The 57,671-nt window shown below is 57.0% G+C and carries 54 protein-coding genes, 1 tRNA gene and 1 pseudogene (2 of these 56 running past the window's edge); 25 read left to right on the top strand and 31 right to left on the bottom strand.

Features of this window, described 5'->3' with window-relative positions:
• The 8 genes from iolB to iolG form a co-directional block, all read right to left on the bottom strand.
• Positions 1-381 carry the 5' end (the start) of a 5-deoxy-glucuronate isomerase gene (gene iolB / locus FN806_RS07650; RefSeq protein ID WP_142635716.1) on the bottom strand. Its footprint begins 426 nt before the window's first position, so only the first 381 of its 807 coding nucleotides appear in the window; it begins with the start codon at positions 379-381; its stop codon lies off the left edge, out of view.
• Positions 382-420: 39 nt separating this feature from the next.
• The gene (locus FN806_RS07645; RefSeq protein ID WP_142635714.1) at positions 421-1,602 is read right to left on the bottom strand and encodes a phytanoyl-CoA dioxygenase family protein; all 1,182 of its coding nucleotides are present in this window, start codon (positions 1,600-1,602) and stop codon (positions 421-423) included.
• Positions 1,603-1,650: 48 nt separating this feature from the next.
• A complete protein-coding gene (gene iolE, locus FN806_RS07640) occupies positions 1,651-2,550 on the bottom strand; it encodes a myo-inosose-2 dehydratase (protein ID WP_142635712.1) in 900 nt (299 codons plus the stop codon).
• Positions 2,547-4,379: a 3D-(3,5/4)-trihydroxycyclohexane-1,2-dione acylhydrolase (decyclizing) gene (gene iolD, locus FN806_RS07635; RefSeq protein ID WP_142635710.1), complete on the bottom strand. Its 1,833-nt coding sequence runs from the start codon at positions 4,377-4,379 to the stop codon at positions 2,547-2,549. Before iolD ends, iolE begins: the two co-directional genes overlap by 4 nt.
• An 83-nt stretch (positions 4,380-4,462) precedes the next feature.
• Positions 4,463-5,284 (bottom strand): ATP-binding cassette domain-containing protein, encoded by an 822-nt coding sequence (locus FN806_RS07630; RefSeq protein ID WP_142635708.1) that lies wholly within the window; start codon positions 5,282-5,284, stop codon positions 4,463-4,465.
• A 1-nt stretch (position 5,285) separates the two neighbouring features.
• Positions 5,286-6,392, bottom strand: a complete 1,107-nt coding sequence (locus tag FN806_RS07625) for an ABC transporter permease (protein ID WP_142635706.1) — start codon at positions 6,390-6,392, stop codon at positions 5,286-5,288.
• Between the two features lie 68 nt (positions 6,393-6,460).
• The gene (locus tag FN806_RS07620; protein WP_142635704.1) at positions 6,461-7,381 is read right to left on the bottom strand and encodes a sugar ABC transporter substrate-binding protein; all 921 of its coding nucleotides are present in this window, start codon (positions 7,379-7,381) and stop codon (positions 6,461-6,463) included.
• 117 nt (positions 7,382-7,498) lie between these two features.
• A complete protein-coding gene (gene iolG / locus FN806_RS07615) occupies positions 7,499-8,512 on the bottom strand; it encodes an inositol 2-dehydrogenase (RefSeq protein WP_142635702.1) in 1,014 nt (337 codons plus the stop codon).
• A 365-nt stretch (positions 8,513-8,877) separates the two neighbouring features.
• Here iolG and FN806_RS07610 point away from each other — a divergent pair, with 365 nt between their 5' ends.
• The 6 genes from FN806_RS07610 to FN806_RS07585 are packed head-to-tail and all read left to right on the top strand — an operon-like array spanning position 8,878 to position 19,576.
• Positions 8,878-10,305, top strand: a complete 1,428-nt coding sequence (locus FN806_RS07610) for a tyrosinase family protein (RefSeq protein ID WP_142635700.1) — start codon at positions 8,878-8,880, stop codon at positions 10,303-10,305.
• A 6-nt stretch (positions 10,306-10,311) separates the two neighbouring features.
• A complete protein-coding gene (locus FN806_RS07605; protein WP_142635698.1) occupies positions 10,312-11,013 on the top strand; it encodes a copper chaperone in 702 nt (233 codons plus the stop codon).
• A complete protein-coding gene (locus FN806_RS07600; protein WP_185956645.1) occupies positions 11,000-12,607 on the top strand; it encodes a S8 family peptidase in 1,608 nt (535 codons plus the stop codon). The genes FN806_RS07605 and FN806_RS07600 overlap by 14 nt, the downstream gene beginning before the upstream one ends.
• Before the next feature lie 7 nt (positions 12,608-12,614).
• Positions 12,615-14,423, top strand: a complete 1,809-nt coding sequence (locus FN806_RS07595) for a S1 family peptidase (RefSeq protein WP_185956644.1) — start codon at positions 12,615-12,617, stop codon at positions 14,421-14,423.
• On the top strand, positions 14,420-17,542 hold the full coding sequence (locus FN806_RS07590) for an ATP-binding protein (protein ID WP_142635692.1): 3,123 nt from the start codon (positions 14,420-14,422) through the stop codon (positions 17,540-17,542). The genes FN806_RS07595 and FN806_RS07590 overlap by 4 nt, the downstream gene beginning before the upstream one ends.
• Before the next feature lie 51 nt (positions 17,543-17,593).
• A complete protein-coding gene (locus FN806_RS07585) occupies positions 17,594-19,576 on the top strand; it encodes a DNA/RNA non-specific endonuclease (protein WP_142635689.1) in 1,983 nt (660 codons plus the stop codon).
• 37 nt (positions 19,577-19,613) lie between these two features.
• On the opposite strand, the gene FN806_RS07580 is transcribed toward FN806_RS07585, so the two are convergent.
• The 5 genes from FN806_RS07580 to FN806_RS07560 form a co-directional block, all read right to left on the bottom strand.
• A tRNA-Arg gene (locus FN806_RS07580) sits at positions 19,614-19,691 on the bottom strand.
• A 188-nt stretch (positions 19,692-19,879) separates the two neighbouring features.
• Positions 19,880-20,140, bottom strand: a complete 261-nt coding sequence (locus tag FN806_RS07575; RefSeq protein ID WP_142635687.1) for a hypothetical protein — start codon at positions 20,138-20,140, stop codon at positions 19,880-19,882.
• 175 nt (positions 20,141-20,315) lie between these two features.
• Positions 20,316-21,692: a formimidoylglutamate deiminase gene (locus FN806_RS07570; protein WP_185956643.1), complete on the bottom strand. Its 1,377-nt coding sequence runs from the start codon at positions 21,690-21,692 to the stop codon at positions 20,316-20,318.
• A gap of 44 nt (positions 21,693-21,736) precedes the next feature.
• Positions 21,737-22,540 (bottom strand): N-formylglutamate deformylase, encoded by an 804-nt coding sequence (gene hutG / locus FN806_RS07565; RefSeq protein WP_142635683.1) that lies wholly within the window; start codon positions 22,538-22,540, stop codon positions 21,737-21,739.
• Between the two features lie 96 nt (positions 22,541-22,636).
• Positions 22,637-23,341 carry a histidine utilization transcriptional repressor HutC gene (locus tag FN806_RS07560; protein WP_246097191.1) on the bottom strand — a complete coding sequence of 235 codons (705 nt, stop codon included), beginning with the start codon at positions 23,339-23,341 and terminating at the stop codon, positions 22,637-22,639.
• Between the two features lie 216 nt (positions 23,342-23,557).
• Between FN806_RS07560 and hutI the strand changes: the two genes are divergently transcribed.
• The 3 genes from hutI to hutU all read left to right on the top strand — a co-directional run bounded on the left by hutI (position 23,558) and on the right by hutU (position 28,077).
• Complete coding sequence (hutI, locus tag FN806_RS07555) at positions 23,558-24,766, top strand: imidazolonepropionase (RefSeq protein ID WP_142635681.1); 1,209 nt, start codon at positions 23,558-23,560, stop codon at positions 24,764-24,766.
• Entirely contained in the window at positions 24,763-26,298 is a 1,536-nt protein-coding gene (hutH, locus tag FN806_RS07550) for a histidine ammonia-lyase (RefSeq protein ID WP_142635679.1), read from the top strand. Before hutI ends, hutH begins: the two co-directional genes overlap by 4 nt.
• Positions 26,299-26,403: 105 nt before the next feature.
• A complete protein-coding gene (gene hutU / locus FN806_RS07545) occupies positions 26,404-28,077 on the top strand; it encodes a urocanate hydratase (protein ID WP_142635677.1) in 1,674 nt (557 codons plus the stop codon).
• 101 nt (positions 28,078-28,178) lie between these two features.
• Here the strand turns inward: hutU and FN806_RS07540 are convergent, their stop codons facing one another.
• Entirely contained in the window at positions 28,179-29,486 is a 1,308-nt protein-coding gene (locus FN806_RS07540; protein WP_142635675.1) for a serine hydroxymethyltransferase, read from the bottom strand.
• Between the two features lie 103 nt (positions 29,487-29,589).
• Here FN806_RS07540 and FN806_RS07535 point away from each other — a divergent pair, with 103 nt between their 5' ends.
• Entirely contained in the window at positions 29,590-30,459 is an 870-nt protein-coding gene (locus FN806_RS07535) for a LysR family transcriptional regulator (RefSeq protein ID WP_246097190.1), read from the top strand.
• An 8-nt stretch (positions 30,460-30,467) separates the two neighbouring features.
• Here FN806_RS07535 and FN806_RS07530 read toward each other — a convergent pair whose 3' ends face one another.
• Positions 30,468-30,944, bottom strand: a complete 477-nt coding sequence (locus tag FN806_RS07530; protein ID WP_142635670.1) for a GNAT family N-acetyltransferase — start codon at positions 30,942-30,944, stop codon at positions 30,468-30,470.
• On the bottom strand, positions 30,945-31,256 hold the full coding sequence (locus tag FN806_RS07525; protein WP_142635668.1) for an ETC complex I subunit: 312 nt from the start codon (positions 31,254-31,256) through the stop codon (positions 30,945-30,947). It lies immediately after the preceding gene.
• 158 nt (positions 31,257-31,414) lie between these two features.
• On the opposite strand from FN806_RS07525, the gene FN806_RS07520 reads away from it, so the two are divergent.
• Complete coding sequence (locus FN806_RS07520) at positions 31,415-31,894, top strand: SRPBCC family protein (RefSeq protein WP_142635666.1); 480 nt, start codon at positions 31,415-31,417, stop codon at positions 31,892-31,894.
• A gap of 81 nt (positions 31,895-31,975) precedes the next feature.
• Entirely contained in the window at positions 31,976-34,162 is a 2,187-nt protein-coding gene (uvrB, locus tag FN806_RS07515; protein ID WP_142635664.1) for an excinuclease ABC subunit UvrB, read from the top strand.
• 833 nt (positions 34,163-34,995) lie between these two features.
• On the opposite strand, the gene FN806_RS07505 is transcribed toward uvrB, so the two are convergent.
• Positions 34,996-35,286, bottom strand: a complete 291-nt coding sequence (locus tag FN806_RS07505; protein ID WP_142635662.1) for an antibiotic biosynthesis monooxygenase family protein — start codon at positions 35,284-35,286, stop codon at positions 34,996-34,998.
• Positions 35,287-35,560: 274 nt separating this feature from the next.
• Positions 35,561-36,007, bottom strand: coding sequence for a MarR family winged helix-turn-helix transcriptional regulator (locus tag FN806_RS07500; RefSeq protein WP_246097189.1), 447 nt, complete (start codon positions 36,005-36,007; stop codon positions 35,561-35,563).
• Between the two features lie 110 nt (positions 36,008-36,117).
• Here FN806_RS07500 and FN806_RS07495 point away from each other — a divergent pair, with 110 nt between their 5' ends.
• Positions 36,118-36,342: a hexameric tyrosine-coordinated heme protein gene (locus tag FN806_RS07495; protein ID WP_142635660.1), complete on the top strand. Its 225-nt coding sequence runs from the start codon at positions 36,118-36,120 to the stop codon at positions 36,340-36,342.
• Positions 36,343-36,385: 43 nt separating this feature from the next.
• On the opposite strand, the gene FN806_RS07490 is transcribed toward FN806_RS07495, so the two are convergent.
• The 4 genes from FN806_RS07490 to FN806_RS07475 form a co-directional block, all read right to left on the bottom strand.
• Positions 36,386-36,739 (bottom strand): MmcQ/YjbR family DNA-binding protein, encoded by a 354-nt coding sequence (locus FN806_RS07490; protein WP_142635658.1) that lies wholly within the window; start codon positions 36,737-36,739, stop codon positions 36,386-36,388.
• A gap of 38 nt (positions 36,740-36,777) precedes the next feature.
• Positions 36,778-37,179 (bottom strand): excalibur calcium-binding domain-containing protein, encoded by a 402-nt coding sequence (locus FN806_RS07485; protein ID WP_246097187.1) that lies wholly within the window; start codon positions 37,177-37,179, stop codon positions 36,778-36,780.
• A 158-nt stretch (positions 37,180-37,337) separates the two neighbouring features.
• Positions 37,338-37,745: a universal stress protein gene (locus FN806_RS07480; RefSeq protein ID WP_142635656.1), complete on the bottom strand. Its 408-nt coding sequence runs from the start codon at positions 37,743-37,745 to the stop codon at positions 37,338-37,340.
• A gap of 71 nt (positions 37,746-37,816) precedes the next feature.
• On the bottom strand, positions 37,817-38,137 hold the full coding sequence (locus tag FN806_RS07475) for an antibiotic biosynthesis monooxygenase family protein (protein WP_142635654.1): 321 nt from the start codon (positions 38,135-38,137) through the stop codon (positions 37,817-37,819).
• Between the two features lie 123 nt (positions 38,138-38,260).
• Here FN806_RS07475 and FN806_RS07470 point away from each other — a divergent pair, with 123 nt between their 5' ends.
• A complete protein-coding gene (locus FN806_RS07470; RefSeq protein WP_246097186.1) occupies positions 38,261-38,944 on the top strand; it encodes a hypothetical protein in 684 nt (227 codons plus the stop codon).
• A gap of 43 nt (positions 38,945-38,987) precedes the next feature.
• Here the strand turns inward: FN806_RS07470 and FN806_RS07465 are convergent, their stop codons facing one another.
• The 5 genes from FN806_RS07465 to phhA all read right to left on the bottom strand — a co-directional run bounded on the left by FN806_RS07465 (position 38,988) and on the right by phhA (position 44,726).
• The gene (locus tag FN806_RS07465; RefSeq protein WP_142635652.1) at positions 38,988-41,276 is read right to left on the bottom strand and encodes a glycosyl hydrolase family 28-related protein; all 2,289 of its coding nucleotides are present in this window, start codon (positions 41,274-41,276) and stop codon (positions 38,988-38,990) included.
• 141 nt (positions 41,277-41,417) lie between these two features.
• Positions 41,418-41,819, bottom strand: a complete 402-nt coding sequence (locus tag FN806_RS07460; protein ID WP_142635650.1) for a DUF4864 domain-containing protein — start codon at positions 41,817-41,819, stop codon at positions 41,418-41,420.
• 48 nt (positions 41,820-41,867) lie between these two features.
• The gene (locus FN806_RS07455) at positions 41,868-43,442 is read right to left on the bottom strand and encodes a lysine--tRNA ligase (protein ID WP_142635648.1); all 1,575 of its coding nucleotides are present in this window, start codon (positions 43,440-43,442) and stop codon (positions 41,868-41,870) included.
• A gap of 122 nt (positions 43,443-43,564) precedes the next feature.
• On the bottom strand, positions 43,565-43,918 hold the full coding sequence (locus tag FN806_RS07450; RefSeq protein ID WP_142635646.1) for a 4a-hydroxytetrahydrobiopterin dehydratase: 354 nt from the start codon (positions 43,916-43,918) through the stop codon (positions 43,565-43,567).
• Between the two features lie 7 nt (positions 43,919-43,925).
• Positions 43,926-44,726 (bottom strand): phenylalanine 4-monooxygenase, encoded by an 801-nt coding sequence (phhA, locus tag FN806_RS07445; protein ID WP_142635644.1) that lies wholly within the window; start codon positions 44,724-44,726, stop codon positions 43,926-43,928.
• A gap of 100 nt (positions 44,727-44,826) precedes the next feature.
• Between phhA and FN806_RS20895 the strand changes: the two are divergent.
• From FN806_RS20895 to FN806_RS07435, 3 genes and pseudogenes are all read left to right on the top strand, one after another.
• Positions 44,827-44,973, top strand: a pseudogene (locus FN806_RS20895) (Lrp/AsnC family transcriptional regulator); the annotation flags it as partial.
• Between the two features lie 9 nt (positions 44,974-44,982).
• Positions 44,983-45,300: an Lrp/AsnC family transcriptional regulator gene (locus FN806_RS07440; protein ID WP_484336714.1), complete on the top strand. Its 318-nt coding sequence runs from the start codon at positions 44,983-44,985 to the stop codon at positions 45,298-45,300.
• Between the two features lie 81 nt (positions 45,301-45,381).
• Positions 45,382-45,804 carry a tellurite resistance TerB family protein gene (locus FN806_RS07435; protein ID WP_142635642.1) on the top strand — a complete coding sequence of 141 codons (423 nt, stop codon included), beginning with the start codon at positions 45,382-45,384 and terminating at the stop codon, positions 45,802-45,804.
• 2 nt (positions 45,805-45,806) lie between these two features.
• Here the strand turns inward: FN806_RS07435 and dacB are convergent, their stop codons facing one another.
• Together dacB and FN806_RS07425 are read right to left on the bottom strand one after the other, a co-directional pair.
• Positions 45,807-47,288, bottom strand: a complete 1,482-nt coding sequence (gene dacB, locus FN806_RS07430) for a D-alanyl-D-alanine carboxypeptidase/D-alanyl-D-alanine endopeptidase (RefSeq protein ID WP_142635640.1) — start codon at positions 47,286-47,288, stop codon at positions 45,807-45,809.
• Between the two features lie 66 nt (positions 47,289-47,354).
• On the bottom strand, positions 47,355-47,975 hold the full coding sequence (locus FN806_RS07425) for a nicotinate-nucleotide adenylyltransferase (protein ID WP_142635638.1): 621 nt from the start codon (positions 47,973-47,975) through the stop codon (positions 47,355-47,357).
• Positions 47,976-48,135: 160 nt separating this feature from the next.
• Here FN806_RS07425 and FN806_RS07420 point away from each other — a divergent pair, with 160 nt between their 5' ends.
• The 5 genes from FN806_RS07420 to FN806_RS07400 all read left to right on the top strand — a co-directional run bounded on the left by FN806_RS07420 (position 48,136) and on the right by FN806_RS07400 (position 53,218).
• Entirely contained in the window at positions 48,136-49,485 is a 1,350-nt protein-coding gene (locus FN806_RS07420; protein ID WP_142635636.1) for a KAP family P-loop NTPase fold protein, read from the top strand.
• Positions 49,486-49,565: 80 nt separating this feature from the next.
• Positions 49,566-51,221, top strand: a complete 1,656-nt coding sequence (gene ettA, locus FN806_RS07415) for an energy-dependent translational throttle protein EttA (protein ID WP_142635634.1) — start codon at positions 49,566-49,568, stop codon at positions 51,219-51,221.
• A complete protein-coding gene (locus tag FN806_RS07410; protein WP_142635632.1) occupies positions 51,218-51,964 on the top strand; it encodes a hypothetical protein in 747 nt (248 codons plus the stop codon). Before ettA ends, FN806_RS07410 begins: the two co-directional genes overlap by 4 nt.
• Before the next feature lie 310 nt (positions 51,965-52,274).
• Positions 52,275-52,481 carry a cold-shock protein gene (locus tag FN806_RS07405; RefSeq protein WP_142635630.1) on the top strand — a complete coding sequence of 69 codons (207 nt, stop codon included), beginning with the start codon at positions 52,275-52,277 and terminating at the stop codon, positions 52,479-52,481.
• A gap of 179 nt (positions 52,482-52,660) precedes the next feature.
• Complete coding sequence (locus tag FN806_RS07400; RefSeq protein ID WP_142635628.1) at positions 52,661-53,218, top strand: L,D-transpeptidase; 558 nt, start codon at positions 52,661-52,663, stop codon at positions 53,216-53,218.
• Here the strand turns inward: FN806_RS07400 and FN806_RS07395 are convergent, their stop codons facing one another.
• Entirely contained in the window at positions 53,219-53,878 is a 660-nt protein-coding gene (locus tag FN806_RS07395; protein ID WP_246097184.1) for an arylesterase, read from the bottom strand. It abuts the gene before it with no gap.
• Between the two features lie 26 nt (positions 53,879-53,904).
• On the opposite strand from FN806_RS07395, the gene FN806_RS07390 reads away from it, so the two are divergent.
• A complete protein-coding gene (locus FN806_RS07390; protein WP_142635626.1) occupies positions 53,905-54,600 on the top strand; it encodes an ABC transporter ATP-binding protein in 696 nt (231 codons plus the stop codon).
• On the top strand, positions 54,597-57,125 hold the full coding sequence (locus FN806_RS07385; protein WP_142635624.1) for an ABC transporter permease: 2,529 nt from the start codon (positions 54,597-54,599) through the stop codon (positions 57,123-57,125). The genes FN806_RS07390 and FN806_RS07385 overlap by 4 nt, the downstream gene beginning before the upstream one ends.
• A gap of 2 nt (positions 57,126-57,127) precedes the next feature.
• Here FN806_RS07385 and FN806_RS07380 read toward each other — a convergent pair whose 3' ends face one another.
• Positions 57,128-57,574, bottom strand: coding sequence for an RrF2 family transcriptional regulator (locus FN806_RS07380; protein ID WP_142635622.1), 447 nt, complete (start codon positions 57,572-57,574; stop codon positions 57,128-57,130).
• 93 nt (positions 57,575-57,667) lie between these two features.
• Between FN806_RS07380 and FN806_RS07375 the strand changes: the two genes are divergently transcribed.
• Positions 57,668-57,671, top strand: partial view of a gamma-glutamylcyclotransferase family protein gene (locus FN806_RS07375; protein ID WP_142635620.1) — the 5' portion only. Its footprint extends 566 nt past the window's final position; the window shows 4 of its 570 coding nt (coding positions 1-4); its start codon is at positions 57,668-57,670; its stop codon lies off the right edge, out of view.

Here is a 57,671-nt window from a genome sequence, read left to right as displayed (position 1 = left end):
CAGTGTGATGCCACCCGGCCCGATCCGTCGCGCCGGGTGGCCACCTGTGCCGGGGGCCGAACACACGGCCACAACACAATCGGTTTCCGCCACGGCCTGCCAATCGGTTCCGTTGGGCAGGTACAGACAATGCGGCGGCGTCTTTTCAAAGACATCCATGCGGTCACCCAGCACACCCCAATCCTGCCCGGCCCCGGTGATATGCGCCTTGCCCTCGACCATGACCAGTATGACCTCATTGTCACCGGTTTCTTCGGTCGCCCTGTCGCCTGCGCGTAGGTGGTAAAGACCGAACCCGACATAGCGCCATCCCGCAGAGGCAGGGGTGATGTCATGCACCTTGCCATAGGGGCCGCGTGGTTTCCTGAGCAGGTTGGCCATGGGGCCTCCTTTCTGGGCGCGCTGGCCCGGTTCGTAACGTCAGGCGGATTGTCGGGTTTTCAACGCCGAAAGTGCCGAGGTCAGTTGCTCTGACGTCCATTCTTCGGCGACCGCACGCCGCAAGATATCCGCCTGGCTTTCCGGAGCATTACCGCCAATCGGGGGATCTGTGTCCAGATTTGTCGGAAACGGATAGCCTTCGGCAGTCGCCGCGATGGCCGCGTCCAGCTCGGACCCAGTCAGCTCGCCGCTTCGCTTCAAGGCCACCAGTGACGGCAGTACGGCCTGCGCCATGGACCGGCGGTCGATGGCCTCCATCGCACGACCAAAAGCGGATGAGATCTGCAACAAGTTCGCCATACGGTCGATATCCGTGCTGCGGTTCTCGCCGGCCGAGTGGAACAGTGCGGGGTTGAAGAACACCGCGTCGCCTTTGTTCAACGGCACCTGAACATAGCTCTTCTCAAAGTGGTCCCTGTGCGCGGGGTCGTGAAAGCCAATATATCCGGCTGGATATAGCTGTGAAAACGGCAACAGTTTGGTGGGCCCGCTTTCCACCGGCATGTCACAATGTGCCACTGCCCCCTGCAAGGTCAGCGCCGCCGTCAGCTGATGTGCATGCACCGGGTACCGGGCAGCGCTTTCAGCGGTCTGAAAGCCCAGATGGTAGTCCCTATGCGCCTGCTGTGCCTTACCGCCGGGGCGGACCTGATTGACCTGAGCCGTGACCTGATAGTTCGGCCCCAGCCATGCCTCGCCGGCGGTGGCAACAGCAGCGTTGCCGAAGTATTTTGAGAAACCTTCCGGATCGCGCAGGCAGTGCTTTTGCAGCGCATTCCAGATCCGGTCATTCGCACCCGAGGCGGCAAAATGATCACCCTCGCCTTCGCCGCTTTGGCGTTCCTCGTCGATGATCTGCCGAAAAACCTCGGTCGCCCGGTCGATCACCGACAGATCCTGATAGGCCCCTTTCAGCGCGATCACCCCGGCGGATTGGTTCAGCACATGGCCCCATTCCGCCATCAAAGCGCGCCGTTGCCCTGTATCTTCCAGCGCGGGACGCAGGGCATTCATGTCATAGACGGGGACGTTCTTTTCGATCATCGCGGCCTGCGGAACCATGTCCGAGGTCAGTTTCCGAGAGGTCAACACCTTGAATTCGTCCAGATCACAGGATTCCCGGTCAAAATACCCGACATATCCAATTCTTTGACTTACCATGATTTTCTCCTTCTTCATGGCCTTGGTGTTGCCCCTTGGGGCGGTTTGTTAGTTGGTGATCTCCAATCTTGCCTGAGCGCAGACATCGACAATGTGGTCGTAACCCATCTTGGAATACTCTTGGGGTGGGGCCTTGGCGGGGTCCTGTTCGGCCTCGACCACGATCCAGCCGCTATAACCCATAGATTTCAACGCATTCGCCACGGCTTGAAAATCAATGCAACCATCGCCAGGCACGGTGAACGCGCCCGCGACGACAGCATCCAGGAAACTGCGGTTATTCTCGCGCACATCCTGGACAACGGCCGGGCGGATGTCCTTGAAATGCACATGGCGCACCCGGTCGCCCCACCGATTGAGCGTCGCCATTACATTGCCCCCACCAAACAGCAAGTGGCCGGTATCAAAGCACAAGCCAACCTCGGGGCCCGACCCTTCCATCAACCAGTTCACATCCTCTTCGCTTTCGATAATCGTGCCCATGTGGTGGTGATAGGCCATCGGCATGCCCTGATCAGCCATCCATTTGGCCAGCTCGGTGATTTTGGCGGCATAGGCCAACACCTCATCCCGGGATAGTTTCACCCGGTCATTAACCGCGACCCCGATCTGCCCCTGCACGGTGTTCGAACATTCGGCATAGACGATGCACGGGCTGTCGAGCGCTACGAATTGTTCGACCTGCGCGCGCACGGCCTCGCGCTCGGTGGCAAAATCGTTAACCAGAGAAGCCCCAGAACACCAACCGCCACACAGGACGATATCATTGGTGTCGAGATAGGCGCGCAGACCTTCGGTATCGCCGGGCATCCGCTGACCGCGTTCGACGCCGGTATAGCCGATCTCGCGCGCCTCTTTCAGGGCCTGTTCCATCGTGTAAGCCGCGGTCAGGTCCGGCAGATCATCGTTCTGCCAGGCAATCGGAGAGATGCCGATCTTCACGCTCATTTCGTGTTTCTTTCCTTGATGGCAACCTCATAGGCTGCGCGCTTTTCATTCACTTCCGGGTGGATGCTGACCTCGGGCACGGCCACTTCCCACCAGGTGCCGCCATATTCGGTCGACGGGTACGGATCGGTGTCTATGACGACCACATAGGGGCCGGTGACCTCGCCACGTTTGGCCAATGCCTGCTCCAGCTCAACGATCGAGCCCACCTTGACCGAGGTCGCTCCCATCGCCGCCGCATGCGCAGCGAAGTCTATGGCCGAGGGCGTTTCGTGCACCGCATGATCCAGCAGATTGTTAAACTCGGCTCCGCCAGTGCCCATTTGCAGACGGTTGATGCAGCCAAAGCCCCTATTGTCGGTGATCACCACGGTGAAAGAGACCCCCATCATCGCCGCCGTCGCCATTTCCGAGTTTGCCATCATATAGGTGCCGTCACCGGTAAAGCAGATCACGTCGCGATCGGGCTGGGCCATCTTGATCCCCATTGCACCGGCGATCTCGTAGCCCATGCAACTGAACCCGTATTCCATGTGATAGGCACCGGGGCGCGGCGCTTTCCACAGTTTGTGCAGCTCACCCGGCATGGTGCCCGCGGCGCACATGACCACAGTGTTATTGTCCGAGGCGCGTTGTACCGCGCCCACCACCTGCATATCCGTAGGCAACGCGTTTCCATCACCGGGCGCGTCGGTCAGTGCATCCACCTTGCCAAACCAATCTGCCTTCAGCGTGTCCGCCACCGGGTCGGCCCGGTAGCCGTGCAAGGCTTCGCCAAGTTCCTCTAACCCGACACGCGCATCGCTTTGCAGCGGCATTGCGCCGTGTTTTTCGGCGTCATAGGCGGCTGTGTTCAGGCAGATCATCTCGCGGTTCGGATTGGAAAACAGCCCCCAGGACCCGGTGGTAAAGTCCTGCAACCGCGTCCCAACAGCAAGCACCAGATCGGCCTCGGCGCAGGTGGCGTTGGCCGGTTCACCACCGGTTACACCAACCGGGCCAAGGTTCAACGGATGATCCCAGGCCAGCGCCGATTTCCCGGCTTGCGTCTCGGTGATCGGGATATTGTGGGATTCCACAAAGCTCTGCAGCACATCCGTCGCTCCGGAGTAATGCACGCCACCTCCGGAAACGATAACGGGACGTTTGGCTGATCTGATCGCAGCCACCGCACGGGCCAACTCCGCCTCATCCGGGCGAATGCGGCGCTGATACCAGACCCTCGGCTCGAAGAAACTCTCGGGATAGTCATAGGCTTCGGCCTGAACATCCTGGCAAAAGGCCAACGTCACAGGCCCGCAATCGGCCGGATCGGTCATGGTGCGAAAGGCACGAGGCAAGGCCGTCAACAGATGTTCAGGCCGCGAGATGCGATCATAGTACCGGCTGACCGGGCGAAAACAGTCATTGGCACTAACCGTACCATCACCAAAGCTTTCGATCTGTTGCAACACAGGGTCAGGCCCGCGGGTGGCAAACACATCTCCGGGGATAATCAGAACCGGCAACCTATTCACATGCGCCAACGCCGCCGCGGTGACCATATTGGTCGCCCCCGGTCCAATGGATGAGGTCACCGCCATCGCCCGCATCCGCCGCGTCTGCTTGGCATAGGCAATCGCGCAATGTGCCATTGTCTGTTCATTTTGCCCGCGATAGGTTGGCAGGCTGTCTTTCGCGCCGTGCAGCGCTTCGCCCAGCCCGGCCACATTGCCATGGCCAAAAATGGCCCAGACACCGGCGATAAAGGGCTCGCCCGCTTCGTTCATCTGCGCGCCCAGATAGCGCACCAAAGCTTGCGCTGCGGTCAGTCGGACTGTGTTGCCCATAGTGATACCTTTCAACACAAGGCCATCTCGGCCATTCCTGCAATTTCGAAATTAGCGGGCCTGTGGCCCAGACGGGGGAACGGTTAAACCGTTCCGCCCAAAGAGCCTTCCAGCTGGGCCATTTCCTGACCTCCGGCCATCAGGTCCTGCAATTCCTCGGGTGTGATCTCTCCACGTGTGGCCGTGCCCAGCGTCTTGCCACGATTGAGCACGGTAAAGCGATCACCCACTGCCAGCGCATGGCGCACGTTATGGCTGATAAACACCACACCCACGCCCTGATTACGCACCTTGTCGATGGTTGCCAAAACATTCGATGTCTGACGTACCCCAAGTGCCGAGGTCGGCTCATCAAGGATCAAAACCTTGGCCCCGAAGTAAACCGCCCGGGCAATAGCAACCGTCTGACGCTCGCCCCCTGACAGGGTTCCAACGGCCTGATCCGGCCCGCGCAGATTGATACCCATCTTGCGCATCTCGGCCATACAGACCTCATTGGCCTGGTCGATATCGAACCGTTTCAGCAATCCCTTGCCCTTGGTCGGTTCGCGACCCATGAAGAAATTCCGCGTCACACTCATCAGCGGGATCATCGCCAGATCCTGAAACACGGTCGCAATGCCCGCCTCCATCGCATCGCGTGGCGTGTCAAATTGCAGCGGTTTGCCTTCGAAAAAGATCTCGCCCTTAGTGGGTTTGTGAACTCCGGACATGGTCTTGATGAAGGTCGACTTTCCGGCACCGTTGTCGCCCAGCAGGCAGTGGCATTCGCCAGGCCTGACGTCAAAGCTGACGCCTGCCAGGGCAATAATGTTACCAAAGTGCTTTTCGATATTCTTCATTTGCACGATCGGCGCGACATCCTTTACCGCATCCCCGTGATGGAACTTGCTGTCTTCAGTCATATCAGCGCTCCCCGGTTACGCGTTTGCGGATGGCGTTGTTGAACAATACCGCGATCAGAAGCATTGCGCCCAGGAACACCTGGAACCAGTCCTGATCGAAATCCGTGTAAGTCAGCCCGATGACCACCATGCCAAAGATGATCGCGCCAAAGAACGCCCCGATGGCCGATCCATAGCCGCCGGTCAGCAGACAGCCCCCGATCACCGCCGCAATGATGGCCTCAAACTCTTTCTGGAAGCCACGGCGCGCATCGGTCGATCCCGCGTCGATCACAGTGATGATTGCAACCAGCGCCGCACAGCAGGCAGTTAGCATGAACAAAGACACTTTGATACGGCTCACCGGCACACCAGAATTCGACGCCGCATTACTGTCGCCACCGGCGGCAAAAATCCAGTTTCCAGCTGGGGTCCGCAGCAAAACATAGGTCGCCGCTAGGGCCAGAACGATAAACCACAAAATCTCGACCGGAATGCCCGGTACTTTCGGCGCCCCGTTTTTGAATGTGTCGATCAATCCGTTTGCAGCCAGCCAGGCAAACAAACCGGCAAAAGCTTCGCCCGAGAAGAACGGGGCCAGCCAGTCGTTTTCGACTACATCGCGCACGCCACGCAGCTGGGTTGACCCGCCAGTGGCTGCTTTGAGACCCACCAATGAGAGTCCGCGCAGAATGAAAAGGAAAGCCAGAGTTACAATAAAAGAAGGTAGGCCCGACCGTATGACGATATTGCCGTTCACCGCCCCAACAAAGGCCGCAAAAACAAATGTCATCGGGATCGCAATGATCAGAGGTAACTGCCAAGTCACCACGCAGACACCAAAGAACAAGCCTGCAAAGGCAACCATCGAACCGATCGACAGGTCAAACTCACCCCCGATCATCAGCAGCGCCGCTCCGATAGCCAGGATACCCAGCTGTGCCGCGGGCGTCATGAAGTTCATAACTCCAGCCAGCGTGAACATGGAATCGTCTGCCGTGAGCGCGAAGAAAATGACCACCAGGACCACACCGGCCATGGCACCAAGCTCTGGACGTTTCATCAGCTTGGTCAGAAACGGTTCTTTCTTTACGCGTTCGTCCGTAGTGACGGGCGCTGACTCACTCATGTTTCCCTCCCAATTCGGTTGAAACGGCGCACCTGGCGCCGTTTCTGTTTTTCACTGTCCCAAACGGATCAGCGGATACCCTGTGCCGACAGGTCGATAACCTGGGCTGCCTTGTCCTGTGTGATCAGGTTCGGACCCGATGGCACGTTGCCACCTGGCATCAGGCCGTATTTGGCATGCAGGCCCATGAAGTTCACTGACAGATAGCCTTGCAGATACTGCTGCTGGTCGATGGCAAATGCCGCATCTCCATCGGCGATGGACTGCAGGAAGTTCGCAGACAGGTCGAACGAGGCCACGTTCACATCACGGCCCGATGCTTTCACAGCCGCTACCGTGGGTTCACCAGCCGAACTTGCACCCAGCGCCATGACTGTGTCGACAGCGTCATTCGCGGCCAGAGCGGCCGAGACCTTCGCTTCGATTTCTGAAGGATCGTTCGAGGTCGGCAGAACTTCTACGCTGCCACCAAAGCCTTCGGCAAAACCGGCGCAACGCAGGTCAAGCGCCACGTTTCCGACTTCGTGGTTCACACAGATCGCATTCGCGCCACCCATCGAAGCCAGCTTTTCGCCTGCGGCCTTGCCCGCATCAAACTCGTCCTGACCGACATGCAGCAATGCGCCCAGCTGTTTGGACACGTCCGAACCCGAGTTGATCGAGATCACTGGAATTCCGGCAGCAACAGCACGTTCGATTGACGGGCCAAGCGCATCGGCATCCGGGATCGAGACAATCAACCCGTCCGGTTCCTGGTTCACGGCGGCGTCGATCAGCTGTGACATCGCAACCATGTCAAAGGTCTCGGGTGCGCGGTATTCCACGTTCACGCCGACATCCTTGCCCGCTTGCTCAACGCCGTTTTTCACGACGTTCCAGAAGGCGTCATTGGCCTGACCATGAGACACAACGACTATCTCCTGCGCGAATGCAGGCGTGGCCATCGCCAGTGCACCAGCTGCCAGTGCGCCTTTAAAGAAATTATTCATATGGTTTCTCCTCCCGTTTGAACAGTGTGTTGGGGTCTTGGCCCCAATCTTCCGATTAAACCGAATCTTCTTCGCCCCGATCCGGGGCGAAGCTGCCCCAAGTTTCCGCATATCCGATCATTTTGCAACCGGTTTCAAAACTTTGGCCAAAACCATCGACTGTCCGGACTGCGCAGAACGGGTTGCGGCCTCGGCCATAGCAAGCGCGGCGACACCGTCGTCCAGAGTTACAGGCACCCCTGATCCAGAATTTACTGACCTAACGAATGCATCCCATTCTGCGCGATAGGCAGACATGTAGCGTTCAAGGAAAAAGTAAGTCGGCTTGGCACCGGTCACGCCATTCGAAGTTGACTTAACCACTGAGTTTTCAAGGATATTTTGCGCCTGAAGCATCCCTTCTGATCCCAGCAGTTCAACCCTCTGATCATACCCATAAGCCGCACGCCGAGAGTTTTTGATCACAGCGATCCGGCCATCTGCATAAGTCATTGTCACGACCGCCGTGTCCACATCACCTGCGGCACCGATTTCGGGGTCAACAACCGATGTGCCCACTGCCGAGATTACTTCCGGCAGGTCACCCATCAGGAAGTTCGCCATGTCGAAATCATGAATCATCATGTCCCGAAACAGCCCTCCTGATACTTTGACATAGCTCACCGGTGGCGGCGCTGGGTCGAAAGATGTAATGGACAACAACTCGGCCTTGCCGACCTCACCAGCCTCAAACGCAGCCTTCAAAGCAGCAAAATTCGGGTCGAATCGACGATTGAAACCGACCATGACAGGTTGGCCGGTGGCTTTTGAAACGGATTGACAGGCAAAAGCCCTCTCAAGGCTCAAATCAACCGGCTTCTCGCACAATACCGCTTTCCCGGCTTGGGTGGCCGCTTCGATCAGGTCGGAATGCGTATCCGTCGGCGTGGCGATCAGCACCGCATTTATCGAAGGATCGGAAATAATCTCTTGTGACTGTCGCGCATTGGCCCCGAATTCCTCAGCCAAACGCGCCGAAGCTTCGGGCAGTGCATCAGACACCGCGCTCAGTTCACTGTAAGGATGCGCTGCAATAGCCTGCGCGTGAACACGCCCAATGCGCCCAGCCCCCAGCAATCCTACTTTTAGCATCCCGCGCCCCCGATTCCCTTTTTTCGACACCACAATGATTCTCTTTGCAACCGGTTGCAAGAATTATTTCACAGTTACGTGAATTCACCCTTGTTTTCGGGTACTCGGCAAGTGTGCCCACTGCAGCTGCGGCCGTCCAATTCACAAATAAACAGTAACTGGCGCCTCTGACTTAGAATGCAAGCGAAAGGCCGCGCGTCACTCTGAAATCACCTTATCTGGGAAACGCACATCGGCACTGTCAACACCTGTCTAGGCCTACCCTGCTATGGCTTGGATTCATTTTGGTTAACATAAAACCACGCAAGTGTTACACTCGGCGCATTATTAGATTCCAAGATTTATTTGCAGTTTGAGGTATTGTTATGGCCACAAGAATCCGCAAAAACGTTTGGACCCTGCCAGCCAACGACGAAACTCTGATCTGGTATGAGCGTGCTGTCGAAGCTCTCTGGGACCGAGATCTGGAAGACCCGACATCGTGGTTTTTCATGGGCGCAGTTCATGGGCAGCCGCAGAATTTTCCGGACATTCCCGGTTCCGGACAATTCTGGAACCAATGCCAGCACCAAAGCTGGTTCTTCCTGCCCTGGCACCGCGGATATATCACCGCATTTGAGGCCGTCGTCGGCAAAGCCGTCGCCGATCTGGGCGGGCCGCAGGATTGGGCGCTGCCTTATTGGGACTATTCCCAACCCCTGTCAGAAAACCCGAATGCGCGCCGCCTTCCTGTGGCGTTCCGTGAGCCGACCAAGTCAGACGGCACGCGCAACTTCCTGTTTTCCCGCCGACGTGTAGTGGTGAATGGAGATTTCGGATTTCCGGACGACGTGGTGTCGCTGGATGCGTTGGATCATGAAGATTTCACCAATGATACGCCCGGATTCTCATCAGGGTTTGGTGGCCCGCAAACCGGGTTTCACCCCGGCGGTGGGGACAATGGCGCATTGGAAAGCACGCCCCATAACGACATACACGTTTGGATTGGGGGCTCTGGCGGTTTTATGGCAAATCCGGCCACTGCAGCCTTTGATCCGATTTTCTGGCTGCACCATTGCAACATTGATCGGCTATGGGAAGTCTGGCGCAACGCCGACCCGAGCCATGTCTCCCCACCCTCGCCACTGTGGCGCACAGGCCAAACATTCTCGATGCATGATGGCGATGGCGCGGCATTCACCTTCAACAGCGAAGAAATGCTGGACAGCACAAGCGTCCTGCACGGGTTTCAATATGACGGCGTTCCACCAGCAGTAGAACCCGCCATTCCAGCAGAGGAGTTCGTCATGGCAGGCAAGGAACCCGAGCTTGCCGGCGCAAGCGAAGCTCCGGTCAAGTTGCGTGGTGCAATGACCACTGCCGGCGTAAAGCTCGACACTTCAGTCGCGTTGATTTCCGGCGCCGAGGCCCCCGGCACCACCCGGCGCGTTCACCTGCATCTTGAGGGGATCAAGGGCCGTGGCATGCCCGGATCTTACCGCGTCATGCTGGATCTTCCGGATGACGCTTTGCCGCCAGCGATTATCGGCACCTTGTCGCCGTTTGGCCTTGAACAGGCAAGCAACCCGGACGGCCCACATGGCGGCAACGGCCTTGCGGTGACTTACGAGATCACAAAGCTGGCCTTTGCACTGGGGCTGAGCCAAGGCGACGCCAACAGGTTGCAAATCCGGTTTCAACGGATGTTTGATGACAGCGAGGCCTTTGGCCAAGTACCAGGGTTGGAACAGATCGCCCCAACAGAACAGCAGCCAGACATTGAGATCGGCCGCATAAACCTTTATTTCGACTGATCGCCCATGGCGTCGGCTACCGGAATAGATCGCCCTCGCCTGTTTGGACGGGCCGATATCGAAATACGCACGACACTTGGCGTGGCCGCGCTTGCATGGCTTTGGCTTGCTTTGGTGCCCGCGCCCTCATTGCATTGGCCGGCGATGGTTCTGGCGATGATGCTTCCAACGCTTGTTCCGCAGATCGCACATGTCCGCGCGCGCAGCTTCGCAGATCGAAGATCACGCGCGGCACTTCTGTTTGTTCTGCCATATCTGTTGGCCTGGCTGGTCGCAGGCGCGCTTGCTGCGTTTCTTCTGGCGCCGGTTCTGCACCAAACCGTGTTTGCACCGTTGGCTTGCCTGTGCGCCGCAGTATGGCAGTTCAGCCCGCAAAAACGCAGCGCATTAAGGAAATGCCACAGCCGTCCGGTCCTGGCCGCCTTTGGTCCAAGTGCCGACCGCGATGTGCTGATCTTTGGGCTGACCTATGCGCGCGATTGCATCACCTCTTGCTTGCCGATGATGCTTGTCATGCTGGGGACCCACGACTTTGCCGTCATGATCTTTTTGACAGTGATCATCCTGTCGGAGCGCGCCGTTCTTCGCCCCGACCCCCGCGCCAGCGCATTCACCCTGTTGCTGACCGCGCTGGCGCTTACGGCGTTGGCCCATGCGCCCCACCATCTTTTGCTTTTGTATAAGGATATTTGCCATGCAGGAATATGACGCCCTAACAAGGTCCGATGTCTCGCTCGACGGCGATCCGCTAGTCATTGAAGTGGTCTCGGATACACCGCAATCGTTGTCGGCTATTCAAGAACGTGTGGGTAGTGCACTTCCTGATGTTGCCACCAGTACCCAAGCGGTCTTCGACGCAGATGCGGATCGATTTTTCTTTGTTGAATTCCCCGAGATCGATCCAAAAGGCCAAGAGCGTGAGGTTTTTGCATTTGGCCGTGCCCTCCGTATGGCGCTGGACTTAGCCGAGGCCAACCCGGTCTTGCCAGACAGCCTGTACGGGGCTGCACATGTGGGTACGGAAAGCTTTCTCAGTTTCTGCGAAACCAAGCGCGACAACTCTCGGCCCTATGGCTGGCACCACAAACGGATCAAGACACCGCTGGCCTGGCAGCACACCCGGGGTCAGGGTAGCAAGGTCGCGGTGATCGACACGGGCTATTCCGACCATAGCGAACTGGCCGGCGTGATCGAAACCAACGGCATGTGGAATTTTGTCGAAGGGAACGGGGATGCGCGTGACCGGTTTTCAGGCGGCGTCCTAAAACATCCTGGTCATGGCACGCTTGTCACCTCGGTCGTCGGATCGCGGGGCGGGGCCGATATGAATGGCGATACCACCTCGCCGGGGGCGATAACCGGTACGGCCCCTGCGGCCAAGGTTCTGCCAATCCGGGCGATCAAATCGGTGATCGACATGACACAGCTGCGTATTCCTGCGGCAATCTCTCATGCGGTCAACCAAAACGCCGATGTCATCGTGATGGCGCTTGGCGGGCCGGTGCGGGTCTCTTCAACCGAACAGGCGCTGCGCAATGCGGTACAGGCCGGGCTGGTCATCGTCTGCGCGGCGGGCAACTGTTATCCGAACGTGGTCTTTCCCGCCGCCTATGCATCACTGGAAATCTGCACAGCGGTCGCTGCACTGCAGCCCGACAGACGCCCCTGGCGCAAAACTGGGCGTGGCCCCGAGGTCAGCTTTTCGGCCTATGGCGAAAACGTTTGGGGCGCGGCCAAGAACAAGGCGACCGACCCAAACTCGGGTATCCGCGCCAGCCAGGGCACCACGCTTGCCACCTCGATGACAGGCGGTGTCGCTGCACTTTGGGTCGCGCATCACGGCGGTCGGGCGGCGCTGTTGCAAAAGGCCCAGAATGCAGGAACAACCGTTCAGGCGATGTGGTTGCACTGTGCCAAACACGGGATGAACAAGCCAGCCGTCTGGAACGGGGCCACCGATCTTGGCGCGGGCATCATCAACGCTCAGGCGGTCCTGGACGCGCCGCTACCCACAGGCGCCGAAAGCCCGGCGGCACCCGATCCGAATGCGACCCCAACATTGAACATTCTGGTCTCGCATCTTGCGGGAACAGACAGCACCGCCGCCGGAGAGGTTACCCCTGACATGGCCGATTACGCCAATGAGATCATCTGGCTCAGCTATCGCCGTGGGGCCCGCAAACGCATCGCCGAAAGCGATGGTGGGGCCGAGGCCATGGTTGGCGAAGACGCCCCGACCTCGGGGCTGGACACCGCATTGTCGGACAAACCGGCCCTCAGCGCCTATTTGGGCATGGGATAAGCCACGGATGGTGAATGCAGCGCATATCCGGATTGCAATCCGAAAGCATGAACCGATTGTGCGTCATGCTTTGACTGCGCTGTTTCCCGACCCTGATGACCCGGTGAATTATGAAGCCGTCGAGGAAAGTGTAGACGAAGATATCGGCGAAACGCTTGCCGATGTCTTGCTGGAAATTCTGGTCGACGCTGCGAAGGTCAAACAGTTCCTCAATTTTCTGCGCGCGCGCGGCGCGGACCCTGTGCCGCGCGACCGTAACCTGATTTTTGCCGAAAACATCGCTCGGTTTGACGGCACCCTGATCGGCACACCGGCGAATAATTCGTTCGACTTTGCTGCATTGGGCGATTTTGCCCCGCGCGCGGAAAGCTTTCGCTGTCAGATCTGGATCAACAACACATTCGAAGGATCCGGCGCGTTTGTGGCCCCAAACCTGGTGCTGACCGCAGCCCATGTTCTGGACCCGCTAAACGCCGTGCCCGCCGGGGTCGACCCTCGGCTTGAAATACTGGCCTCGGACGAAAAGCGGTACCGGGCAAAATGCGTAAAGCTCTGGCCCTATCACGACAGTGAAAAGGCAGGGAACCTGCCGCCGGGCGATGAGGTGGATATCGCGCTGCTGCGGATATTCCTGCCGCTGGGGCATACCTATGGCAGTGTCGATGTGACCGGCGATCCCCCCGATTTTGAGGGTGCAGACCTGTTCACATTGGTCCACTACCCCGAAGGTGTCACCAAGGGGTTCATGCCCGGCAAAGTGCACCGAGAACCTGGCGCCAAGCGGTTCCCTCATGACATCGACACATCCGGCGGGTCATCGGGTGGCCCCGGTTTTGACAGCCAGTTCAGGTTTCTGGGCATCCACCAGGGCAAATGGGAGACGACCAAACGGCTTGTCCCTTTCGAGCAGTTCCACGATGACCCCGACTTCCAAGATCTGATCAGCAAGAACTCGAACCAGCGGGACATGTGGTCGCTGAGCCGCGACATTGACGGAACCATCATCATCGGCCGCAACCAATTCGTAACCGGGCTTGCCCATATGCTGGATCATCCCAAATCCAAACTGCGTGGGATCTGGATCAGGCGCGAGGATACGACGTCTATTCGTGGTCTCGGATTCAGCTATGACATGCTGGAATCCTATCTGCTGATGCAAGAAGCACCTAACGCCGCGCCGCAACATCGTTGCATCCGATTGGGGCCGACCCTGAATACGGACGATTTGCTTGCTGATCTTGCCGAGAAGGCCAACGGGACCGTCGCCTCGCCAGACGCTGCTGCTGGAACAACCGCCGCCCAGACTACCGATGTTGCATACGAAGGCAGCCGCGCGGAGACCCTGATTGCTGACATGGATCAGGCCGCCAAAACCGCAGGGCAAACATGGTGGATCTATTTCGACAACCCGCCCGAAGGGCTCTCACCACGTGCCCAGGTACAGTTCGAGCACATCGCCAAATGCTTGCCCACATCCGAGAATCTGCGCCTGATCCTCGCAGGCTATGAGACCTATCGCCTGTCGCCCCTGCGTTTTGCCAATGTCGGCGCTGTCGACGGCGCGCAGCGCAGCGGCCTATTGGTGGAAGAGCTGGGACCATTCACACGTAGCGATGTTGAGGCTACAATTAACAGCATGATCACTTCGCTTGACCCGGCAAAAGAGCTGACACCGGCTGCTCGACGGGCAATGGTGGACTCTGCTCTGGCCGGGTTGAGCCCTGACAACACAGGTGAATTCGATGGCGAACATCTGGAAACCGTTGTCACCCGTGTTCGCCAAGAGGCCAAACGCTTTCTGGAGATAGAAGAATGAACCAGGCGCAGGAAGAACTCCGTTCGCGTCTGCTGCGCGCCGCAGCCCTTCGCGGGGCATTTGAACCACGGCAGCTTATGCGCGAGGTGCTTAGCGAAGATGAGTACGGCAACCGGGTGCTACGGGCCCGGCTGATGTCATCCCTGCGCGAGTTGAGCCATGTTGATAAGTCGGGCAGCTCTACGAAATGGATACTGCGCCTGACTGCACGACATCGCGAATTGTCCGGGATCGAAGAGTTCGACTCGGCGGCAACGCAGACCGATATCGTGCAGGCTCTGTCGGGACGAGAAGGTTTCGCACCGGGCGCTCTGGATCACCTTATCGAGGCGGAAACAGATGAACAAAACCTGTCGCAGCACCTTGTCACGTTAGAGCGTGCAGGCCAAAAAGCGCCGGGATATGACCGCCTGTTCAGGCTGCGCAGCCGATTGAACCTGCTCAGACGCGAGCGCCGGTCAAAAGAGCGCCTGGGTGAAAAATTCGTGGGGCGTGTCAGCGAAATCGACAAGATTCAACGCTGGATCGACCACCCTATGCGCTCGGCCCCTTTGAAAACCCTGCATATCGAAGGTCAGTACGGGATCGGAAAATCCTACCTGCTGGAACGCATCATCCAGATTACAAGCGAACGCGAAGACGTCATCCTGATCCGGCTGGATTTCGATCAGCCTTCATTGCAGACCGGTCCAATCTTTGAAGAGATCTCGCGTCAGATCGGTACCGCAATACCCCAAGCGGCCCCCGAACTCCGCAAATTGCGGTTGCGCTATTCCGAACAGGTCACACGGGAGATATACGAAAGCTCGGACCTTACACCGCGTCAGTTGATCCGGGCGATGATCAATGCGGTGGCTGATGCCGGTCTGCGCCTGGTTATCCTGCTGGATACGCTCGAAGTATTGCATGGTCAGGGCGCGACCTTCGTGAACAACCTCATGAACGATTTGGATCGCTTTGTCGAAAAGGAACAGATCGAAGTATCGATCATCTCAGCCGGTCGCGGGCCGATTTTCGGCGAAGATCACCCAAGACGGGGCGAATACATCAAGCTCGACCAGATCGAAGACGAGTTGGTCAATCAAACGCTGGATGAGGCCGGAATCCCCGAGGAATTCCGCGATCAGATCATTTTGCGCTGTCAGGGCAATCCGTTGAAATTGCGGCTGCTGATTGACGAGGTGCAGACCGAGGGCCGATTGGCCGAAGTCACCGAAGACGAGAATGACCCGATTGCCGCGGGCATCGTGAACCGGGCCATCACATCGCGCCTGCCAGTGCACCTGCGTGGCATTGCCAATTACGGCTTGGTTCTAAGCGAGATAAACGCCGACAACCTGAACGGCATCGTTGCACCGGCGCTTGGGCTGGGTGACCTCAGCAGCGAAGCAGGCACAATCGTCGCGGATCTTGGCCTGCAATCCTGGCTGATGGACGCCGCCACTGATGGTCAACTGACCCATAAGGCCGACATGCGGCGGGACCTGCTAGAACCCACCTACAACCAAAGCCCCGTCGAAACCGCAGAGGTAAACCGTGCAGCTTGTGACTATTACGCTGACCGCGATCCACTGTTGTTCCTTTATCATTCGCTTCAGCTTATGCGCGTCGGAGAAGCCCCTCCAAGCATCAATCCCTCACTGGCTGAACGCTTCCCCGAACAGCTGTTGAAAGAGCTGCCAATCGACGCGCAGGACCTGATCCGTCAAGCTCGCGGCCAGCGCTCGGCCCCGGTGCAAGAAACCAAACAACGGGAATACGGCGCCACTGGGCTGGACAGCGGTTCTGAACTTCCCCCCGAAAACCTTGTACAGGTTGAGTCCAAGGCCGCGACGGCACGAGCACGGATCGTCAAAGGTCGCGGTTATGTGGCCGCACCAGATAGTCGCGCAGTCAAAGACCTGCGAGCGATGTTGGAGCAGGGCCAGCGCCGCGAGGCAACACATATCATACGCGAAGGATTGAAAGGCGCCTATGATCCGGCAAGCGAAGTTGGCATCCTGATCCTGTGTCACAACTGGCAGAGCGGTCATTGGTCCATGGCGCGAAGCCTATTCAATTTGTTGCCAGCAGATACCTTGCTGAGAGAGGCACAACAAAGGCCCGAACTGGAAGGCCGGATGCTCCTAGAGATTTATGCCGAGTTTGAATTCGAAGAGCTCGTTAACCGACTCCGCGATAAGGACTTTCGCGACATAGCTCTTCGCGTCGTGAACAGCTCGTCTCGAATTGGAATGCAGTCAGCAGCGCTTGAATTCGCTCTTCTGGCAACGGGTATGAGCTTTGAGGGTGATCATGAGGTTCTGGGCCTGATCGCCCCCTATCTGGATCACGGCCCGCGTGAACTGACCTATGAAAGACTGCGCTTCGCGGGGGGTATCCGTCAGGAATTCGGGTTGGAGTATTCGGAACCAGACATGCCCAACCCAGACTTACCGACGGATGATTACGGGCTCGCCCTGGCCCCGTTGAACCCCTATTTCGACCGGATGCTGGCACTTGTCGAAGAGTTTCAGGTGAGCGGCCGGGGTCGTGTTCTGAGCGATTTGTCCAACCTTGCCACCGGCCTGTATGAGGCGGCTGACATCTTTGCCCCGGGCCTGCAGGGGATCGATGACGCAATGGCCCAGATGTCCGACCGGCCCACCGACGTGCTGTCATTGCTGCGCGCGATGGGCCTTACCGCTGATTGGGCCGAGGGGTACAGTTTTTACCACCCGATCCCTGACTTGCCAACGCTCGCACGCGCGGCAAGACGTTGGCAGCAAGTCATCGGCGGCTATTGGGCCTTCCCCTCACCACCGCCACCAGAATGGAATTCCACACGGAAATGGAGCGACCTGACATCAAGTCGAACCGTCGACCTTTTGGAACGCGGCAGTCATGGTCTGGCAGACCGAGTTCTAAACTTCTGGGCGGATCCTTTGAACGAAGGGCGCGGTAAGTCCACTCAAACCCTGCAACGCCGCCTTGCACCAGTTGCTCGGGGGCTCACCCATGGTTCAGGAACAGAGGAAATCCTTGGTTGGCTTACCAAAAGCCGGGCGCCCGTGGTGTTTCATCCGGCACTGACCATGTTTGCCGAAACAGGGCGGGGGCCAAAATACCTCGATCCCTAGAGGCAGATCGACTGAGTTTGAAAACTTCATATTAGCTGAGGAACCAATGCCATGAGCGATTTCGAAAAGGAAACATTCAGCCGGCTGGAAGGCCTTGGAAATGCCGGAACAATCGACAAGGCGCGTGAGGCTCTGGATACCAGTCCGGGCATTCTTGGTGAAATGGGCCTGACACCGGATCGTGCCCGTGAATTGATGGGCGCGCAGATGAATAAGCTGGAAAGCTTTGGCTCTACGCCCTCGCAACTTGAAGCCATCGTGCGCGCGGTCGGACGCCCTCCCCTGATCGTGCGCGGCGGCAAGGTTGAAGGCAAACAATCGCTGTCATCCGACTTTCCGCCGGATATCGACATTCGTATTGGCAAGGCCGAAGACAATATCGCCTCGGTCGGGCGGATCGAGTTTATCAATCATGACTTTAGCTGGGGTGGCACTGGCTGGGTGATCGAAAAGAAGGACGACCATCTGCTGATCATCACCAATCGCCATGTTGCCAAGCTGGTCGCGCGGCGCAGTTTCCTGGGCGATGGTGTCTTCATGTTTGCCCCCGGCAATGCCCGCTATGGCGCCCGGATAGATTTCCTGGAAGAGGTCGGCGCGGCACAAGACCCCGAACGGCTTTTCGACATTCGCAAGTTCACCTATATCGCCGAAGATGCGGCCGCAGATATCGCGCTTGGAAAGATCGACCTGCCCGCAGATACGGCCAATTTCACGCCTACGCCGATCCCGCGCGCCGATACGGATGCCCAGCACGGCGAATGCGTCGCGGTGATCGGGTATCCCGCCAAGGATTCCCTGCGCAATGACCCCACGCAGATGTCCAACTATTTCAACGACCTGTATGACGTGAAACGCTTTTCGCCCGGATTTCTCATCGAAGATGGCGGCGTGACGATCCTGCGCCATGACTGCACGACTTTGGGCGGCAACTCGGGCTCGCCTGTGATCTCGTTGGACAGCGGCAAAGCGGTTGGTCTGCATTATGCAGGTACCTTCGGCGTCGGAAACTCGGCGGTCAGGATCAGCACGGTCAACGCATTGTTGGACGGGGCGGTGCCGACCTCGATCCCCGGAACTGAAATCGTCCGGCCAGAACGACCTGACGGAAACCATGACGCAGACCATTTTGAACCGCGCGACGGGTACAACCCGGACTTCCTTCAAGTGGCAGAGGTCCCTCTGCCGATGGTACCGAATGCGTTTGGGCTTGCCACTCCGTCGGATGCGACCCCGGAACGCCCCAACGAATTGCGCTATCAGAATTTCGGCATTCTCTATTCTGCGACTTTCAAAACACCGATCATTGCCGCGCTGAATATCGATGGTGCCAAGACCCGACCGCAAAAACGAGGTAGCGACAAGTGGTTCGCTGACCTGCGCATCCCGGCAAATGTCCAACTCGGCAAAGAGGATTATGATCACGCGGATATTGACCGGGGCCACCTGGTTCGCCGTGCGGCGACAAATTGGGGTGTCGATGATGCACAGGCCAAACAGGCCAATGATGACAGCTTTCACTATACCGCTGCTGCCCCACAGCACCGGGCCTTTAACCGGAGCCACGCGCAATGGTTGGGTCTTGAGAACTTTATCATGACAAATGTGCGCACACATGGATTCAAGGCCTGTGTGTTCACCGGACCAATCCTGACCGGTGACGAGCCGATGTTGAAAGATACCGGATCGCCGGTACCCCTGAAGTTCTTCAAGCTCGTGACCATGCTGGCCGAAGAGGATGGCAGCGAAGGCATTCTTCGCCTTCATTCCACCGCCTATGTGCTCAGCCAGGTTGAGGTCATCCAACAGATGCTCTCGAACCAGGGGAGCGTGGAATCTGTCGGTGGATTTGAGTTTGGTGCCTATAAGACATTCCAGATCCGCGTCCGGGATTTGGAAAAATTAACCGGGCTGAACTTTGGCCCCCTTAGCGATGCCGACCCATTGGCGCAGCGTCTGACCGATGCAGAAAGCCTGGCGGGACAACCACGTCCGATCGTCACAGTCGAGAGCTTTGCCAACGTCGTAATCTGAGGGTGGCGGATGTATACTCAATTAGGAATTGTGCATTTGGCGAGCCGTGGAGGACTCGAACCCCCGACCTGAGAATTAGAAGTTCCCTGCTCTAATCCAGCTGAGCTAACGGCCCGCTCATATTCTGGCTGTATCAGCCAAATCCCTCGCCTTGTCAACTTGATGGAGAGATGAGGTTTTGGGGCAAAAAACCTCTCTGATTTCAGCATTATCTCTGACCGGAGCAAGCTTATACAGGTACCTTGATTGCTGGGTGGACTGCACCTCGAAGCCATGCCTCAAAAGGCCCTAACCGAGTCGAACTTACCAGACTAATTCAGGCCGCATATGCAGCCTGTCACGATGACGGAATACATCGGCAAACTGGGATGCCGCCACCTGCATCACTGCAATTTGATATTGTGCCGCGCAGTGGCAAACCTGTTTGATCAGATCTTCTGCAGATCCCAGCTGATTGCGGTGGCCGGAATTGTTAATAGCACCGCACACATGCCCAGACCCGTCATGGGGGGTACGGTGATCCAGTTCCGTTTCGCTCAGATCCGCCAGCATCACGCGCGCCATTGATGTGACAAGGTACGGAAGGCGCGAACCAACTGGAATGTTCGAAACCAATGGGCTGGGTGACAGAAAATTCCTCGGCGATCTCGGACAATGTATTCAGCCTGACCAGCACCAAGTGCCCCAAGGTTCTTAAGCTCGCGCAGTAATGAGTTCCGTTGGTTCTATTCACCCTTCATCATAGTTTTTGCGCCAACCGAAGTATGGTGGAAATATATCCGGCGTCGATGGACTCGTGATCGGGGTGCTGACCATCTTCAATGACCTTTTGACCAGCAACATAGACGGCAATGATTTCTGCCTGCTGACCCGAGAACATGTGGAAATCCAGCAAGGCTCCGGGCGACACCGCCGCCATCAGACCATTCCTATCGTAAGACAGTTCTACAAAATCGGCACGGCACCCTTCTGCGATACGGCCGATATTGCGCCCGGCTGCACGCGCTCCTCCCTGGGCGGCGGTCTGCCAGAGATAACCGCCAACATTGGGCATGTCCTTGGAGCACATAACATTGCGCTGCCGGTGCAGCAGGCGCTGACTATATTCCAGTGTGCGCAACTCCTGAACTGCCTGGGTACAGATGTTGCTGTCCGAGCCGATACCAAAATGGCCATTTGCTGCCACGAAATCGACCGCCCGGAAAATCCCGTCTCCAAGATTTGATTCCGTCAGCGGGCACAGACCTACGGTCGCGCCCGAAGCGGCAATGGCCGCAACCTCGGCGTCATCCAGATGGGTGGCATGGATCAGGCACCACGCGGCGTCAATCTGGACCTGGTCCATCAGCGCCGAAACAGAGCGTTTGCCACTATGGGCGATACTGTCTTCCACCTCTTTAGTCTGTTCGGCCACATGGATGTGAACTGGACACCTCGGCAACTGGTCTTGCCGAAGCTCCATAAGCCATGACATTTCATCCTCGGTTACGGCGCGCAGGGAATGCGGCGCGATTCCGAGGTTAAGCTTTTCATGCTGCTGCTTCAGGGTTTCGATCAGCAAAGCGTATTGATCACGTGCATTGGTGAAACGCCTCTGAGCATCTTGCGGAGACACGCCACCGAAATTTGCGTGTGCATAAAACACCGGAAGATGCGTCAGGCTGAGGCTCGTTCGATCTGCAGCAGAGACAATAGCAGAAGACAGCTCCTCAGGTCGGGCGTAGTACGCTCCATCCTCTTCGTTGTGCAGATAATGAAACTCGACAATCTCGGTATAGCCGCCTTTGAGCAATTCCATATACAGCTTGGCAGTGATTGCCTGCAGGTCCTCGGGCGATACGTTATGAGCGAAATAATACATCATTTCGCGCCAGGACCAGAAGCTGTCGACCGGATTCCGGCGCACTTCTGATAACCCCGCCATCGCGTATTGAAAGGAATGACTGTGCAGGTTGGGCATGCCTGGCACAACCGGGCTTTCAATCACCGGATAGGCGTTGGGATTGTCGTCCGCGACCAGTGCTCCGAACTCACCAGATTCCGTAACGGTTACGGAGATATTGCTAAGCCAGCCCTGGTCCGTCAGTGCCTGTTTGAAATGAAATCCAGTTGTCATCCACTTTCCTTTACTTGGATGCCGTATCGGCGAGTCTGTTTGGGTCATCCACGGGTGGTGTTAACCTCATCCAGCAACGCGGTAACAAGGTTCTTGATCGCGGCGCCAAGCATCTCTGCCTTAGGGGGCACAAGGTCCCAAGGGGCGTGCTCGATCATATAGGTGGACTGTGCAATTTCGAGTTGCAGCGCATGAATGTTCTGGTCGGGTTGGCCATAGTGCCGGGTAATATAGCCTCCCTTAAAGCGGCCGTTTTTGACAAAGCTGTATTGGCCGGACCCCAGCGATCTTTCGGCGCAGGCCTCAAAGCGCGCGGCTGTGCTGGCCCCGCTATTTGTGCCCAGATTCAAATCCGGCAGCACCCCATCAAACAGCCTTGGCACCTCGGAACGGATGGAATGCAGATCCAACAGTATGCAGGTGCCAAACTGCGCCCTGATCCGCAGAATCTCAGCCTTGAGCGCCTGATGATACGGTGCCCAATAGGATTGGATGCGCGCCTTTGTCTCTTGCCCATCTGGCTCTTGCCCTTCCAGATAAAGCGGCTGACCGTCAAAATCGATTTGCGATATCAGGCCGGTTGTCGGACCGGAATAAAGCGGCGCGTCATCAGCTGAACGGTTCAGGTCCACCACATAGCGCGAATACTGCGCCGCCATGACACCCACACCCAATTCGGCACAAGGCAGCGCCAGCTTGTCCATGTGCCAATCCGTATCCTTCAGCTCCAGCGCGGCGGGTCGCAAACGGCGTTCTACCTCCGGATGCAGCAAGGTTCCGGCATGTGGGACATTCAGCAAAATCGGCGTTGAACCCGCCTTAAACGTCATCAGATTCTGAACAGCCATCGCGTTCCCTTTGTTTGATGTTCTGTCAGCCCATAATTCGGCGGACCGACGAAAACCGACATTTTTTACCGCCCCAAAAGCTGGACTCCGGTCAGATCAGAGATGCGTCGTCATCCGGTATCCCGGCGCAAAGTAAAGCTTGGCATATGTCACCGGCGCGCGACGCAGCCAGGTAATGCGTTCGGCAGTAAAGATCGGGTCGCCAGGTGGCGTGTCCAGGAACTTGGAGATTTCACCATCAGCCTTGGTCGCCATGAAACTAAGCTCCAGATTGCTGAATGGCACCCTGTTAACCAACCAGTCATTCGGCCCCGATTGTTCGAAACTTTCCTCCAACACTTCAGGTACAACGTCGGCAACAATCCATCGCACCTCAAGCTGAAACGCTACGTTGTCGGCATAATGCATACATCGCAGGTGCAAGACGTCCTGCTCTTTTTTCAGGTCGAGGCGTGATGCCAGCCAGGACGGTGCGGGTTGCACCTCTCGGTCCACCAAAGAGTACCGATAGGCCGCACCGGTGGCCGTTATCTCGTCACGCACCAAAGGGATCGCAAATTGCGCCTTTCTGATGGGAGAATTCAGAACCCGCGTGCCGGCCTTGCGTTTTCTTTCCAGGTATCCTTCTTCGGCAAGCTCTCTCAACGCCCGGTTGACCGTTGTTCGTGTACTTGAGAATTCAGCGGCCAAATCCATCTCGCTTGGCAAAATGGAATCCGGGCTCCAGATACCGGTTTGGATTCGATCCAAAACCACCTGCTTGATGTCCCGAAAGCTCATGTTCCCCTGAGGTCTTGCCATAAAACTCCCCAACTCAAAAACCAGCCTTATTTGGCTTATACATACACATAAGACATCTGCAATGAAGCATGTAACTCTGCCCCGCACCTAAGACCTCCACCTAATTTGACTCCAAGAAGGCGGCTTCGGCGCGATGCCTTTCATTATTTTGTGTACACATTATGCAGTAATCAGTATACCTATTTCAGAAGCATTGCAACTTGGGATCAGATTCTCATGACTGGTAAAACAACCCTTCGTGGCGCAAAAATTGCAACACAAGCCAGCCAGCAGGGCCCTTATGGGCTAATCGAGGATGGCATCATCGTAATATCAGGTGAGTTTATCGAATGGGTCGGACCCAGACGCGATCTGCCCGATGAATATACCGAGCTTGAGGCCGAGGATCTGAACGGACGCCTTGTGACGCCCGGTTTGATCGACTGCCACACCCATGTTGTATTTGGCGGCGACCGCGCCCAAGAGTTTGAAATGCGCCTGAATGGTGCAAGCTATGAACAGGTTGCGCGCGCCGGAGGCGGTATTAACGCAACCGTTCAAGCGACACGGGCCGCCAGCCTGGAAGAGCTGATAGAAAGTGCATTGCCCCGCGTCGACGCGATGATCCAAGAGGGCATGACCACTATCGAAATCAAGTCCGGCTATGGGCTAGAACAACAGACAGAGCTGAACATGCTGCGCGCCGCGCGCGAAATTGGAAAACGTCGCCCGGTTTCTGTTCAAACCACATATCTGGGCGCCCACGCGACTCCGCCAGAGTACAAGGGGCGCGATGACGCCTATATCGACGAGGTCGTCATTCCGACCTTGCGGGCCGCCCATGTAGAAGGGCTGATCGATGCGGTTGACGGATTCTGCGAAGGGATCGCCTTTCAGCCCAAACAGATCGCCCGTGTCTTTGACGCCGCCGCAGCGCTTGGCCTTCCGGTTAAACTGCATGCCGAGCAGCTTTCTAATCTGGGCGGGGCGCAGCTTGCCGCCTCCTATGGCGCATTGTCTGCGGATCATATCGAGTATCTTGACGAAGACGGCGTGATCACCATGGCCCAGGCGGGAACAGCGGGCGTAATCCTGCCCGGTGCGTTCTATACTCTGCGTGAAACGCGTCAGCCTCCGATTGAGCTGCTGCGCAAACACGATGTCCCAATGGCACTGGCAACCGATTGCAATCCGGGATCATCCCCCCTGACATCTCTTCTTCTGACCATGAATATGGGCTGCACCCTGTTCCGCATGACGCCAGAGGAAACACTTGCGGGCGTAACCTGTAACGCAGCGCGTGCCCTTGGTTTGAGTGATCGCGGTATGATCGCCGCGGGTCAGCGGGCCGACCTGGCGGTCTGGAATGTGGGCCGACCGGCCGAGCTTTCTTATCGTATCGGGTTCAACCCGCTTCACAAACGCATCTTTGGAGGTCAAGCGTGACAACTCTCACTCTGGCGCCCGGGCAGGCTACTCTGCCTCAGCTTGAAACCATCTATTGGGATGAAGCCTCGGTCATACTTGATCCGATGTGTCGTCCTGCGGTCGAGGCGGCCGCGAAACGGATCGCTATCGCCGCTGCGGGTGATGTACCGGTTTATGGCGTCAACACGGGTTTTGGCAAATTGGCCAGCCTCAAGATCAAATCTGAAGACACCGCCACTTTGCAGCGAAACCTGATCCTCAGCCATTGCTGCGGCGTAGGAAACGCGATGCCCCGCCGGATGGTTCGGCTTATGATGTCTCTTAAGCTATTGAGTTTTGGCCGTGGCGCATCTGGCGTCCGCTGGCAACTGGTCGAACTTATGCAAGGCATGCTGGAAAAAGGCGTCACCCCTGTTGTTCCAAATCAAGGATCGGTTGGCGCGTCAGGCGATCTGGCACCTCTTTCACATATGACCGCAGTAGTGATCGGTGAGGGAGAGGCGGAATATAAAGGCGAAATTCTTCCGGGTGCCGAGGCGCTTGCAAAGGCTGGCCTGTCCCCGATCGAGCTAGGCCCCAAGGAAGGTTTGGCCTTTATCAATGGCACACAGTTTTCAACGGCCTATGCGCTTGCCGGTCTGTTCGAAGTCTGGCGTGCTGTGCGCAATGCGCTGGTCATCTCGGCCATGTCCACCGATGCCATCATGGGATCTACCGCTCCGCTGCAGCCCGAAATCCATGCGCTACGAGGACATCGTGGCCAGATCGAAGCGGCAGGTTCGATGCGTGAGATACTGGCGCAATCCGAAATTCGAGAAAGCCACCGGGATGATGATACACGTGTTCAGGATCCCTATTGCATCCGCTGTCAGCCGCAGGTGACTGGTGCGGCGATGGATGTCCTGCGACAGGCCGCACAGACCCTTTTGATCGAAGCGAATGCTGCAACAGACAACCCGCTTGTGCTGACCGAGGCGGATATGATCGTGTCCGGTGGTAATTTTCACGCGGAACCCGTAGGGTTCGCTGCTGACATGATTGCGCTGGCATTGTCCGAGATTGGCGCGATCAGTCAACGGCGTATCGCTCTGATGGTCGATCCAACGCTCAGCTTCGATCTTCCGCCCTTCCTGACACCTGAACCCGGATTGAATTCCGGCCTGATGATCGCCGAGGTGACGACAGCCGCTTTGATGAGCGAGAACAAGCATCTGGCCAACCCTTGTGTCACCGATTCAACACCCACCTCCGCCAATCAGGAAGATCACGTCTCGATGGCAGCGCATGGTGCGCGGCGGCTGGCCCGGATGGTCGAAAACCTCAACCACATCCTTGGGGTCGAGCTGCTCTGCGCCGCGCGTGGCATCGAATTCCGCGCCCCCCTCCAGACGAGCCCGTTGCTGCAACAGGCCATCGCACGGCTGCGCGAGGATGTTTCGAGCCTGCAAGAGGATCGCTATATGGCGCCCGATCTGAAAGCGGCAAAGGAATTGGTCGCGTCGGGTGCGTTGCTGAACGCGCTGAACGCCTCTTTGCCGGGCCTTACCTGATGGCGGCCTTTGCCATGATGGCGCGCGACCGCAGCCGAGACACATGATTGAAAACTTCAATGCCCTTGCCCTGTCGGGCTCTATCCAATCTGAAGGGAATGACCGATGAGCGATCCTCGTAAGAACAGCCGGGACATCTATCCGCCAACCGGGACCGAACTGAATGCCAAAAGCTGGCTGACCGAAGCACCACTGCGGATGCTGATGAACAACCTGCATCCTGACGTGGCAGAAAACCCGCACGAGCTGGTAGTATATGGCGGCATTGGCCGGGCCGCGCGAACCTGGAAGGATTTCGACCTGATCGTCGACAGCCTGAAAGACCTGGAAGCGGACGAAACCCTGGTCGTGCAGTCGGGAAAGCCCGTCGCCATCGTCAAAACCCACAAGGACGCACCGCGCGTGCTGATTGCCAACTCGAACCTGGTGCCGCATTGGGCGAATTGGGATCACTTCAACGAGTTGGATAAGAAAGGTCTGGCGATGTATGGCCAGATGACTGCGGGTTCCTGGATTTACATCGGGTCGCAGGGCATCGTCCAAGGCACCTATGAGACCTTCATGGAAGCAGGACGTCAGCACTATGGTGGCAGTCTGAAAGGCCGTTGGATCCTGACCGGGGGTCTGGGTGGTATGGGCGGTGCTCAGCCACTGGCTGCTGTGATGGCGGGTGCCTGCTGTCTGGCCGTGGAGTGCGACGAGAAATCCGCCGATTTCCGGCTGCGCACGCGCTATGTCGACGAAAAAACCCACAGTCTGGACGAGGCGCTGGACATGATCGACCGCTGGACCAAGGCGGGCGAAGCCAAATCCGTGGCGCTGATCGGAAACGCCGCCGATATCTTCCCCGAAATGCACAAGCGCGGCGTCAAGCCCGACATCGTCACCGATCAGACTAGCGCGCATGACCCGATCAACGGATACCTGCCTCAAGGTTGGACCGTAGCCGAGTGGCGATCCAAGGCTGAAACCGCTCCGAAGGAAGTGGAAAAGGCAGCCCGCGCCTCGATGAAGGTGCAGGTCGCGGCGATGGTCGCCTTTCACAATGACGGTATTCCAACCGTCGACTATGGCAACAACATCCGGCAAATGGCGCTTGAGGAAGGTCTGGAAGACGCCTTCGCCTTCCCGGGCTTTGTGCCTGCCTATATCCGTCCGCTATTCTGCCGTGGCATTGGCCCGTTCCGCTGGGCGGCCTTGTCGGGGGACCCCGAGGACATCTACAAGACCGATCAAAAGGTCAAAGAACTGCTGCCCGATAACACGCATCTGCACAACTGGCTGGATATGGCGCGCGAACGGATCGCATTCCAAGGCCTTCCTGCGCGTATCTGCTGGGTTGGTCTGGGTGACCGACATCGCCTGGGTCTGGCGTTTAACGAGATGGTCAGAGCGGGCGAGCTAAGCGCGCCGGTGGTCATTGGTCGTGACCATCTGGATTCCGGTTCAGTCGCCTCGCCCAACCGCGAGACCGAAGCGATGAAGGACGGGTCTGACGCGGTCTCGGACTGGCCTCTGCTAAATGCACTGGTCAACACCGCCTCGGGCGCGACTTGGGTATCTCTGCACCATGGCGGCGGCGTTGGCATGGGCTTTTCCCAGCATGCGGGTGTGGTGATCTGCGCCGACGGCACCGATGATGCTGCCAAACGCCTGGAGCGCGTTTTGTGGAACGACCCTGCCTCGGGCGTGTGGCGTCACGCCGATGCTGGTTATGACCTAGCCAAGGATTGCGCTCGTGAACACGGGCTGCGCCTGCCTGGAATTCTGGGAAACTAAGCCCGGATCAACCGGAACAGATCCCGGCCATTCATTTGTGAAGGCCGGGTTTGAACGATCACAAAACACCGTGCGCGCCGGTTGCTTTCAGAAACGGTGATCTAATGGACAAAGCAGAGCGTGTTGAACGCGCGTCTCCAGGCTGAAACCTCGGAGGCAATCGGCGCGCCTTGCAGACCTTGTTTGATCAAGCCCGCCAGACGACCCGCATCGCCTGCGGTCATCCCCCAACGGATAAGCTCGGGCGTGCCAATCCGCAAACCGTTCATATCACCCTCAACCGCCGCCACGGGCAGACCGATGCCGCAGGCAAGGAACCCAGCTTGGCGTAAGGTTTTTGAGGCCGCCTGCCCGCCCCCGAATGGCTCGGCCAGCACAGCGAACTGGTGAGAGTTGGTAAAGCCCTCGGCCCCAGCGAACACAGGCACATTTTGTGCATCCAAAGCCGCAGCCAATGCCTGCGCCATAGCGATCATCTCTTTCGCATAGGCCGCGCCAAAGTCTTTCCAGTCCAGCATCGTGACCGCAAGCGCGGCAGTTTTCGCCGCATCAAAATTGGCCGTCATGCCGGGAAAGGCGATAGCGTCCAGCGTTTTGGCGATTTCTGCATCATTCGAAACGATCAGCCCACCTGCAGGGCCACCAAGGCTTTTATAGGTGCTCATCGTCATGAAATGCGCGCCCTCGGCCAGCGGGTTGGACCAGGCGCGCCCGGCAATAATGCCGCATTGATGGGCCGCATCGAACATGACCTTGGCCCCGACCTCATCGGCGATGGACCGCACTTCGGACACGGGATGCTCGAACAGGTTCAGGCTGCCACCAATCGTAATCAACTTGGGCCGCTCGGCCCGTGCCAGCGCCCGCAGTTGGTCCAGATCAACGGTATAGCCATCGGCATTCACCGGGGCCTCTATGGTGCGCAAGCCGTATAAGCCGGCGCAGCCATCGACATGATGAGTCACATGCCCGCCAATGGATGCGGGCGGCGCAATGATTGTGTCGCCCGGTTTGCATGTGGCCATAAAGCCATAGAGGTTGGCAATCGCACCAGAAGGCACACGAACCTCGGCGAATTTGGCATCGAACACATCCGCGCAAAGCTGGGCCGCGATCACTTCGATTTCCTCGATCGCTTCCAGTCCCATTTCGTATTTGTCGCCGGGATACCCCAAAGAGGGGCGCGACCCGATGCCAGAGGATAATAGCGCTTCGGCTTTCGGGTTCATCACATTGGTCGCAGGGTTGAGGTTAAAGCACTCTTCCTCATGGATCACTCGGTTCTGCTCCGCCAGCTGCTCGATACGGGCCAGCAGATCGGCAGACGTTGCGGACGCCGTCGTGGCCGCTATGTCCTGAATCAGGGTTTCACTGGTGCTCGGCACCCAATCTCGTTGTGCAAGCGTCATTGGACGTCCTCCGTTTTGCAGCATGGTGGCAGCCATTCCGTGACAGCGCAAAGCAGATTTGCTATTTCTTGGCGTAGAAAAACTAAGGCTTGAAATGAGTGTCATGCCCAAACGCCCGAAAGGGCCCCCGCTGAATGCAATGCGCGCCTTTGAAGCTGCCGCACGTCATGTCAGCTTTGTCGCCGCCGCTGAGGAATTGAGCGTCACGCCCGGAGCGATTTCGCAGCACATCAAGACATTGGAGGGCTGGGCAGGTACCGCGTTGTTTCGGCGCAACGCGCAGGGGGTGGAACTAACCAAGGCCGGGGCTTCGCTGGTGGCTGAATTCTCTGCGGCCTTCGACGGGTTGGCCGAGGCGACGCGTGCCCTCCGCAACCTTAAACCCAACGCCGATTTTCATATCGCCGCCTTGCCATCTGTTGCGCAGCTTTGGCTGCCGAAACGGCTAAGCCGGGTTAGGGCGCAGTTTCCGCATATCAATTTTTCGGTGACCGCGATGGAAAACCCACCCAGTCTTGATCGGGAATTGTTCGATCTGGCCATATTCATTGGCGAACCCAATGCTGAGCCCGAGCAGATTTGCATTTGCCCCGATCTCATCTCTCCGGTCGGCGCGCCTAGCCTGATTGAACATATGAACCACTTTGTCGACACCGTCCTTCTGCATGACCAGACCTGGAACGACGATTGGACAATCTGGTCACAGAACACGGGAATTGAACTGCAGGATGCGCAGACCGGGCCGCAGTTTTCTCTGTACAGCCTGGCCGTGGAGGAAGCGAAGGCAGGTGCGGGTATTCTGATGGGGCATCTATGTTTGCTTGAGGATGCCCTGGCAAGCGGCGCTCTTAAGTCTGCAAGCGAATACACCTGCCCAACGGGCCGCTTTCTGTTCGTCCACATACCTGGCGCAACGCGGCAAAGGCCCGAAACGCAACAGGTCGTGGCATTGCTGAACGAAGGTAGTGCCTAACAACCGGCCTATTCTGCGGGCTTTAGATCCAATCGCATGAAGGCGCTGTTGGGGTCGGCCTCATAGCCGTAGATCGGGCCGCAATAGGAATAGCCCAGCGCTTCATACAGCCTGCGCGCGGCGTCGTAGTAGGACAGATGATCGGCGCCCGTCTCAAGAACCAGCGCCGAGGTCCCTTCGACCCGTGCGTGATCAGCAAGATGGGTCATCATCACTCGCGCCAGACCGCGGCCACGTGCGGTTGCAAGGATATGCACGGATTTGACTTCGGCGGTCCCATCCGGCAGCGCCTTGAGCGCGCCGCAGCCCAGCACCTTGTTACCCTCATACAAAGCCCAGAACCGCATTCCGGGCCCGGCCAAGGCACTGGCATCCATCGTGTGATTGCTCTCGGCTGGCCCGGCGGTTTCGCTATGGGCAAAATGCGCCTCGACCACCGGGCGCAATGCGTCGGAGGTTGGGTCAGCCTCGCGAATGTCGATCATTTAATGCGTCCAGGGTGCGCGCCGATCGGTGGCAAAATTCTCGCCATAACCGCGCGCGCGCAGGTTCGGCTTGCGTTTATGCGGTTCACTGACCTGTGCGTCGATACCGTTGTCCTTGGCGTAATCCAGCGCCTCTTCCTTGGTGTCGAAATTCAGACGCACCTGGGTCTGGGTGTCACTGGAAGACGTCCAGCCCATCAACGGATCAACCTCGCGCGTGGATGCTGGGGCATATTCCAACACCCAATGCCGGGTCTTGGCCGTACCCGATGTCATCGCATTCCGCGAAGGCTGGTAGATCCGTGCGCGCATGTCGCCTCTCCGTACTCACTTGGCTGAAGTTGTTTATGCGTCAGAGCGAGGCCTGGGACAAGGTGGCAAATGTCGCGGAGGACAAGGATGTTCTGATGACGAAAACTGTCATTAGGGGAATGGTATAATCATTCAAACGCCACAACAAGGACAGCAAGATGATCCACCACGAACGCAGCCTCGACATTGATACCCGACCCGAAGATATCTGGGCCATTTTGAGCCGGTTCATGCATATCGACGATTTCGCCCCGCAGGTGACATCAGTAGATGCGCTAACACAAGGTGCGGATGGGGTGGGATCGAAACGACGATGCCATTTTGAAAATGGGACGTCTCTGGTCGAAGAAGTCACGGATTGGCAAATCAACCGGGGCTACCGTGTCCGCTTGTCTGAGATGTCTGCACTGCCTCTGACCCAAGCACATGCAGCAATCGCCGTTGAACCCCTTGCCAACAACCAATCCAGAGTAGTCTGGAGCATGGATTATCAAATGAAGTTTGGTCCATTGGGATGGCTGATGGGGCAGACTGTGCTGAAAGCGATGATGGGGCGTGTCCTGGGTGACAACCTGAAAGCGCTTGAAGAAAAGGTGCGTTCGGATCAAATTCCGGATCATCGGTTTGCGTATTACTGAAACTGCCGTTTCTAGATCGGATCAGGTCTTGCAGTTGGACAAAATAAGAACAAATGTAGGGGCCTGACCCGGAGCCTGCCCATGCCTTACGCCCATTCCGACAAGACTCAGCTGACTGCTGATGACGTCCGCGCCCGCCTGAAACTGGAAGGCGGTAAGGAATTCGTCATGCATACCGAGTTCTCACCGGCAGGCGACCAGCCCACCGCGATCAAAGAGCTGACCAACGGTATCTTCGACGGCGAAAGAGAACAGGTCCTGCTGGGCGCGACCGGGACGGGCAAGACCTTCACAATGGCCAAAGTGATCGAGGAAACCCAGCGACCCGCCATCATCCTTGCGCCCAACAAGACACTGGCGGCGCAGCTCTATGGTGAGTTCAAAGGTTTCTTCCCGGAAAACTCGGTCGAGTATTTCGTGTCTTACTACGACTACTACCAACCCGAGGCCTATGTCGCGCGCAGCGACACCTATATCGAGAAAGAATCCCAGATCAACGAACAGATCGACCGGATGCGCCACTCGGCCACGCGGGCGCTGTTGGAACGCGATGACGTAATCATCGTCGCCTCAGTGTCGTGCATCTACGGTATCGGCTCGGTCGAAACCTATGGGGCGATGACGCAGGACCTGAAGGTCGGCGGTGAATACAACCAGCGCCAGATCATGGCCGATCTGGTCGCCCAGCAATACCGTCGAAATGATCAGGCATTCCAACGGGGCTCGTTCCGGGTGCGGGGTGACAGCCTGGAAATCTGGCCCGCCCACCTTGAAGATCGCGCTTGGAAATTCTCGTTCTTCGGTGAGGAATTGGAAACCATCACCGAGTTCGACCCGCTGACCGGCGAACGCGCCGCGAATATGGAACAGGTGCGGGTTTACGCCAACTCGCACTACGTGACCCCGAAGCCAACGATGAACCAGGCGATCATCGGCATCAAGAAGGAACTCCGCATCCGACTGGATCAACTGGTCGGAGAGGGCAAACTGCTGGAAGCGCAACGTCTGGAACAACGCACGAATTTCGATCTGGAGATGTTGGAGGCCACCGGCGTCTGTAACGGAATCGAAAACTACTCGCGCTATCTGACAGGCCGCGCACCGGGCGAGCCGCCCCCGACCCTGTTCGAATTCATCCCCGATAACGCCATCGTCTTCGCCGATGAATCCCACGTCAGCGTACCGCAGATCGGCGGCATGTACCGGGGCGACTATCGGCGCAAATTCACCCTGGCCGAACACGGGTTCCGCCTGCCATCCTGCATGGACAACCGCCCCCTCAAGTTCGAGGAATGGGACGCCATGCGCCCGCAATCCGTGTTCGTCTCGGCCACGCCTGCCAAGTGGGAGATCGAACAGACCGGCGGCGTCTTCACCGAACAGGTGATCCGCCCCACCGGCCTGCTGGATCCCGAGGTCGAAATCCGCCCTGTCGGCATGCAGGTCGACGATCTGCTGGACGAGGTGCGCAAGGTCGCCGCCGGTGGCTATCGCACGCTGGTCACCACCCTGACCAAACGCATGGCTGAGGACCTGACCGAATACATGCACGAACAGGGCATCAGGGTCCGTTACATGCACTCGGATATCGACACGCTGGAGCGCATCGAGATTCTGCGTGACCTGCGGTTGGGGGCCTTCGACGTTCTGATCGGCATCAACCTGCTGCGCGAGGGGCTCGACATCCCGGAATGCGGGCTGGTGGCCATTCTGGACGCCGACAAAGAAGGCTTCCTGCGCTCGGAAACCTCACTGGTTCAGACCATTGGCCGCGCCGCGCGCAACGCCGACGGGCGGGTGATCATGTATGCCGACAAGATCACCGGTTCCATGGAGCGCGCGCTGAACGAAACCGATCGCCGCCGCGCCAAGCAGATCGCCTATAACGAGGAACACGGCATCACCCCAGCAACGGTGAAGAAAAACGTCGAGGATGTTCTGGCCGGTCTCTACAAGGGCGACGTCGACATGAACCGCGTCACCGCCACCATCGACAAACCGATGCACGGCGCGAATCTTGAGGCGCATCTGGACGGGCTGCGCGACAAGATGCGCAAAGCTGCCGAGAACCTGGAATTCGAAGAGGCCGCCAATATTAGGGACGAGATCAAACGCCTGGAAGCGGTCGATCTTGCCATCGCCGACGACCCCATGGCGCGCCAATGGGCGGTCGAGAAAGCCTCGGAAGACGCGGTGAAATCGAAGGGCCGGTCAACGGCTGGGAGACCAGGGCAGCGGGGCGGGAATGTGAAGCGGCGGAAGAGGTAGGCTGAGAAGATATCTATTTGCGAACCTTCCATATCGCGCCCGCGTACCTATTCACTCTCATTGCTTCAGTCTCGCAAAAGTTAACTTTTCTGAAACTACCGACGCACGTTCCCTTCGCGCACGACCAAGTTACTTGGTTCTTGCACCAATTTATGCAGGTTGGCGCTTGTGCTTGATAAATTCCCAAATCATGAAAATTACCATCAACGGCATTAGAATCAAAATGCTAAAGTCGGCATATCCTGACCACCCAGACGAATAATAGATTTCAGGGTACACAAATTTCCAAACGACACCTGGGCTCAAGCAAACCAGCACTTTTAGAGCGCCAGAGTTAAAGACACAGAATTCTTTAATCAGGGTTATCAGCCCAATCATCAGATGCTTCCTTTGAAGTTCCACGTATACTGATTCCAAGCTGCGCGTATGAACTATGCGGATACTACTTTACCTGTGCAAGCGATCTGTAGATATCAATCTATTGGAGTCTTACGCACCCGCTCTCTAGTCTATCAGTCGAGCACTGCGAATTTCGTCTATTGCTCGCTCCCATTTTTTCGGATTGCCAACCAAATATGGGTGAAAGCACTACCCAACACGTTCGCAATTCAAGGTACCCGCACTTCAAACTTACAGCCTAGCGCCCTCTCCTCCACGTTTGAAATCACGAATTGTGATCCCAACCTGTTGCCATGACAACCTCCCACACCCTGCCCAGTACCCATGAGTACCAAAGCGCCATTCACCGGGTGCGCGGCACCCGTGTGGTGCTGGCCGAGGATCTGGCACAGGTTCTTTTGCAAAAAAAGGGCGGGAATATCCCGCCCGATACCTTACCCCTTATCCCAATGGGCAATCACATCATACCCAACCGGCGTTGGCGGGCTTTCCATGAACTCGGCGAAATGGCCCCATAGCTCGGCCACTTTGGGTGCGTTTGCGTTCGAGGTCGCCTCGCTTTCAACGACCGAGATCACATAGCCCGACCCGTCCTCGTTCATCACATTGGTAAAGCTGTGCATGCCGGGCATGCCCATGATTTCTGATTTCAATGCGTTCATTTTCGCCGTCGCCGCCTCGCGCGTGCCGGGCTTCATCTTGAATTGAGTAATACGTGCAAACATGATCTTCCTCCCTCGTCCGGCGATATCGCCATGTGACGCGGTCGGAACGACCCCGCCGCACGCAACCTAGCACGGCAGCCCGAAATCTCACATTGATACGCGTGATTTGCGGCCATTTTCAACCATACGCCTCACTGTATTTGGGCCACTGACACGCCAGAGTTGCTGCCCAGCGCGGAAGGCTCGACATCTGAATCACATATTGTGATTCCACAGCCGCAGCCAGACCGATCCTGAACTACCAAAGCGCTGTTCACCGTGTCTGCGGCCTGTGCTAACTGCCGGCCTGTGACATGCCGGCTTTCAGCTTCTCCAGCGTATTCAAAAGGCGGTCTAAGTCAGGTTCGTCCAGCCCGGTATCGGCGATCATGCAGGCGGTGATCTCATGCGCCACAGACCGTAATGCCGATCCCGCCCCTGTCAGAGAAACAACAACCTGGCGTTCGTCCTCTTTGCTACGGGTTCGGTCGACAAGCCCGTCGGCCTCAAGGCGTTTCAGCAGCGGGGTCAGCGTGCTGGTTTCCATCGACAACGCGTTGGCCAACTCACTGACATTTCGCCGGTCTCTCTGCCACAGCAGAGTCAGGGTGATGTATTGCGGATAGGTCAGCCCTAGCGGGCCGAGGTGTCTCTTATAAGCGCGGTTGATCACATGCCATGACGTATAGACCGCATGGCAAAACATCTCGTCGGTCTTCGGTTGGGTCGGAGAATCTGTCACGGCAGCACCTTCGCTCGCTTATATCGTGCACGATATAATTCATTGACCCACCCCCACAAGGTTGTTTACATCGTGCTCGATATTATTGTGTACGATATAGGAGGCAACACATGTCCTGGCTACCAACGCTCATCACCGAGACACCCGAGGAGGGATTTGACCTGGCAATCAAACTATCACGGATGGCGGTTAAGAAGACGCAGCCCAATGACGAGATTCGTCAGCGCCTGAGGCCGATCTACGAAAACGATGCGGACAGCCTGACTATGGTGTCGCATGTCGTGGCGACAAATTACCAGACTGTGGCGGCAGCGAACAACTATTGGCGCAAGTGAGTAAAGGTGAAATGGGCTGGGTGGCGGATGGGATGACCCATTCCTATACGCCCAGTTCCGCCCGCATCTTCTTGGTCAGCTTGGCCACGACCAGATCATAGGACGTCACGATATGCTCGCGCAGCGACGTGTCGCTCATCCCGCGGTCCTCATAGACCTGCAGCCATTTCATCCCGCGCGAGGCCAGATATGGCGCAGGGCGAATTCCGGGTTCGTCGCTCAGCACCTCAAAGGCCAGTTCAGTGGCTTTGAAGGTGAAGGCGTCCTGACCGTCGTTCCAGCCGCAGATCGCAAACACCTTGCCCCCCACTTTCCACACGTCTGCATTGCCCCATTGAACCACATGAGAGCTGGCCTTCAGGCCCGCGCAGAAACTGTTGAACTCTGCTCGCGTCATCGGCTCAGCCTCTTTGATCCGAAGTCCTTACCCACCTGTCAGGGCCTCACGAATTTGGCATTGCCAACGCGTTTTTGAGGGGCAGCGCTTTGTTCTGCATTCGGGGCAATCACTCCACAGGCCACACCATCCTGATCGGGATCGTTTTGCAGGTGATAGCCCGGCTCGCCCTCCAGAAACGGACCAGGAAGAACCGAGAGCGCAGCACCACATCCGGCAAGGGCAACAAGATGTAAAACCGCCTCATCACGCTCGAATTCGGAAGTGCGCAACCAGACGCTCAGGGCAATGATGCCTGTCGTCAGCGGCAACATGAGAACCATCAGGAGAATCCGCACCGGTGACAATGCGCGCCGGCGCAGAGCTTCGGCGCGTTGAACACGTTTGGCCGATTTCGGATCCGTGAACAGCGCCTTGGGAGTGGTCTTTTCTGGCTGCATTCCCGATCAATACACCAGTATCCGTGGGATGCCGATACCTAAGGGACAAACATATCTGTGAAACTCTGTCACGATGCAGGACGCTCTACGAACCTGGGCCAAGCAAACAAGACAGACCGGCCAATTTCTTGGCCGCTCGCTTGTGATCTGGCAGAGACCTAACGCACCACGTGCACTGAGCATGCAGCGTGGCGGACAACATGGGTAGCGGTGGAGCCCAAAAGCAAATCCTGCATACCTGGTCGATGAGACGCGATGATGATCAGATCCGGCTTATTCACGTCGGCCCAGTCAAGGATCGTCCGACCGGAATGCCCCTCGACAACGACTCCGCGGGCGCCCGAAATATTTTCCGCCAGCGCATCCAACTCGGCCTGAACGGCCTTGCGCGCATCCTCCAGATACCCGACCGGCATATAAGCGCTGGCATAGGCCGGTATATGTTCGACCACGTGCAGCAGCGTGACCTGTGACTCGGGTGCCGCCAACAGTTGCGCCAGTTTCAATGCGGACGGCATATCACGCGCGTCGTCGAATGATATTGGTACAAGAATATTGTGATACATGGCACGCGCCTCCTTGGTTGCTCAAGTATACTGGTCGATTACCAGACGCGTGACCTTGATCCAGGTCAGGATCAGTTGAAGGTTTCCGCAACATCGTACATGACGGGCTCAAAACTCTTGCACAACTCGTTGATTTTACGGTTTCTATCACGCATTTCTGACGTACGCAGCATGGCCAGAAAATCCTCGCGACGCTCCCATTGCGAATAATTGGCAATCCGGGTCTGGGCGTCGTTCACGTGCAATCCCGCTGCAACAAATCCAGGTTGCTTTGAGATGAAGCTGGCATAGGCATCCGTCAACGCCTCAAGCAGATCCTGGCAGGTGCCAGGCGTCATTTCAAATGTTGTGATTACGGTCTGCACAGTAGCGTTTTTGGAAATCTTTGGCATCTTGAAACTCCCTTGTCTGTCTCAAACCTAACACAGGATTCTGAAAGGTCTTGTGTTTCCTTTTGGCCTAGGCGCGCTCTTTTCAATTCGAAAAATAAACAAAACACTAACACTCCGTTAACCATGCTGACGGAAGCTGCAAGCATGTATCGCATTGCCCTGATATTGCACCTGTTGCTGATGGCCTCTCCTGCCTGGTCAGGTGCATGGCTGCGAGAAAAGGATGCAGCATTCACAGCCGCCTCACTGACAGCTTTTCGGCTCCCTGAGGATGGGTACGACTATAAAACCTCTCTCTATGCGGAATGGGGATACAGCCAGAACCTGACGGTCGGCTTTGATTTCGAACAAAACCAAGACCTCTATGGCCATGCACTCATCTTTGCCCGTGTCCCAGTAGCGGATTTGGGCCAATGGGGTCGGTTCGCTGCTGAATTTGGTGCCGGTGCATATCACAAACATGAACGGGCCTGGGCACAGTACAAAGTGACGCTGTCTTACGGCAAAGGATTCCAGAGCGCCTTGGGAAGCGGTTGGATCGCGATTGATGCCGCCATCGAAAACCGAACACATGATGACATCTATCGAAAGCTCGACCTGACAACAGGGCTTTCATCGGACAGGTTGATCAATCCCCTAATCCAAATCGAAACGGCCTACAGGTCTGGGCACTCGATATATTGGAAGGCACGCCCCTCGGTCATGATCCGAACCAAAGACAGTTCTACTACCTGGGTTCTGGGGGTGGAAAGAAATGATGCCCGCAAAAACACGGGCATCAAACTGGCTTTGTGGAACGAATTCTAAGTCCAATCCGTTCCTACATTAATTCCGGCAGACGCCCGCACCGTCAGCGCTCCATCCTCAGGATTGCTGAAACCTCGCCCTTCAGACCCTCAGGCCAGCGTAACTGGATATCAGATCCATCCACCCCGTGCTCCAGCAGGACATAGGGGTGCGAATATTTGGTTGACCCAAGCGCTGTCTTCAAAGGTCCCAGAACGGTAACCGAGTCACAACTGCGCGCCTTGCCACCAAAGGGCAACCGGTCCTCAGAAGACACCGTCCACGCCGTTGCAGCTGTGTTCTGTGCGTGCCGTACCCTCAGTGGATTTGCGGTTTTAGCAGTGACGCCATGGAACGTATTGTTTTCAAACGTCACGTTCAAATGGGCTGTGTTGTTCAGATCAGCGAATGTCGTGTCCACGCGTTCGGCCCGGTCGATCCCTCCGTTGATGGACCGGAATTTGTTTCCCGTCACGACGACGCCGTTCAGGAAATGCCCGGCGCCATAGGGACGAATGACAATGCTGCTGAACCAGGGCGCGACCTCGTTCGAGTAGAAGATATTGTCGGTAATGCTCATGGCGCTGAATGAGAAGCCAGCGGTGTAAACAGGGTCTGAATCCCGCTCATTTGTCCATTCGACAAAACAGTTATCGACATAGTTCTCGGCGATGGTCGAGCTGTTGTAAGTTCCGATCATGACCAAACCGGCCGAGCGCACCCCCTGAGTAATGCTGTCTCCCTGGAAAAAATGGTTGCCTAGGACCATGTTGTTGGTCCCTGCCAGCACCGCAAAATGCAGGAAACGAACCGCGCGATTGTGGCGCAACTTGATGTCATTGGCCGTTGAGTTCAACGCAATCGACTTGCGATCTGAGACGTCAAAGGACTCTTCAGAAGACAGGAACTGACAATTATCGACCAACATGCCCTGACACCCTGTACCGATCGAGGTGATACCGCGATCCAAAGGTCGGCTGATAAAACAGTTCGTTATGGCAAATGTGCTGCCTGACGGCGCAAGGCGGATTGCGCTACAGCGGCCATTGCATTGAAACTCGATCTCTTCCATTCCGAACTTGCGCAACGTGCTGAAACCGCTGAAATCAAGCAGATATTTGAAAGACAAAAAGGTAAATGTCTGCGTCCCGGATGCGTTATAGATCGGCGCGTTCAAAGTGATCTCTCCCGCCCCCTCATCCTTGGACCGGACATAGATCTCGCGGCCAACGCCGCTGCCCTGCACCAGCGCGCCGACAGGAATGTTGGCAACATTCGCAACATTGGTCAAACGCGTTGGGTCCGACGGGCTGTAGGTTGCCAGAGATGTGAATGTCTCGGTGCCCCAGGCCGAACTGCTTTGAACATCGAACTGGCCATTGCGGATGATCCGGCGTGTCGAAAACCCTGTTTGTTTGTTCGGAACCGCCGCTGCCATGTCAATCGGCTCACTCACCGAAATCTTGCGCCCGCCCAGATCCAGCGATTCATGATCCGAGTTGTTCAGCAAAGCCTGAAAGGCCTTTTTGAATGCCAGGTCCTCGGCGCCGAAGGCCGTGATATAGGCCGGCAGGTTAAAGTTCTTCGTCAGCAAGAGCATCTTGTCATCGGGCATTGTGACCATGCCCTCAAATTCAATCTCAGACGAGATCGTCGTGTTTTCCGTCAACAGGTAGGTGCCATCCGAGACAAAGACACGTCGTCCATTCGCTGCCTGATCAGCGGCGACAAACGCTGCTGTGTCATCCGCTACACCATCACCGACCGCCCCGAAATCACGGATATCGACCAGAGAGATCATGTCGCGCAGGAACACATTGGTGACATCCGTAATCTCGATATCGTCGATCCGGACCACAGCGCCGTTGGTGCCTTCAATATCCAGCCCGAAATGCCCGTACAGGGTGGAAACACCCCAAGGCATATCCACACCCGTCCGTTGCCCCGCGCCCACAATCGCAGTGATTTCATGCACGGTGCCGTACCCGGACAGCTGTGTTGCCGGGCCCTGTTCGACCACGCCCGGCACCTGAACATCACCTGCCCCGCCCGCCCAGGCGGCGATACGAACTTCGGGCAAGGGGCCGCTAATCGCTTTTACCCGAGCTTTGATCTGCAAGTAGCATCCCGGCAGCAGCGGTGTCTGGCCCATATAGCGCAGCTGTTGTGTTGCGTTTACCTTCAGGATTTCCAGACATCCGCCAAAATCCGCATCGGCCGGGACATATACGCCGTTCCCCGATCCGTCATAGGTTGGCGAACCCGGAGTACCATCGCCGCTCGACCACACGTTCAGACCGGATGCGAAAACAGGCGGCATGAATACGATGCCGTCAGTGATTGCCTTATTCATAGAAATCCCTTTCCCAATCGCGCTGCGGTCAGTCGCCGTGCGCATAAACCCAGTGCCCAGGGCCACGCACCCCGAACGCAAAAGTCTGAGTATCGAAAAGGAATTAACCGCCGTTCATATCACCGTGACGGTGGTGTTGCGTTACGCCGCCGGATCCGAATTGCCCAAAAGCTGCACGCCATTGATTTTCCAGCCCTCTTCCTGAGGGATCATCTCGTAGTCCAGAATGTGAATCTGCCCGTCGCCATCCGTGATCATCACCTTCTGCCACAACGCCCCTGAAATTTCGCGAAGTTCCAGAAACCGCACGTCCGCAGGCCGCCAGACCATCGGATAGCCACGCCGGACCATCACCCCGAAATTCTCAGGCGTTCCGAAAAGGCGCTGGATAGTGGGGCTGGCAAATGTAAAGGCGGTTGCGAAATCATCCACCATGAACGCCTGTATCTGCCCCGCGATATTCGCCTCGATCTCGGCGTTTTGGGCAAAGGCACCGGATGCCAGTCCGGCGCTTATAGATACAGCAAGCATAAAACGACGCATGGGGCCACCTCCTGATTGAAGGATAGTCCCACGCGCGATCAGGTCAAATCAGACCAGCTCTCCGGCCAGCGCCTTGTCGATCAAGGCGACTGTTTCCGGCACGCCATAAAGCGCGATGAACCCACCAAATCGCGGCCCCTGGGATGCGCCCAACAACACCTCGTAGAGCGCGGTGAACCAGCCCCGCATAGGGTCAAACCGCTCGCGCCCGACAGAGTAGACCACCGATTGCAGCGCCTCATCCTCGATCGGTCCGTCATATGCCGCCAGCTCTGCTTTCAACGCCTCCAGCGCTTCGCGCTCTTGATCCGTCGGCGCCCGGTGCTGGCGGGTGGGTTTGACGAAATCGTTAAAGTAGCGGACCGCAAAGCCCGCCGCCTGATCCAGATCAGGATGCGTCTCAGCCGTGGCCTCAGGCGCATAGCGACGGATGAACCCCCACAGCGCCTCTTTGTCCTCGGCCCCGGAAACCGAAGCAAGATTCAGCAACATCGCAAAGGGCACCATCAGCGTCGTTTCAGGAACCTCCCCACCGTGGATATGCCACACCGGATTGTTCAACTGCGCCTTCAGCTCCTGCCCCGGATAGGCCCGCAGTTGCTGATGATATTCATCATAGGCCTTGGGGATCACATCAAAATGCATGCGCTTGGCGGTCTTGGGCTTTTGATACATAAAATACGCAAGACTCTCAGTCGGTGCATAGGTCAGCCATTCGTCGATCGAGACGCCATTGCCCGAAGATTTCGAAATCTTCTGACCGTTCTCATCCAAAAACAGCTCATAACTGAAATGCTCTGGCGCACGGCCACCCAACGCCCGGCAGATCGCGTCATAGATCTTTTCGTTGGTGGCATGTTCCTTGCCGTACATTTCAAAATCGACGCCCAGAGCGGCCCAGCGCGCACCGAAATCCGGCTTCCACTGCAGCTTTACGTTGCCCCCCGTGACTGGCAGCGTCCATTCCTTGCCGTCGTCGTCATCAAAGGTGACGGTATAGGTCTCGGCGCAGACCTTTTTCATCGGCACGTACAGAACCCGACCTGTTTCGGGGTGGATCGGCAGGAAGATCGAATAGGTCTGCTGCCGCTCTTCTCGCAGGCTTTTCAACATGATGGCCATTACGGCATCATAGTTGTCGACCGCCCGCTTCAGAATCTCGTCAAACTGACCCGAGCGATAAAAGTCGCGCGCCGAATAGAAATCATACTCGAACCCAAAAGTGTCGAGGAACCGGCGTAACATTGCGTTGTTGTATTCGCCAAAGCTTGGGTATTCGCCGAACGGATCAGGGACCGAAGTCAGAGGACGCTGCAAATGCTCTTCAAGCGCTTCGGGATTCGGCACGTTGCCGGGCACTTTGCGCATACCGTCCAAATCGTCCGAGAAACAGATCAGCTTGGTCGGAATATCCGACAGCGCCTCAAACGCACGCTTGACCATGGTGGTCCGCGCCACTTCGCCAAATGTCCCGATATGCGGCAAGCCGGACGGGCCATAGCCCGTCTCGAACAACACATACCCCTTGTCCGGAGCCCCTTTCTGATAGCGTTTGAGCAACCGGCGCGCCTCTTCAAAAGGCCAGGCCTTGGACGACATCGCGGTTTCACGCAGTTCAGACATTTTCTTTAAGCTCCATCGGGAAAACAGCGTCGGCTTTCGTTTGCCGCCGACCGACCCCTCCTATTGTGCCGGTGCAGCATGAGTCAATAAAGCAAGCTGTTTTTCCTGTCTGGAAACTGGCCTCAGACGACTAACTGATCCAACTTGGCCGCCCAGATGAAATCATTCTCACTAAGGCCGTCAATTTCGTGGGTCGTCAGCTGAACATCCACATATCCCCATCCAAATCTGATGTCGGGATGATGCCCTTGCTGATCGGCCAGCCAGGCGCAAAGGTTTGCCAGATAGGTCGCCTTGGCAAAGCCTTTGAATTTGAAATGACGGCTGAGAGTTTTTGCATCCGCATCCAGCGACCAATCGGAGGTCAACTGGGCCAGATGCGCGCTTGCCGCATCACGGTTCAAAGCTGGAATGCCGCCGGAACAAGGGGCACAGGTCCGATCCGATAGGGTGCAGGTTTGTTCTGATGTGGTCATGTCCAGCTTACTCCGCCGCTGTTGCCTTTTCGGGAAACTTATTCGGCAACAGGCCCAGTGATTGCGCCTTATGCACATCCGCCAGCAAATCCCGATCGGCGGCAGCAAACAGTTCCTCGGGGTCGTCCAGCACGAAATAGCCCATCTGGTGCATATCAATCCGGTAGGGCGTGCGCAGGATCGTCAGAACGTCAAAGGGATCGCGGTCGGGTATTTCGCTTTCCACCGCGTAGACAAGTTCGGTCGGGGATGAGGCAAGCCCCGATCCCAGCGCCTTGATCACCCCATCCTGACGCCGCAGACCAAATTCGATCGAAAACCAATACAGACGGATCAGCCAAGCATAGTCCTTTTCACCGGCCCGCACCCCAGCCATTCCGATAGCATGACTGAACGCAGCAAATCGCGGATCGCTCAACAACGGAGTATGGCCGAAAATTTCATGAAAGATGTCCGGTTCCTCGATATAATCGAAATCCTCGCGGGACCGGATGAACGAGGCGGCGGGGAAAACCCGGTTGGCCAACATACCAAAGAAAGTCTTGAACCCGATCAGCGCGGGTACAGGCTGCACTTTCCAGCCTGTCATATCCAGAAGTCTCTCAGAAATATCAGCGCATGATGGAACACGGGTTTTCGGAAGCTCCAGCCGGTCCAGCCCCTCAAGATAATCACGCGCCATATAGCGCTGTATGTTCTCTTGCTGAGCGGCATAAAGATCAGCCCAGACAGCATCCTCTTCGTCGGTATATGTGATGTGACCCTCGGCATTGGCCACCTTGGCGACGTATTTTGTCGACTTTGGCATGGAAGCTCCTCCTGAAAAGAGCATAGCCAGCCATCGTGAAAAATTTCATTTGAATGTTTTTCAGGATCATACAATATGAACGAAACATTTCACAAACTCAAAAGATATGACGCAAATGCTTCAAAACGCGGATATCGCCATCCTGCAAGAGCTTCAGACCGATGGCCGTCTGTCTATGCAAGAGCTCGCGGATCGTACCGGCCTGTCTGCCTCGCAATGTTGGCGGCGGGTTCGCGATCTCGAAGCTGCCGGGGTTGTGGCAGGCTATACCGCTCGTGTGCCCGCCAAATCCGTCGGCCTGAACGCAATAGCCTATGTTCATGTTGCGCTGCGCGATCATCAGGAAGACAGCATCACTTCGTTTTTGCGGCTGGTTGAGACCGAGGCTCAGATTGTCGAGTGCGCCTCAATCACCGGGGATCATGACTTCATTCTGAAAGTCTATTCGAAAACACCCGAAGATCTTGAGGCGTTCATCATGCAAAGGCTGTTGAAATCGGGGTTAGTCCGCGACACTCGCAGCAATTTTGTACTGCGGCAGACGAAAACACGTGGCCCTTTGCCCATTCTTTGATCTATCGCTCCAAAATCCGTTGAACCTATTCCCTGCCCCACCTATCGTGCGGGATCAGAACAGTTCAATCAGGACACCCCTATGACCAACCAAGTGCCACACCCGATGTCTCCTCAAGATTGCCTCGTGGCGATTATGGTTGCGATCTCTGCATCAGATGAGACCATCCGCACCGCCGAGCTGGTCAAAATCGAGGGCGCGGTCAACATGCTGCCTGTCTTTGCAGAATATGACATCGACCGGATGTATCGCGTTTCCCAGATCGTCTTCGATCTGTTTGAACAAGAAGATGGTCTGGATGCCCTGTTTGGACTGATTCGCGACAACCTGCCCGAACGCCTGAACGAAACCTCCTATGCGCTTGCATGTGATGTTGCGGCTGCAGATGGTACGCTGGCAGAATCCGAATTGCGGCTGCTCGAGGAAATCCGTTACGAGTTGGACATCGACCGTTTGCATGCCGCTGCCATCGAGCGCGGCGCGCGGGCACGGCACACGACCTGACATCAGCTGCTGCCGGCCAGCTTCCCCCACCTTTCGATCAGTGCGCGCTGCAATTTGCGCGACCTGTTATTCCAGCTCCGCCCGCCTTCGGGCCGTTCACGATACGCTCGGGGGATCGTTGCGCGATGTTCTATGTCGGCCGTGAATATCGCAAAGGCCAGCTCTGCCCCATCCGGTGAGGTTATGAACCCACCCAGGCCCGAGACAAAGTTCAGGGTTCCGGTTTTCGCATTCACTCTGATCGGATGATCCTTGACCGGCCGCCCCTGACTGTCGGCAAGGGTAAATTTCTTCAGCAAAGGCCGGAGGTCTCCGGCTTTCTGCGCCGCCAGCAGCGCGACCACCAAGTCCTCGGGCGCTACGCGTGAATCGCCCCCAAGCCCTGAATGATCGACCATCGCAACCCCGGTCACACCATAGGTCTCTGTGGCCCATCTGTTCATCTCGGCGGCTGACTCCGCCAAAGTCTGCGGTCGCGTACCACGCGCCCTCGAGGCAGCGAGCCCCACCATCTCGGCAGTGAGATTGGTCGAGTATTTCAGCATGCCCTGCAATATGCTCTCGAGCGGGTCGCTTTGATGAATGACCAAAGGGGTTCCATTCGGCATCTGCCGCGTGACCTGCGTCCGCCCCAGCACAATTCCGTTGGATCGGGCCAATGTTCTGAAAACGTCGCCTGCATAAAGCGCGGGCTTGCGGACAGGCAGCCACCGCGCCCCATCGCTACCCAACGCGCCTTTGGCAACAGTCCACCGGTCCTGACGGGCGCTGGGTTCGTAGGTATAGATCGGCAGATTGCGGCCCTCGACCTTCATCGACGCCATGTCCACTGCAGGCGTATAGCGCGTGCTGCGGGCATCCATGGTCACGTCATAGTTGGCGCCCTGCTTTTTCCACTCGAAATGCACGCGATTGAAATTCAGAGAAATGCCGCTGATCGCAGGGCTGTACCCCAAATGATCTGGCTGCCCCGGATCAATGCTGAACACGTAAGGCAACGCGCCATCATAAATTTTGAACGCGCCGCGGACCTCGGTGATTCCGGCCTCGCGCAAGTTTGCCGCCATCGTGGCCAGCGCATCCGTATCCAGCAAAGGATCACCACCGCCAACAAGAACAAGATCGCCGTTCAAAATGCCGTTTTCTATGGGCCCCTCAGCGACCAACGCAGTTTCGAACCTGTAGTCAGCACCCAACACATTCAGCGCGTAAAGCGCGGTCAGGGCCTTGCCAACACTTGCCGGTGGCAAACCCCGGTCGCCACCATAGGCTTCAAGCACCGTGCCTGTATCAGCGTCGGCTACAGCAAAGGCGACTTCGCCGCGCAGGTTCGCGGCTTCGACCAAGCGCACAACACCTACGATCGGCTCATCACGAATCTGAGGCCTCAATGATGTAAGCGGTGCCTCAGCCATAACGGCTACAGGCATCAGGGCCGTGCCCAGACCAGCAATAAATCCTCGTCGCGAATAACGATCAATCATGGGTCAATTAAAATCCCAGAGATCACAGGCAAACAACCTGAGATCCGAATTATGGGCCCACAGGGGCTATTCAGGCAACACCTTGTTGCCCCAAACCCCCTGAATGCGCAACTGGGTCGAACTGACATCCAGCATCGGCACATTCACAAAACACCACGCCGGGGCCTGTGCCCGGCCGAGTAAATGCCGCGCCTGCCCGTCAATCCGGTAGTCGGCATAGCGACGCGCCGCAGGGGACATACGTGCAGAGATGCGGTCTCCGGGACGGGCAACAACGCCAACCGGTACGGTTTCAATAATCGACTGCCAATCCTGCCACTTATGGAATTGCGCCAGGTTATCCGCGCCCATCAGCCAGACAAACCTGACCTGCGGATAAAGCTTCTGCAGGGCGGCGACAGTATCCGCCGTGGCGCGTGTGCCGGTCTGGGCCTCGATATCCGTCACCTCGACACGTGGATGCTGCATCACAGCTTGCGCTGCCTTCACCCGCCGCGCCAATGGCGCAGGCCCGCGCTCTTTCAACGGATTACCCGGAGAGACCAGCCACCACACCCGATCCAACCCAAAGGCCTTCATCGCCTCGAGTGTCACATGCACATGGCCCTTATGCGGCGGATCAAATGACCCCCCGAACAACCCCACGACCTGCCCGGGCCGTACATATGGGATAGAGCTACGCTGCATCTCTTGCTGATGTTCAGAACTCGGCGGGGTTGTCAATCAACAGGTTGTTCAAGACGAAAGCGATTAAACTGCGACGACTTCCCACATCCGGCAGTCTGGCGCGCCGCGCGTCACTCAGTAGATTAACCACCGAATTAGTTTGAACGATTTGGAGTCCCCGATGCGATTGACAATCCCCGAACCCAAAATTGACCTCTATACTGACGGCTTTGCCGTGCATGACAAACTATCCCGCAAACCTACCGGAGATAAGCTCTCAGAACTTGTCGAACGCATTGATGATCCATTGGTCATAGCACTGGACGGAGCGTGGGGGTCAGGCAAATCCTTCTTCCTGAAATGCTGGGTCGGAGAGCACCTGAAACGCGAAGGAAACATCACTCAAACCGTCTATTTTGACGCGTTCAAACATGATTTTCTTGACGACCCTTTGATTGCGCTGACCGGCGCGATTGCGGGACGGTTTGAAGACGCGGATGACGAAACCGCCCAGAAGGCTTGGAACAAAGCCAAACGAGTGGCTCCTGCTCTCGGTCGGGCGATTGTTCGTGCCGGGGTTTCAGTCGCCACAGCGGGTCTTGTGAATAAAGCAGACGAATTGGCGGATGCTGCAATTGAAACTGCTTCGCGCGAACTTGATGGAGCTGTTGCCGAATTCTGGAAAAGAGAAAACGAAAAACGGGCTGCGATGGAGAGCTTTCGTCAAGCGTTGGTTGATCTGACGGAGCCAGACGAGCAAAAAACACCATCCCGAAAGCTGATCGTTGTGATCGACGAGTTGGATCGATGCAGACCGGATTATGCGCTCGCACTGCTTGAAGTTATCAAACATTTTTTCAAAGTTGATGGCGTTCACTTTGTCTTAGGTGCAAATTTAAACGAACTGGAGAATTCCGTTCGTAAACGCTACGGCGGTGCTGTCGCTGCGGCGCAGTATCTTCAGAAGTTTATCTCAATAACAGTCAATGTCCCGCAAAACCAAAGCGGATTTATGGACTTCGCGAGCGTACAACACTACAGGTACGTCATTAAATCACTCGGAACCGGAGATGATTGGCGGCACTTGCGTGTTCTGCAACTTCTTGAGCTAATGCCACGGTCTACGCAACCTTCCCTTCGCGACATTGAAAAAATCGCTGCGTGTATTGCAATTTCTCCGGATGTGGAATTGCGAAATGAACTAGAATACACCGCACTTGCCGTCATGACCCTGCTTTCGGTCACTCGGCCAGAGTTGTTCAGGCAAACTTTGAAGAGCCAGGCCGACCTTGACGAATTGCTGAATTATTTTAGCGTCACAGAACGCGATGGTTCTTCGGTGATGCAAGACATTCAAGGCACCGTGTTCTGGATCTGCCAACTTACCCAGAAGCCGGAAGTTCTAATAACAAATGAGCAATCTCAATGGTTTTCAAGCATGGGTCTTGATAACAATAACAAACACATGAGACGAAAGTTTTTACAAGGCATTCACAATAAGACACTGGCTTTGTTTCGCTTGCCAAGATGAAGTGCGTTGCACATTGCCCCCACCCCACGCATCCGCTATCACACCGCCCAACCAAATTTCTCCGACCCAAAGGACGCGACATGGCCGCCTATCAATATGTCTACCACATGCAGGGTGTCTCCAAGACATATCCCGGTGGCAAGAAGTGCTTTGAAAACATCCACCTGAGCTTTCTGCCCGGCGTGAAAATCGGTGTTGTCGGCGTCAACGGCGCGGGTAAATCGACGCTGATGAAGATCATGGCCGGCCTCGACAAGGATTTCACCGGCGAGGCCTGGGCGGCCGAAGGCGCCAAAGTCGGTTACCTGCCGCAGGAACCGAAGCTGGACGAAAGCCTCAGCGTGCGCGAAAACGTCATGCTGGGCGTGGCCGAGAAAAAGGCGATCCTCGACCGCTATAACGAATTGGCGATGAACTACTCAGACGAAACCGCGGATGAGATGGCCAAGCTGCAGGACGAGATCGACAGCCAGAACCTCTGGGATCTCGACAGCCAGATCGACGTTTCGATGGAGGCCCTGCGCTGCCCGCCTGACGATGCCAACATCGCCAACCTCTCGGGCGGTGAAAAACGCCGCGTCGCGCTGTGCAAACTGCTGCTGGAAGCGCCCGACATGCTGCTGCTCGACGAGCCGACCAACCACCTGGATGCCGAAACAATCGCCTGGCTGCAACAGCACCTGATCGACTACAAGGGCACCATCCTGATCGTCACTCACGACCGCTATTTCCTCGACAGCATCACCGGCTGGATCCTCGAACTCGACCGGGGTCGTGGGCTGCCTTACGAGGGCAACTATTCCGCGTGGCTGGAACAAAAGGCCAAACGGTTGGAGCAGGAAGCCCGCGAGGACAAATCAAAGCAGAAGACCCTGCAACGCGAACTCGACTGGATGCGCCAAGGCCAGAAGGCCCGTCAGGCCAAATCCAAAGCCCGGATCAACGCCTATAATGATTTGGCCGAACAGTCCGAGCGCGAAAAGCTGACCCGCGCACAGATCGTCATCCCCAACGGCCAACGCCTTGGCGGTAAGGTGATCGAGGTCGAAGGCCTGTCCAAACACTTGGGCGATAAGCAACTGATCGAGAACCTCGACTTTACCCTGCCCCCCGGCGGAATTGTCGGCGTCATCGGCCCCAACGGCGCCGGTAAATCGACGCTGTTCAAGATGCTCACCGGTCAGGAACAGCCCGACGCAGGCACCATCACGCTTGGCGACACGGTTGAACTGTCCTATGTCGACCAGTCCCGCGATGACCTGAAGGACAACGACACCGTATGGGAGGCGATCACCGGCGGGGCCGAGATCATCCAACTGGGTGACGCACAGGTCAATTCCCGCGCCTATTGCTCCTCCTTCAACTTCAAGGGCGGCGACCAGCAGAAAAAGGTCTCGCTGCTGTCAGGGGGCGAGCGCAACCGAGTCCACATGGCCCGCCTGCTGAAAGAGGGCGGCAACGTCCTGCTGCTCGATGAACCGACCAACGATTTGGACGTCGAAACCCTGCGCGCGCTGGAAGACGCGCTGGTCGATTTCGCCGGCTGCGCCGTGGTCATCAGCCACGACCGCTTCTTCCTCGACCGGATCTGCACGCATATTCTGGCGTTTGAGGGTGACGCCCATGTCGAATGGTTCGAGGGCAACTTCGAGGATTACGAAGAGGACAAGAAACGCCGTCTGGGACCAGACGCGCTGGAGCCGAAGCGGTTGAAGCATAAGAAGTTTGCGCGATGAGACGGAAGCTCAAAAGACGGTTGGAAAAATGGCAACGTAGCGCGCTGAAAATCAGCGCGCCGCTGCGCAAGCGCATCCGGCAAATGTACAAGACAGATTACTGTGTGATCGTCGCAAGCAATGGCCGGTCGGGCAGCACCATGACCTACCATGCGCTGCGCGATGCACTGGAAAGGCTGGACCCAAACCTCTCGGGTCAGGCCAGTTTCGTGTCTCGGTTGGACGACGCCACCTTCCAGGCGCCGTTTCTTTACAAGACGCATGATTTTCCTCAGGTTTTGTCAAACTGGTCAAAAGATACCCGAGTCGTCTTTTGCTTTGGCTCGACAAAGGACTCTACCTTTTCAGTCTACACAGCGATGGAAGGCTATGGCCCTGAGTGGATAAAAAAGCACTTCTACAATCTGCATGCGACAGGCACATATGACGAGCTTTTCGAACGGGATGTGCTGCAACAGGCACGGCAGATCAAGGAATGGGTCACTTATGACGACATCCCGGTATTGTGCGTTCACTACGATGCGTTGTGGGAATATCAGGACGAAATCTCTGAATTTACCGGATTGAAATTTGTACCGGCTCCGCGGCGTGAACGGGCTGAAAAAGATATTCCGGAAGATCTGCGAAAGGCCGCGAGCCAAATCTACGATCCGATTGACGAAGTGATTTCCCAGCTTCCCAGATGTTTTGTGGCCTCGCCCGAAATGAACGAGATCGTGGGCAAATTGCCACTCGCAAAGTGATCCTCGGTCGGTCTGGCGCGTGACGTTCTTCCGGGCGCTCGCGAATCCAAAAAATTCAGTCTAACCACATACATTGTATAGATTGTTTCAGGATATTCTGATGCGTAGATTCTGATGCCTGGCGCTAGTTTCAGTCGTTCAGGATTGCAAATCCGGCTTGTCACATCTCGTCTGAACTGGCATACCCAGAGTGCTACCGTTTTTCTATTTCGACCCACTGTCTCCTTCTACGGCGTTCAGTCTATCGATACAGACGACGACGCCAGGCTGTCGCAACTCCGTGGGCAGCACCAGATAAGGAGAACAGGATATGCCTTCAGGCACCGTAAAATGGTTCAACACCACCAAAGGCTACGGCTTTATTGCACCCGAAGATGGCGGCAAAGACATCTTCGTTCACATCTCGGCCGTCGAACGCTCGGGCCTGACCGGTCTGGCCGACAACCAGAAAGTCACGTACGAGCTGCGCTCGGGTCGTGACGGTCGCGAAAGCGCCGACGACATCCAGCTGGCGTAAGCCGCTGTAAGGGCAGGGTTTTCCTCTGCCCTTTTCTATTTGTGCCTGAGCGACCACCTGTAAAAGTGTGTCCCGGCGATTACATCACAATTCAGTTACTCTTCCCCGACGATTGACCGGATCGGATATCATCCGGACACTATGGTCATGATTTTTCTGTTGTATTGAAGAGAGCTGATATGTTGACACGCCGTACATTCCTGACTGCAACAGCAGCAGCAAGCCTTGTTTCGACCGCCGCGTCGGCAAAGAAAGCAGTCGAATACGACCCCACTCCACAATTTGTTCGAATCAAAAAGCAATTCCTGCCAGGCCAGCTTCTGGTGGTTCCACGCTCGTTCTATCTGTACTTCGTAACAGAACCTCGCAAGGCAATCCGTTACGGGTGCGGGGTGGGCAAAGCCGGGCTGGAGTTCACCGGAACAGCGACCATAGACGTCAAAAAGGAGTGGCCCACCTGGCGCCCCACCAATGAAATGATCGAGCGTGAGCCAATTACATATGCTCGTTTCAAGGATAACGACTATGTGCAGCCTGGCGGTGACGGCAATCCGTTAGGTGCACGGGCGCTTTATCTGTTCCAGAACGGCGTTGACACTTATTTCCGAATTCACGGGACCACTCAGCCGCAGACCATAGGCCGTGCAGCCTCGAACGGATGTATACGCATGCTGAACACGCATGTCATCGACCTGTACCAGCGGGTGCCGATTGGAACAGTTGTGACGGTCGTCTGATCAATCTTCTGCTGATTTCACAAGTTCCAAAACCTTTGGTCCAAGGTCTTCAACGATGAGGGCCACACCACTGGCGTTGGGATGGATGCCATCTGCCTGCATGTGTTCCCGTACTTCTTCGGGGTTTCCTGCCGCAGTCAAACCTGTGAAAAAACTCGGCGCATATCCAGTCTGATATCGATCCGCCAGATCGGGGTAGATCGCATCAAATGCGGCTTTGTAATCTGGGCCATAATTCCCCGGCGCCTGCATTCCGACCAACAACACGGCGACCTCAGCGCCATCTGCTGCTTTCAAGATCGTCTCAAGATTTGCGCGTGCAACTGCCGGATCAAGCCCTCGCAACAGATCGTTCCCGCCCAATGCGACAATCATCCCATCCACGTCGGGCGTCAGTGTCCAGTCCACACGCGCCGCCCCTCCGGCGGTGGTGTCCCCGGATACACCCGCATTGATCAGGCGCACATCCGCCCCGTGATCCTTCAACCAACGACCCAGCTGCGGGACAAATCCGTCTTGCTCGGGCAGGCCGTACCCTTGAGTCAAAGAATCCCCGAGAGCGGCAATCACTACGGTTTCTGCTGTGGCCGCAAAGCCGCAACACATGATAAGCACCGGCATCAAAGCCTTGCGCAACATCTCAACTGCTCCATATCCCATTTGATTACCTCGGTTCGGACCAACCCATGATCGCAACTGTTCTATCGCTTGAAAATGCCGCTTTATCGCTGGATGGCAATGCCGGTCAGGTAGATATCCTGCACGACATCACGCTTTCCGTACACAAGGGCGAGACACTGGGTCTGATTGGGCCGTCCGGGTCAGGAAAATCGTCGTTACTGATGCTGATGGGCGGGCTGGAACAGGCGACGGGCGGCCAGGTAACCGCACTCGGGCAAAATCTGACCCGCATGAACGAAGACGAGCTCGCACGGTTCCGACGCAACAGCATGGGCGTTGTATTTCAGAATTTCCACCTGATCCCCACGATGACTGCCCTTGAGAACGTGGCCACACCGCTGGAGTTGGCCGGTCACAAAGATGCCTTTCAACGGGCCGAGGCCGAATTGGAGTCCGTAGGGCTGACGCATCGACGCGACCATTATCCGGCGCAGCTCTCCGGTGGAGAGCAGCAGCGCGTCGCGCTAGCCCGTGCCTCTGCCCCGCGACCACAGATCCTGCTGGCGGATGAGCCTACCGGCAATCTGGACGAAACAAACGGAGCCGCCATCATTGACCTGCTGCTTGGCCTGCGCGACAGGCATGGTGCTACTTTGGTTCTGGTGACCCATAGCCACACCCTTGCGCGCAGATGTGACCGTGTTGTCCGGCTGCGCGATGGAAGGATTGCCGATGACACAAGGCAAGAGGCCGCCGAATGAGCCTGCGGATGGCCGGGCGGCTGGCGCGGCGGGAACTGCGCGGAGGTCTGCGCGGTTTTCGGGTGTTTCTGGCTTGTCTTGCACTTGGGGTCGCTGCCATTGCCGCAGTGGGTTCGGTCCGCCACGCCATCCAAACCGGACTGACGCAAGAAGGCGCGGCTCTGCTGGGCGGGGATGCACAGCTGGAATTCACCTATCGCTTTGCGGATGAGGCTGAGCGTGCATGGATGAACGACGCGGCCTTAGCCATCTCCGAAGTCGTCGATTTTCGGTCAATGGCAGTCACGCAGCAGAATAGTGACCCACAGCGGGCGCTTACGCAGGTCAAATCCGTTGACGACTCCTATCCATTGTTGGGCAAGCCCATACTAGAGCCCCAGATGCCCCTGCGTGACGCCTTTACAGGCCAGCAAGGGGCGCCCGGTGCCGTAATGGCTCCCGCTCTGATCGACCGGCTTCAGCTATCGGTTGGGGATCGGTTTTCACTTGGAACTCAGGAATTTGTCCTGATGGCAGCCCTGATCCACGAACCGGACGGGGCGGCAGACGGGTTTGGATTGGGTCCGCGCACGCTGATCCGCACACAGGACTTGCTGAATTCCGGATTATTGGCACCGGGTACTCTGTTTTCCACCAAATACCGTCTGGATCTGCCGCCGGGGTCTGATCTTACAGCTCTTTCGGCGCAGGCAAGCGAAGCCCTTAAAGGCAGCGGAATGCGGTGGACCGATGCACGGAACGGTGCCCCCGGCATTTCAGAATTTGTTGCCCGGCTCAGCGCTTTTCTGGTTCTGGTTGGACTATCCGGGCTGGCTGTTGGCGGCATCGGCGTATCTGCAGCGGTGCGCGCCTATCTGGCGCAAAAGACTGAAACCATTGCTACCTTGCGTACTTTGGGTGCCGATCGGGCGACCGTGTTTCAGACTTATCTGATCCAGATCGGTATTCTCTCTGGCATCGGCATTTTTCTGGGCATCATATTGGGTGGATCGGTGCCTCTACTGCTTGCGCCGCTGATCGAAACTCGCCTGCCTGTGCCCGCAGTGTTCTCGTTCTATCCGCAGCCTCTGGCTGAAGCCGCGCTTTACGGCGTGCTCACCGCCTTTTTATTCACACTCTGGCCCCTTGCCCGTACTGAAGAAGTCCGTGCAGCCACCCTGTTTCGCGATGCGCTGTCTTCGGCGCGCTTCTTGCCTCGTGCAAAATATGTTCTTGCCACAGGCATCGGGCTTGCGGCGCTGATCAGCGCAGCCGCCTTTTTCAGCGGATCGGCGCGCCTGACCCTTTGGACCAGCGGCGGGTTGGCCGGAGCGTTGGTTCTGCTTTCGGTGGCGGCGCTGGCAATCCGCAAACTGGCACGCTTTACCACAAAACCCGCTCGAGGGAATCCGCCCCTGCGATGGGCCCTGTCTGCCATTTCCGACCCACGCGAAGGAGCCGCATCGGTTGTCCTGTCACTGGGGCTGGGCCTGTCGGTTCTGGCCGCAGTCGGGCAGATCGACGGCACGCTGCGAAACGCGATTTCAGGAAACCTGCCCGATGTCGCCCCTTCTTATTTCTTCGTCGATATCCAGAAAGAGCAGATGCCTGGCTTTACCGAACGGCTGGAAAACGACCCTGCCGTAAGCCGGATCCAAAGCGCGCCCATGCTGCGCGGGATCATCACACAGATTAACGGGCAGCCCGCGATTGAGGTCGCCGGGGACCACTGGGTACTGGAAGGCGACCGCGGGGTCACCTATTCCGACGCCCCGCCCTCGAACGCACGGGTCACCGCCGGGGAATGGTGGTCCGAAGACTATTCCGGAACGCCTCAGGTCAGCTTCGCCGCTGAAGAGGCCGAAGAGATGGGCCTGAAGCTGGGTGACCAACTGACCGTCAACATATTGGGGCGCGACATCACCGCAGAGCTCACCTCTCTGCGCGAGGTGGATTTCTCGACCGCCGGGATGGGTTTCATCATGTCCATGAACCCGTCGGCCCTGGCCGGCGCCCCGCATAGCTTCATTGCCACCGTCTATGCCGAAGAGCAGGCCGAAGCCGCGATCCTTCGTGATCTGGCGGGTAAATTCCCCAATATCACCGCAATCCGTGTCCGCGATGCGATTGACCGGGTCTCGGGTCTGCTGGCCGGGTTGGCCGCTGCGACGTCTTATGGGGCTGGTGTATCGCTGCTAACCGGCTTTCTGGTCCTGATCGGCGCCGCGGCAGCGGGTGAACCAGCCCGGCGGTACGAGGCCGCAGTCCTGAAGACCATCGGTGCCGACCGACGGCGCATATTGATCAGCTTTGCCCTTCGGGCTGTTCTGCTGGGGTCTGCCGCTGGAATTGTAGCCCTGATGGTGGGCATCCTCGGCGGCTGGGCGGTTGCGACATATATTTTCGACACCAGCTTTGACGTCATTTGGCCATCTGCCATCGGCATCGTATTGGCCGGGATCATCGTCACGCTGGGCGCGGGGTTGATCTTTGCCTTGAAACCCCTTGCCGTTCGCCCGGCGCGCATCTTGCGCGCCAGCGACTGAGTTTATCGGACGCAGGCGACGGGCTGCAAAATCGTCAGCAGATTTGCATTGTCACACACCAGCGAATCCAGCGTGATTTCGTCCAGCGAGGCATAAAAGACCTCGGCCGCGTCCCGCAGCGCAAGGCGCAGCCGGCAGGCGTTGGTGAGCGGGCATGTATTGTCGGCATCCGCAAAGCACTCGGCAATCGGCAAGTCGCCCTCGATATGTCGAAAAACCGAACCGATCCGTATCTGATCAGCAGATCTAGCGAGTACCATACCACCATTGCGACCGCGATGAGTGCTCAGATAATCTAACTGGCTGAGTTGGTTGATCACCTGCGCCAAGTGGTTTTCCGAGATATTGCAGGCCTTTGCGATCTCGGATTTGGTCACCAACCTGTCTGGATTTGCTGCACAATACATCAGTAGGCGCACAGCAATATTTGTCCGCTTGGTTATCCGCATGTTTGCCTCCCTAAGTTCAACATGCTGCCTTATTGCATGTTGGGCAAAAAAGCGGTTTGACATACATCAATTCCCGGTCAGAAGTGATCCCGCATGG

It is taken from the genome of Ruegeria faecimaris (assembly GCF_900182615.1).
Lineage (GTDB): Bacteria > Pseudomonadota > Alphaproteobacteria > Rhodobacterales > Rhodobacteraceae > Ruegeria > Ruegeria faecimaris.
The sequence above is the reverse complement of the archived record's forward strand: the minus strand, read 5'-3'. Positions and strand labels throughout refer to the sequence as shown.

Excerpts from the sequence above, each read along its gene's own strand:
- FN806_RS07645 (WP_142635714.1), bottom strand. The coding sequence starts at position 1,602 with ATGGTAAGTCAAAGAATTGGATATGTCGGGTATTTTGACCGGGAATCC.
- iolE (WP_142635712.1), bottom strand. The coding sequence starts at position 2,550 with ATGAGCGTGAAGATCGGCATCTCTCCGATTGCCTGGCAGAACGATGAT.
- iolD (WP_142635710.1), bottom strand. The coding sequence starts at position 4,379 with ATGGGCAACACAGTCCGACTGACCGCAGCGCAAGCTTTGGTGCGCTAT.
- FN806_RS07630 (WP_142635708.1), bottom strand. The coding sequence starts at position 5,284 with ATGACTGAAGACAGCAAGTTCCATCACGGGGATGCGGTAAAGGATGTC.
- FN806_RS07625 (WP_142635706.1), bottom strand. The coding sequence starts at position 6,392 with ATGAGTGAGTCAGCGCCCGTCACTACGGACGAACGCGTAAAGAAAGAA.
- FN806_RS07620 (WP_142635704.1), bottom strand. The coding sequence starts at position 7,381 with ATGAATAATTTCTTTAAAGGCGCACTGGCAGCTGGTGCACTGGCGATG.
- iolG (WP_142635702.1), bottom strand. The coding sequence starts at position 8,512 with ATGCTAAAAGTAGGATTGCTGGGGGCTGGGCGCATTGGGCGTGTTCAC.
- FN806_RS07610 (WP_142635700.1), top strand. The coding sequence starts at position 8,878 with ATGGCCACAAGAATCCGCAAAAACGTTTGGACCCTGCCAGCCAACGAC.
- FN806_RS07605 (WP_142635698.1), top strand. The coding sequence starts at position 10,312 with ATGGCGTCGGCTACCGGAATAGATCGCCCTCGCCTGTTTGGACGGGCC.
- FN806_RS07600 (WP_185956645.1), top strand. The coding sequence starts at position 11,000 with ATGCAGGAATATGACGCCCTAACAAGGTCCGATGTCTCGCTCGACGGC.
- FN806_RS07595 (WP_185956644.1), top strand. The coding sequence starts at position 12,615 with ATGGTGAATGCAGCGCATATCCGGATTGCAATCCGAAAGCATGAACCG.
- FN806_RS07590 (WP_142635692.1), top strand. The coding sequence starts at position 14,420 with ATGAACCAGGCGCAGGAAGAACTCCGTTCGCGTCTGCTGCGCGCCGCA.
- FN806_RS07585 (WP_142635689.1), top strand. The coding sequence starts at position 17,594 with ATGAGCGATTTCGAAAAGGAAACATTCAGCCGGCTGGAAGGCCTTGGA.
- FN806_RS07575 (WP_142635687.1), bottom strand. The coding sequence starts at position 20,140 with ATGGCGCGCGTGATGCTGGCGGATCTGAGCGAAACGGAACTGGATCAC.
- FN806_RS07570 (WP_185956643.1), bottom strand. The coding sequence starts at position 21,692 with ATGACAACTGGATTTCATTTCAAACAGGCACTGACGGACCAGGGCTGG.
- hutG (WP_142635683.1), bottom strand. The coding sequence starts at position 22,540 with ATGGCTGTTCAGAATCTGATGACGTTTAAGGCGGGTTCAACGCCGATT.
- FN806_RS07560 (WP_246097191.1), bottom strand. The coding sequence starts at position 23,341 with ATGGCAAGACCTCAGGGGAACATGAGCTTTCGGGACATCAAGCAGGTG.
- hutI (WP_142635681.1), top strand. The coding sequence starts at position 23,558 with ATGACTGGTAAAACAACCCTTCGTGGCGCAAAAATTGCAACACAAGCC.
- hutU (WP_142635677.1), top strand. The coding sequence starts at position 26,404 with ATGAGCGATCCTCGTAAGAACAGCCGGGACATCTATCCGCCAACCGGG.
- FN806_RS07540 (WP_142635675.1), bottom strand. The coding sequence starts at position 29,486 with ATGACGCTTGCACAACGAGATTGGGTGCCGAGCACCAGTGAAACCCTG.
- FN806_RS07535 (WP_246097190.1), top strand. The coding sequence starts at position 29,590 with ATGCCCAAACGCCCGAAAGGGCCCCCGCTGAATGCAATGCGCGCCTTT.
- FN806_RS07530 (WP_142635670.1), bottom strand. The coding sequence starts at position 30,944 with ATGATCGACATTCGCGAGGCTGACCCAACCTCCGACGCATTGCGCCCG.
- FN806_RS07525 (WP_142635668.1), bottom strand. The coding sequence starts at position 31,256 with ATGCGCGCACGGATCTACCAGCCTTCGCGGAATGCGATGACATCGGGT.
- FN806_RS07520 (WP_142635666.1), top strand. The coding sequence starts at position 31,415 with ATGATCCACCACGAACGCAGCCTCGACATTGATACCCGACCCGAAGAT.
- uvrB (WP_142635664.1), top strand. The coding sequence starts at position 31,976 with ATGCCTTACGCCCATTCCGACAAGACTCAGCTGACTGCTGATGACGTC.
- FN806_RS07505 (WP_142635662.1), bottom strand. The coding sequence starts at position 35,286 with ATGTTTGCACGTATTACTCAATTCAAGATGAAGCCCGGCACGCGCGAG.
- FN806_RS07495 (WP_142635660.1), top strand. The coding sequence starts at position 36,118 with ATGTCCTGGCTACCAACGCTCATCACCGAGACACCCGAGGAGGGATTT.
- FN806_RS07490 (WP_142635658.1), bottom strand. The coding sequence starts at position 36,739 with ATGACGCGAGCAGAGTTCAACAGTTTCTGCGCGGGCCTGAAGGCCAGC.
- FN806_RS07485 (WP_246097187.1), bottom strand. The coding sequence starts at position 37,179 with ATGCAGCCAGAAAAGACCACTCCCAAGGCGCTGTTCACGGATCCGAAA.
- FN806_RS07480 (WP_142635656.1), bottom strand. The coding sequence starts at position 37,745 with ATGTATCACAATATTCTTGTACCAATATCATTCGACGACGCGCGTGAT.
- FN806_RS07475 (WP_142635654.1), bottom strand. The coding sequence starts at position 38,137 with ATGCCAAAGATTTCCAAAAACGCTACTGTGCAGACCGTAATCACAACA.
- FN806_RS07470 (WP_246097186.1), top strand. The coding sequence starts at position 38,261 with ATGCTGACGGAAGCTGCAAGCATGTATCGCATTGCCCTGATATTGCAC.
- FN806_RS07465 (WP_142635652.1), bottom strand. The coding sequence starts at position 41,276 with ATGAATAAGGCAATCACTGACGGCATCGTATTCATGCCGCCTGTTTTC.
- FN806_RS07460 (WP_142635650.1), bottom strand. The coding sequence starts at position 41,819 with ATGCGTCGTTTTATGCTTGCTGTATCTATAAGCGCCGGACTGGCATCC.
- FN806_RS07455 (WP_142635648.1), bottom strand. The coding sequence starts at position 43,442 with ATGTCTGAACTGCGTGAAACCGCGATGTCGTCCAAGGCCTGGCCTTTT.
- FN806_RS07450 (WP_142635646.1), bottom strand. The coding sequence starts at position 43,918 with ATGACCACATCAGAACAAACCTGCACCCTATCGGATCGGACCTGTGCC.
- phhA (WP_142635644.1), bottom strand. The coding sequence starts at position 44,726 with ATGCCAAAGTCGACAAAATACGTCGCCAAGGTGGCCAATGCCGAGGGT.
- FN806_RS07435 (WP_142635642.1), top strand. The coding sequence starts at position 45,382 with ATGACCAACCAAGTGCCACACCCGATGTCTCCTCAAGATTGCCTCGTG.
- dacB (WP_142635640.1), bottom strand. The coding sequence starts at position 47,288 with ATGATTGATCGTTATTCGCGACGAGGATTTATTGCTGGTCTGGGCACG.
- FN806_RS07425 (WP_142635638.1), bottom strand. The coding sequence starts at position 47,975 with ATGCAGCGTAGCTCTATCCCATATGTACGGCCCGGGCAGGTCGTGGGG.
- FN806_RS07420 (WP_142635636.1), top strand. The coding sequence starts at position 48,136 with ATGCGATTGACAATCCCCGAACCCAAAATTGACCTCTATACTGACGGC.
- ettA (WP_142635634.1), top strand. The coding sequence starts at position 49,566 with ATGGCCGCCTATCAATATGTCTACCACATGCAGGGTGTCTCCAAGACA.
- FN806_RS07410 (WP_142635632.1), top strand. The coding sequence starts at position 51,218 with ATGAGACGGAAGCTCAAAAGACGGTTGGAAAAATGGCAACGTAGCGCG.
- FN806_RS07405 (WP_142635630.1), top strand. The coding sequence starts at position 52,275 with ATGCCTTCAGGCACCGTAAAATGGTTCAACACCACCAAAGGCTACGGC.
- FN806_RS07400 (WP_142635628.1), top strand. The coding sequence starts at position 52,661 with ATGTTGACACGCCGTACATTCCTGACTGCAACAGCAGCAGCAAGCCTT.
- FN806_RS07395 (WP_246097184.1), bottom strand. The coding sequence starts at position 53,878 with ATGGGATATGGAGCAGTTGAGATGTTGCGCAAGGCTTTGATGCCGGTG.
- FN806_RS07390 (WP_142635626.1), top strand. The coding sequence starts at position 53,905 with ATGATCGCAACTGTTCTATCGCTTGAAAATGCCGCTTTATCGCTGGAT.
- FN806_RS07385 (WP_142635624.1), top strand. The coding sequence starts at position 54,597 with ATGAGCCTGCGGATGGCCGGGCGGCTGGCGCGGCGGGAACTGCGCGGA.
- FN806_RS07380 (WP_142635622.1), bottom strand. The coding sequence starts at position 57,574 with ATGCGGATAACCAAGCGGACAAATATTGCTGTGCGCCTACTGATGTAT.